The organism is Pseudofulvimonas gallinarii (assembly GCF_004343305.1).
GTDB lineage: Bacteria > Pseudomonadota > Gammaproteobacteria > Xanthomonadales > UBA2363 > Pseudofulvimonas > Pseudofulvimonas gallinarii.
Genome location: NZ_SMAF01000018.1, coordinates 1 through 57,671, shown reverse-complemented (window position 1 = coordinate 57,671; position 57,671 = coordinate 1). Strand labels below are relative to the sequence as shown.

The 57,671-nt window shown below is 67.9% G+C and carries 49 protein-coding genes (1 of these 49 running past the window's edge); 23 read left to right on the top strand and 26 right to left on the bottom strand.

Features of this window, described 5'->3' with window-relative positions; all coding sequences use genetic code 11:
• Both guaA and guaB read right to left on the bottom strand, forming a co-directional pair.
• Positions 1–965 carry the 5' portion of a glutamine-hydrolyzing GMP synthase gene (guaA, locus tag EDC25_RS11255; protein ID WP_123522805.1) on the bottom strand. The gene continues 637 nt to the left of window position 1, outside the view, so only the first 965 of its 1,602 coding nucleotides appear in the window; it begins with the start codon at positions 963–965; its stop codon lies off the left edge, out of view.
• Positions 966–1,069: 104 nt separating this feature from the next.
• Complete coding sequence (gene guaB / locus EDC25_RS11250) at positions 1,070–2,524, bottom strand: IMP dehydrogenase (protein ID WP_123522804.1); 1,455 nt, start codon at positions 2,522–2,524, stop codon at positions 1,070–1,072.
• Positions 2,525–2,631: 107 nt separating this feature from the next.
• Between guaB and EDC25_RS11245 the strand changes: the two genes are divergently transcribed.
• Entirely contained in the window at positions 2,632–3,372 is a 741-nt protein-coding gene (locus EDC25_RS11245) for an arginyltransferase (RefSeq protein WP_123522803.1), read from the top strand.
• Positions 3,369–4,604 (top strand): endonuclease/exonuclease/phosphatase family protein, encoded by a 1,236-nt coding sequence (locus EDC25_RS11240; RefSeq protein ID WP_123522802.1) that lies wholly within the window; start codon positions 3,369–3,371, stop codon positions 4,602–4,604. Before EDC25_RS11245 ends, EDC25_RS11240 begins: the two co-directional genes overlap by 4 nt.
• Before the next feature lie 365 nt (positions 4,605–4,969).
• On the opposite strand, the gene EDC25_RS11235 is transcribed toward EDC25_RS11240, so the two are convergent.
• The 7 genes from EDC25_RS11235 to EDC25_RS11205 form a co-directional block, all read right to left on the bottom strand.
• Positions 4,970–6,169, bottom strand: coding sequence for a DUF4340 domain-containing protein (locus EDC25_RS11235; protein WP_123522801.1), 1,200 nt, complete (start codon positions 6,167–6,169; stop codon positions 4,970–4,972).
• Between the two features lie 15 nt (positions 6,170–6,184).
• Entirely contained in the window at positions 6,185–8,065 is a 1,881-nt protein-coding gene (locus tag EDC25_RS11230) for a GldG family protein (protein WP_240639712.1), read from the bottom strand.
• Between the two features lie 12 nt (positions 8,066–8,077).
• On the bottom strand, positions 8,078–8,815 hold the full coding sequence (locus tag EDC25_RS11225) for an ABC transporter permease (protein WP_132577518.1): 738 nt from the start codon (positions 8,813–8,815) through the stop codon (positions 8,078–8,080).
• Complete coding sequence (locus EDC25_RS11220; protein ID WP_123522800.1) at positions 8,812–9,753, bottom strand: ABC transporter ATP-binding protein; 942 nt, start codon at positions 9,751–9,753, stop codon at positions 8,812–8,814. The genes EDC25_RS11225 and EDC25_RS11220 overlap by 4 nt, the downstream gene beginning before the upstream one ends.
• 215 nt (positions 9,754–9,968) lie before the next feature.
• Positions 9,969–11,018: a GyrI-like domain-containing protein gene (locus tag EDC25_RS11215; RefSeq protein ID WP_123522799.1), complete on the bottom strand. Its 1,050-nt coding sequence runs from the start codon at positions 11,016–11,018 to the stop codon at positions 9,969–9,971.
• 125 nt (positions 11,019–11,143) lie between these two features.
• Entirely contained in the window at positions 11,144–11,785 is a 642-nt protein-coding gene (locus EDC25_RS11210; RefSeq protein ID WP_123522798.1) for a response regulator, read from the bottom strand.
• Positions 11,782–12,933 carry a sensor histidine kinase gene (locus EDC25_RS11205; RefSeq protein ID WP_123522797.1) on the bottom strand — a complete coding sequence of 384 codons (1,152 nt, stop codon included), beginning with the start codon at positions 12,931–12,933 and terminating at the stop codon, positions 11,782–11,784. Before EDC25_RS11205 ends, EDC25_RS11210 begins: the two co-directional genes overlap by 4 nt.
• Positions 12,934–13,097: 164 nt before the next feature.
• Between EDC25_RS11205 and EDC25_RS11200 the strand changes: the two genes are divergently transcribed.
• From EDC25_RS11200 to EDC25_RS11175, 6 genes are all read left to right on the top strand, one after another.
• A complete protein-coding gene (locus EDC25_RS11200; protein ID WP_123522796.1) occupies positions 13,098–13,703 on the top strand; it encodes a GNAT family N-acetyltransferase in 606 nt (201 codons plus the stop codon).
• A 13-nt stretch (positions 13,704–13,716) separates the two neighbouring features.
• On the top strand, positions 13,717–14,460 hold the full coding sequence (gene minC / locus EDC25_RS11195) for a septum site-determining protein MinC (RefSeq protein WP_240639711.1): 744 nt from the start codon (positions 13,717–13,719) through the stop codon (positions 14,458–14,460).
• Between the two features lie 49 nt (positions 14,461–14,509).
• Positions 14,510–15,322: a septum site-determining protein MinD gene (minD, locus tag EDC25_RS11190; protein ID WP_123522794.1), complete on the top strand. Its 813-nt coding sequence runs from the start codon at positions 14,510–14,512 to the stop codon at positions 15,320–15,322.
• Positions 15,323–15,326: 4 nt separating this feature from the next.
• Complete coding sequence (gene minE, locus EDC25_RS11185) at positions 15,327–15,599, top strand: cell division topological specificity factor MinE (RefSeq protein WP_132577517.1); 273 nt, start codon at positions 15,327–15,329, stop codon at positions 15,597–15,599.
• Positions 15,586–16,107 (top strand): hypothetical protein, encoded by a 522-nt coding sequence (locus EDC25_RS11180; protein ID WP_123522793.1) that lies wholly within the window; start codon positions 15,586–15,588, stop codon positions 16,105–16,107. Before minE ends, EDC25_RS11180 begins: the two co-directional genes overlap by 14 nt.
• Positions 16,108–16,209: 102 nt before the next feature.
• A complete protein-coding gene (locus tag EDC25_RS11175) occupies positions 16,210–17,901 on the top strand; it encodes an AMP-binding protein (RefSeq protein ID WP_132577516.1) in 1,692 nt (563 codons plus the stop codon).
• A 20-nt stretch (positions 17,902–17,921) separates the two neighbouring features.
• Here EDC25_RS11175 and EDC25_RS11170 read toward each other — a convergent pair whose 3' ends face one another.
• Entirely contained in the window at positions 17,922–18,494 is a 573-nt protein-coding gene (locus EDC25_RS11170) for an ECF-type sigma factor (protein ID WP_164484132.1), read from the bottom strand.
• Between the two features lie 133 nt (positions 18,495–18,627).
• Between EDC25_RS11170 and EDC25_RS11165 the strand changes: the two genes are divergently transcribed.
• The 4 genes from EDC25_RS11165 (at position 18,628) to EDC25_RS11150 (ending at position 25,000) form a co-directional block, all read left to right on the top strand.
• The gene (locus EDC25_RS11165) at positions 18,628–19,323 is read left to right on the top strand and encodes a YceH family protein (protein ID WP_123522791.1); all 696 of its coding nucleotides are present in this window, start codon (positions 18,628–18,630) and stop codon (positions 19,321–19,323) included.
• Between the two features lie 66 nt (positions 19,324–19,389).
• A complete protein-coding gene (locus EDC25_RS11160; protein WP_123522790.1) occupies positions 19,390–20,781 on the top strand; it encodes an acyl-CoA thioester hydrolase/BAAT C-terminal domain-containing protein in 1,392 nt (463 codons plus the stop codon).
• 253 nt (positions 20,782–21,034) lie between these two features.
• Positions 21,035–23,878: a M16 family metallopeptidase gene (locus EDC25_RS11155; protein ID WP_123522789.1), complete on the top strand. Its 2,844-nt coding sequence runs from the start codon at positions 21,035–21,037 to the stop codon at positions 23,876–23,878.
• 339 nt (positions 23,879–24,217) lie between these two features.
• Positions 24,218–25,000, top strand: coding sequence for an FHA domain-containing protein (locus tag EDC25_RS11150; protein ID WP_165910902.1), 783 nt, complete (start codon positions 24,218–24,220; stop codon positions 24,998–25,000).
• 38 nt (positions 25,001–25,038) lie between these two features.
• Here EDC25_RS11150 and EDC25_RS11145 read toward each other — a convergent pair whose 3' ends face one another.
• The gene (locus tag EDC25_RS11145) at positions 25,039–26,640 is read right to left on the bottom strand and encodes a serine/threonine-protein kinase (protein ID WP_123522787.1); all 1,602 of its coding nucleotides are present in this window, start codon (positions 26,638–26,640) and stop codon (positions 25,039–25,041) included.
• Positions 26,641–26,790: 150 nt separating this feature from the next.
• On the opposite strand from EDC25_RS11145, the gene EDC25_RS11140 reads away from it, so the two are divergent.
• From EDC25_RS11140 to EDC25_RS11130, 3 genes are all read left to right on the top strand, one after another.
• Complete coding sequence (locus EDC25_RS11140; protein WP_240639715.1) at positions 26,791–28,680, top strand: ABC transporter ATP-binding protein; 1,890 nt, start codon at positions 26,791–26,793, stop codon at positions 28,678–28,680.
• A 381-nt stretch (positions 28,681–29,061) separates the two neighbouring features.
• Positions 29,062–29,658 carry a hypothetical protein gene (locus tag EDC25_RS11135; protein WP_123522785.1) on the top strand — a complete coding sequence of 199 codons (597 nt, stop codon included), beginning with the start codon at positions 29,062–29,064 and terminating at the stop codon, positions 29,656–29,658.
• Positions 29,659–29,700: 42 nt separating this feature from the next.
• Positions 29,701–30,636, top strand: coding sequence for a hypothetical protein (locus EDC25_RS11130; RefSeq protein WP_123522784.1), 936 nt, complete (start codon positions 29,701–29,703; stop codon positions 30,634–30,636).
• 139 nt (positions 30,637–30,775) lie between these two features.
• Here EDC25_RS11130 and nfi read toward each other — a convergent pair whose 3' ends face one another.
• The 3 genes from nfi to ychF form a co-directional block, all read right to left on the bottom strand.
• The gene (gene nfi, locus EDC25_RS11125; RefSeq protein ID WP_123522783.1) at positions 30,776–31,492 is read right to left on the bottom strand and encodes a deoxyribonuclease V; all 717 of its coding nucleotides are present in this window, start codon (positions 31,490–31,492) and stop codon (positions 30,776–30,778) included.
• A gap of 13 nt (positions 31,493–31,505) precedes the next feature.
• On the bottom strand, positions 31,506–32,123 hold the full coding sequence (locus EDC25_RS11120) for a rhomboid family intramembrane serine protease (protein ID WP_123522815.1): 618 nt from the start codon (positions 32,121–32,123) through the stop codon (positions 31,506–31,508).
• Between the two features lie 1,043 nt (positions 32,124–33,166).
• Positions 33,167–34,258 (bottom strand): redox-regulated ATPase YchF, encoded by a 1,092-nt coding sequence (gene ychF / locus EDC25_RS11115; RefSeq protein WP_123522782.1) that lies wholly within the window; start codon positions 34,256–34,258, stop codon positions 33,167–33,169.
• 186 nt (positions 34,259–34,444) lie between these two features.
• Here ychF and EDC25_RS11110 point away from each other — a divergent pair, with 186 nt between their 5' ends.
• The gene (locus EDC25_RS11110; RefSeq protein WP_123522781.1) at positions 34,445–35,164 is read left to right on the top strand and encodes an HAD family hydrolase; all 720 of its coding nucleotides are present in this window, start codon (positions 34,445–34,447) and stop codon (positions 35,162–35,164) included.
• 49 nt (positions 35,165–35,213) lie between these two features.
• Here EDC25_RS11110 and EDC25_RS11105 read toward each other — a convergent pair whose 3' ends face one another.
• The 4 genes from EDC25_RS11105 to EDC25_RS11090 form a co-directional block, all read right to left on the bottom strand.
• Positions 35,214–36,803: a right-handed parallel beta-helix repeat-containing protein gene (locus EDC25_RS11105; protein WP_123522780.1), complete on the bottom strand. Its 1,590-nt coding sequence runs from the start codon at positions 36,801–36,803 to the stop codon at positions 35,214–35,216.
• Between the two features lie 106 nt (positions 36,804–36,909).
• Entirely contained in the window at positions 36,910–38,232 is a 1,323-nt protein-coding gene (locus tag EDC25_RS11100; RefSeq protein ID WP_164484131.1) for an amidohydrolase family protein, read from the bottom strand.
• A complete protein-coding gene (locus tag EDC25_RS11095; RefSeq protein ID WP_123522779.1) occupies positions 38,229–39,626 on the bottom strand; it encodes an amidohydrolase in 1,398 nt (465 codons plus the stop codon). Before EDC25_RS11095 ends, EDC25_RS11100 begins: the two co-directional genes overlap by 4 nt.
• Before the next feature lie 166 nt (positions 39,627–39,792).
• Complete coding sequence (locus EDC25_RS11090) at positions 39,793–40,029, bottom strand: putative signal transducing protein (RefSeq protein WP_123522778.1); 237 nt, start codon at positions 40,027–40,029, stop codon at positions 39,793–39,795.
• 82 nt (positions 40,030–40,111) lie between these two features.
• On the opposite strand from EDC25_RS11090, the gene EDC25_RS11085 reads away from it, so the two are divergent.
• On the top strand, positions 40,112–40,798 hold the full coding sequence (locus EDC25_RS11085) for a DUF2461 domain-containing protein (RefSeq protein WP_123522777.1): 687 nt from the start codon (positions 40,112–40,114) through the stop codon (positions 40,796–40,798).
• Positions 40,799–41,532: 734 nt separating this feature from the next.
• Here EDC25_RS11085 and greA read toward each other — a convergent pair.
• The 5 genes from greA to dapB form a co-directional block, all read right to left on the bottom strand.
• Positions 41,533–41,997 (bottom strand): transcription elongation factor GreA, encoded by a 465-nt coding sequence (gene greA / locus EDC25_RS11080; RefSeq protein WP_123522776.1) that lies wholly within the window; start codon positions 41,995–41,997, stop codon positions 41,533–41,535.
• 11 nt (positions 41,998–42,008) lie between these two features.
• The gene (gene carB, locus EDC25_RS11075) at positions 42,009–45,233 is read right to left on the bottom strand and encodes a carbamoyl-phosphate synthase large subunit (RefSeq protein WP_132577515.1); all 3,225 of its coding nucleotides are present in this window, start codon (positions 45,231–45,233) and stop codon (positions 42,009–42,011) included.
• 5 nt (positions 45,234–45,238) lie between these two features.
• Positions 45,239–45,637 (bottom strand): four helix bundle protein, encoded by a 399-nt coding sequence (locus tag EDC25_RS11070; RefSeq protein WP_123522775.1) that lies wholly within the window; start codon positions 45,635–45,637, stop codon positions 45,239–45,241.
• Positions 45,634–46,782, bottom strand: a complete 1,149-nt coding sequence (gene carA, locus EDC25_RS11065) for a glutamine-hydrolyzing carbamoyl-phosphate synthase small subunit (RefSeq protein ID WP_123522813.1) — start codon at positions 46,780–46,782, stop codon at positions 45,634–45,636. The genes EDC25_RS11070 and carA overlap by 4 nt, the downstream gene beginning before the upstream one ends.
• Before the next feature lie 162 nt (positions 46,783–46,944).
• Positions 46,945–47,745 carry a 4-hydroxy-tetrahydrodipicolinate reductase gene (gene dapB / locus EDC25_RS11060; protein WP_123522774.1) on the bottom strand — a complete coding sequence of 267 codons (801 nt, stop codon included), beginning with the start codon at positions 47,743–47,745 and terminating at the stop codon, positions 46,945–46,947.
• A 75-nt stretch (positions 47,746–47,820) separates the two neighbouring features.
• Here dapB and EDC25_RS11055 point away from each other — a divergent pair, with 75 nt between their 5' ends.
• Complete coding sequence (locus EDC25_RS11055) at positions 47,821–48,186, top strand: hypothetical protein (RefSeq protein ID WP_132577514.1); 366 nt, start codon at positions 47,821–47,823, stop codon at positions 48,184–48,186.
• Positions 48,183–50,483: a hypothetical protein gene (locus EDC25_RS11050; protein WP_123522772.1), complete on the top strand. Its 2,301-nt coding sequence runs from the start codon at positions 48,183–48,185 to the stop codon at positions 50,481–50,483. The genes EDC25_RS11055 and EDC25_RS11050 overlap by 4 nt, the downstream gene beginning before the upstream one ends.
• A 108-nt stretch (positions 50,484–50,591) precedes the next feature.
• On the opposite strand, the gene EDC25_RS11045 is transcribed toward EDC25_RS11050, so the two are convergent.
• The 3 genes from EDC25_RS11045 to EDC25_RS11035 all read right to left on the bottom strand — a co-directional run bounded on the left by EDC25_RS11045 (position 50,592) and on the right by EDC25_RS11035 (position 52,445).
• The gene (locus EDC25_RS11045) at positions 50,592–51,599 is read right to left on the bottom strand and encodes an isocitrate dehydrogenase (protein WP_123522771.1); all 1,008 of its coding nucleotides are present in this window, start codon (positions 51,597–51,599) and stop codon (positions 50,592–50,594) included.
• A gap of 151 nt (positions 51,600–51,750) precedes the next feature.
• The gene (gene grxC, locus EDC25_RS11040) at positions 51,751–52,005 is read right to left on the bottom strand and encodes a glutaredoxin 3 (RefSeq protein ID WP_123522770.1); all 255 of its coding nucleotides are present in this window, start codon (positions 52,003–52,005) and stop codon (positions 51,751–51,753) included.
• Between the two features lie 71 nt (positions 52,006–52,076).
• Positions 52,077–52,445 carry a TusE/DsrC/DsvC family sulfur relay protein gene (locus EDC25_RS11035; RefSeq protein WP_205985023.1) on the bottom strand — a complete coding sequence of 123 codons (369 nt, stop codon included), beginning with the start codon at positions 52,443–52,445 and terminating at the stop codon, positions 52,077–52,079.
• An 82-nt stretch (positions 52,446–52,527) separates the two neighbouring features.
• On the opposite strand from EDC25_RS11035, the gene EDC25_RS11030 reads away from it, so the two are divergent.
• The 4 genes from EDC25_RS11030 to EDC25_RS11015 all read left to right on the top strand — a co-directional run bounded on the left by EDC25_RS11030 (position 52,528) and on the right by EDC25_RS11015 (position 57,505).
• Positions 52,528–54,027, top strand: coding sequence for a M48 family metalloprotease (locus tag EDC25_RS11030; RefSeq protein WP_164484128.1), 1,500 nt, complete (start codon positions 52,528–52,530; stop codon positions 54,025–54,027).
• 274 nt (positions 54,028–54,301) lie between these two features.
• Positions 54,302–56,392, top strand: a complete 2,091-nt coding sequence (ppk1, locus tag EDC25_RS11025) for a polyphosphate kinase 1 (protein ID WP_132577513.1) — start codon at positions 54,302–54,304, stop codon at positions 56,390–56,392.
• A gap of 304 nt (positions 56,393–56,696) precedes the next feature.
• The gene (locus EDC25_RS11020; RefSeq protein ID WP_132577512.1) at positions 56,697–57,242 is read left to right on the top strand and encodes a hypothetical protein; all 546 of its coding nucleotides are present in this window, start codon (positions 56,697–56,699) and stop codon (positions 57,240–57,242) included.
• A complete protein-coding gene (locus EDC25_RS11015) occupies positions 57,203–57,505 on the top strand; it encodes a helix-turn-helix domain-containing protein (protein ID WP_132577511.1) in 303 nt (100 codons plus the stop codon). Before EDC25_RS11020 ends, EDC25_RS11015 begins: the two co-directional genes overlap by 40 nt.
• Positions 57,506–57,671 lie beyond the last annotated feature (166 nt).

The following is a 57,671-nucleotide window of genomic DNA, read 5'->3' as shown; positions in this document are numbered from 1 at the left end:
AGACCGCCGATGATCTTGCGCTTGGCTTCCGGATCGGTGACGCCTTCCAGCGCCTTGAAGTAGCGGTCGGCGGCGTTGACGCGGATGACCTTGACGCCCATGTGCTCGGCGAACATCGCCATGACCTGGTCGCCTTCCTGCCAGCGCAGCAGGCCGGTATCGACGAAGACGCAGGTGAGCTGCTCGCCGATGGCCCGGTGCAGCAGCGCGGCGACCACGGAGGAATCGACGCCGCCGGACAGGCCGAGGATGACCTCGTCGCTGCCGACCTGGTCGCGCACGCGGGCGATCTGGTCGTCGATGATGTTGGCGGCCGTCCACAGCGTGCGGCAGCCGCAGATGCCGGTGACGAAGCGGCGCAGCAGCGCCAGGCCCTGCTTGGTGTGCGTGACTTCGGGATGGAACTGCACGCCGTACCAGCGGCGCTGGTCGTCGGCCATCGCGGCGACCGGGATGCGGTCGGTGACGGCGGAGACGCGGAAGCCGGTCGGCACGCGGGCGACATGGTCGCCATGGCTCATCCAGACATCCAGGCGGGCGTCGCCTTCGTGGTCGCTCAGTCCCTGCAGCAGCGCGTCGGCGGCAACGACCTGCACTTCGGCGTGGCCGAATTCGCGCTGGTCGGCCGCTTCGGTGGCACCGCCCAGTTGCGCCGCCATCGTCTGCATGCCGTAGCAGATGCCGAGCAGCGGCACGCCGCTGTCGAACACTTCCTGCGGTGCCGCCGGTGCGCCGGGCAACGTGGTCGATTCCGGGCCGCCGGACAGGATGATGCCGCGCGGCGCGAAGCGCGCGATCTCGGCGGGATCGTGGTCCCAGGCCCAGATCTCGCAATAGACGCCGATCTCGCGGATGCGGCGCGCGATGAGCTGCGTGTACTGCGCACCGAAATCCAGGATCAGGATGCGGTCCTGGTGGATGTCCGGCGTGGAAGGACGGGCGGCGTGCGAAGCGGTCGACGACATGCGGCGGGTTCCGGGCGAAAGGTTGTAGGCCGCCCGGAACCCGGATCCGGCCCGGGCCGCCTGTCGCGCCCCGCGAGCCCGGTTCCGGTACCGGCGCGGACCGGTCAGTTCATGCGGTAGTTGGGCGGTTCCTTGACGATCTGCACGTCGTGCACATGCGACTCGCGCACGCCGGCGCCGGTCACGCGCACGAACTGTGGCTTGTTGCGCATGTCCTCGATCGTCGCGCAGCCGACGTAGCCCATCGCCGCACGCAGGCCACCGGCCAGCTGGTGGACGATGTGGCGGACCGGGCCCTTGTAGGGCACGCGGCCTTCGATGCCTTCCGGCACCAGCTTGTCGGCCTCGGTGCTGTCCTGGAAGTAACGGTCCTTGCTGCCGGCCTGCATGGCGCCCAGGGAGCCCATGCCGCGGTAGAACTTGTAGGAACGGCCCTGGTACAGCTCGATGTCGCCCGGTGCTTCGTCGGTACCGGCGAACAGGCCGCCGATCATGATCGTCGAGGCACCGGCGACCAGCGCCTTGGCGACGTCGCCGGAGTAGCGGATGCCGCCGTCGGCGATGATCGGCACGGCATCGCCGATGGCGTCGCGCACCATGGACACGGCGCTGACCTGCGGCACGCCGACGCCGGCAACCATGCGCGTGGTGCAGATGGAGCCGGGACCGATGCCGACCTTGACGCCGTCGGCGCCGGCGTCGACCAGCGCGCGCGCGGCGTCGCCGGTGACGATGTTGCCGCCGATGACCTGCACGCCCGGGAAGTTCTTCTTGACCCAGGCGACGCGGTCAAGCACGCCCTGCGCGTGGCCGTGCGCGGTATCGACGATGAGCACGTCGACGCCAGCCTCGACCAGCGCCTGCACGCGCGCCTCGGTGTCGCCACCGACGCCGACCGCGGCGCCGACCAGCAGCTGCTCGTCGGCATCCTTGGCGGCGTTCGGATTGTCGCGCGCCTTCTGGATGTCCTTGACGGTGATCAGCCCGCGCAGCTCGAAGTCGTCGTTGACGACCAGCACCTTCTCGATGCGGTGCCTGTGCAGCAGCCCGACGACCTCGTCGTCGGAGGCGCCTTCCTTCACCGTGACCAGCCGGTCCTTCTTGGTCATGATGTTCTTGACCGGATCGTCGAGCTTCTTCTCGAAGCGCATGTCGCGCCCGGTGACGATGCCGACCAGCTTGCCGCCGTCCACCACCGGCACGCCGGAGATGTTGCGTTCGCGGGTGAGCTTGAGCACTTCGCCGATGGTGGTGAGCGGGCCGACCGTGAACGGTTCGCGGATGACGCCGGCCTCGAAGTTCTTCACCTGCCGGACCTCGCCGGCCTGGCGCTCGATGGTCAGGTTCTTGTGGATGATGCCGATGCCGCCGAACTGCGCCATGGCGATGGCCATGGAACCTTCGGTCACCGAATCCATGGCGGCCGAGATCAGGGGCAGGTTGAGGCTCAGGCCGCGGGTGAGCCGCGTCTTGAGGGAAACGTCCTTGGGCAGGACATTGGAGTACGCGGGGACGAGCGAGACGTCATCGAACGTGAGCGCCTCAGCCAGGATACGCATGGACAGGCTCCGCGGCGGTTGGAGCTGGAGGATTATAGTGGCTTCGGCCGTCGCCGTGCGCTGCAACATTCTCGCCCCCGCGGCAAAAACGGCTATCCTGCCGGGCGATGAAGACCGGCACCGTCCGCCTGTTCCAGACGCTGGACCACCCCTGCGGCTATTTCGATGACCGCAGCGCCCGCAATCTGGTCATCGATCCGCTCGACCCGCGTTTGTCCGCCGTTTATGGAACCTCCCTGTCCTGGGGCTTCCGCCGCGCCGGCGGCCACGTCTACAAGCCGAGCTGCCGCAGCTGCATGGCCTGCACGCCCTGCCGCGTGCCGGTGAAGCTGTTCCAGCCCGACCGCAGCCAGCGCCGCTGCCTGAAGCGCAACGCCGACCTCGCCGTGCGCTGGCGCGACGCCGAGCCGGACGACGAGGCGCAGGCGCTGTACGAGCGCTACCTGGCCTGGCGCCATCCCGGCGGCGGCATGGACGAGCCCGGCGCCGACGACTTCCGGCGCTTCCTGATCGCGCCGTGGGGCGGTACCGAGTTCATGGAGGTTCGCCTGGACGGCCGCCTCATCGCCATGGCCGTCACCGACCGCAGCGTCAACGGCCTGTCCGCCGTCTATACCTGCTACAGCCCGGAACACGTCGACCGCAGCCTGGGCGTGTTCTGCATACTCAAGCAGATCGAGCGCGCGGAAGCCCTGGGCCTGCCGCACGTGTACCTGGGTTACTGGATAGAAGACCACCCGAAAATGGATTACAAGATCCGCTACCGGCCGATCGAACTGCTGCGCCAGGGCCACTGGTACCTGTTCGACGAGACCGAAGATCCTTCGCCGCACGGGGCCACCGAATGAACCGCACTACCCGCTTCGCCCTCGCCGCCGCGATGGCCCTGGCCGCCGCCGGCTCGCCCGCACCCGCCGATGCCGTGGAGACGGTGGAACTGCGTTTCGCCACCTTCAATGCCTCGCTGTTCGGCGACCGCCCGCAGGCGCTGGCCGAACGCCTGAAGACGCGCACCGACGAACAGCTGAAGCTGGTCGCGGCCACCATCCAGGCGGTGCGCCCGGATGTTCTGCTGATCAACGAGTTCGACTACGACCCCAGCGGCAAGGCGGTCGAGGATTTCCTGTTCAACTACCTGATGCGTTCGCAGCACGGCCACAACGCCATCCGCTACCGCTACCAGTACACCGGGCCGGTCAATACCGGACTCGACAGCGGCCGCGACCTGGACCGTGACGGCCAGACCGGCGGCCCGGGTGATGCCTGGGGTTTCGGACGCTTCCCCGGCCAGTACGGCATGGTGGTGCTGTCGCGCTATCCGATCGATCCGGCCCGCGTGCGCAGCTTCCGCAAGTTCCGCTGGGCGGACATGCCCGGCGCCCTGCTGCCGACCCTGGCGGACGGCGAAAGCTGGTACGACGAACGCACGCTGCGGACGTTTCCGCTGTCGTCGAAGGCGCACTGGGACATCCGCATCTGGACCCGCGCCGGCAACATCCACTTCCTGGTCTCGCACCCGACACCGCCGGTGTTCGATGGCGACGAGGACCGCAATGGCCGCCGCAACCACGACGAGATCCGCCTGTGGGCCGACTATGTGTCCACGGATCCGGGCCGCAACGGCTACATCTATGACGATGACGGCGGCACCGGCGGACTGGGCGATGGCGAGCTGTTCGTCATTGCCGGCGACCTGAATGCCGATCCGAACGATGGCGACAGCCATCCCGGTGCGATCCAGCAACTGCTGTCGCATCCGCGCATCCAGGCGACGCCGACGCCGGCCAGCAGCGGCGGCGAGGAATCCGCGCACCGCCTGGGTGGTGCCAACCTGGTCCAGAATGGCGATCCCGCGCACGACACTGCCGTGTTCGGCGGCAATTCCGGCAACATGCGCGTGGACTACGTGCTGCCGTCGCAGGGCCTGAACGTGCTGCGCAGCGGTGTGTTCTGGCCGATGTCGTCCGAACCGGATGCGGCACTGCTGGACGCCAGCGACCACCGGCTGGTCTGGGTGGATGTCTCCGCGGAAGTCCTGCCACTGCGCGATCCGCTGCCCAGACGCGGCCTGGGGCGCTGATCGGCGATCCGCCCGGAGAACGATGGTCCGAACGCGCGTCCGGATCACATGCCGACAGCGCGTTCGCCAACCCTGCGGAACCCGGGCATCGCGCCTGCATCGGCCCCGCCGGGCGGCGGAGTTGCGCGCCGGCAGCGGCTTGCGGTGCTCGTTCGACGCGTTGACGGCTGCGGCAGCAGGATGCCGTGCGCGCCGTCTTTTCGCTGCCTTCCGTGATCCTGGCCATTGCCGGCCCGGCGCACCACGGCCGCCGTCATCCGCCGGCTGGCGCCGCGAGGACGCGTGACGCCGGGATTCTCCATAGCCCGAAACGAAAAAGCCGGCGCTGAGGCCGGCTTTCCCGTGCTGCAGCCTGGCGCCGGCGATCAGTCGCGCGGCTTCAGCATGTCTTCGATGGACTTGTCGATGTTGGTGAACTTGTAGCCGGGAATCCGGAACAGCCAGCCATTGGCGCGTTTGTTGATCGACTCGACCTCGTTGCGCAGCGCCGACAGCGTCTCGCTGGTGCGCGCCTCGACGTCGACGACCGGCCTGGCCGCCTCTTCGCCGCCGCCACTGCCCTCGCCTTCGCCTTCACCGCCGCCGCTGGCCGCTTCGGCGCTGGCCGCCTCGGCCTGCTCGCGCTCGATGTCGGCGGCGACGCGCGCACGCGCCGCTTCCTCGTCGAGGCTGGCGCTCACGCGGATCCAGCCGTTGCCCGAGGCCCCATCGGCACTGTCCGGATCCTTCCAGCCCTCGATGCGGATGCCAACGCCGTCGAACAGCTCGTAGCGCGCCGTGTGCAGCGTGCTGTCGCCCTGCGCGTCGGCACTGTCCTTGCGCACATCCTCGAGGCTCAGGTTCGACAGCATCGAACCCAGGCCATTGGCGACGTATTCGGACTGCACCTCGCGGCCACGCGGCACCTCGGCGACCTTGAAGTTGGCATCACCGCTGTTTTCCTTGAACACGCGGAAGGCTGCCTCGTCGCCGCGCTTCAGCTCGATCTCACGGATGCGGCTGGAAACGATGTCGAGGACGGCCTTGTCCAGCCAGGCGCCGATGTCGCGGACCGGCATCAGGTTGCCCGCGGCGAGCAGGCTCTGGGCCTGGCCGGCGAGGCGCACGTAGGTGCCGGTGCTCTGCGCGCTGTTGCCGATGATCAGCGAATGGTCGATGCCCTTGCCGGCGAGTTCGACGCGCATGCCCTGCGCACTCTCGGCTTCCAGGTCCTCGACGCCCAGCTGCGCATAGCGCTCCGGGTTCGCGGTCTTCGGTTCGATGACGCGCGTCTGCGCCAGGTTGAGCAGTGCCGTGCGTACCTTGCCACCGTCGGCGCGGTAGCCGTCGCGCTCGACGACAGTCCAGCCGTCGCCGTCGCGCTGCAGGGTCAGCAGCGTGTCGTTGCCGGCCTGCACCAGGCGCAGCGTCTCGACGTCATTGATCTTCTCGTCGAGACCGGGCAGCACCGGTGCACCGGCCAGGCTGCCCTCCGATTCCGGCGCCCGCTTCAGCACCAGCACGAACGCCAGCACGACGGCCGCCAGGACAAGGGCAACCAGCACCATGAAACGCTTGTTGATCATGATCGAGCCTCCCCGTCAGGCGGCAGCGGCCGCGGCCACGCGGCGGCGGCGCCACCACATCACAGCGGCCACGCCCAGCGTCAGCAGCACCGGCAGCAGCCACACGTTGATGAACTTCAGCCACGAACCGAGGCTGTCGATGTCGGCATTGAGCTGGCGCCGCACGTCACGCAGCTCGCGGCGCACCTCCAGCTGGCGGGCGCGGAAGCGTTCCAGCTCCGCACGCTGTTCGGCCGACAGCACCAGGGCGCCCGACTCGTTGCGGCCGGTCTGCAGCTCGTTGAGGCGACGCTCGGTGTCCGACAGCTCCTGCTGCAGCTGCTGCTCGGTCTCGCGGAAGCGTTCCTCGGCCTTGCGCTGCAGCGCCTGCACGGTGGTAAACGGGCGGTTCGAGGTGGCTCGGCCACGGATGCCGATCAGCGCGCTGGAGCCACTGAGGATATCGATGCCGTTGATGAACAGGTCGCCGTTGTTGGCGAACGCGTTCGCCAGCCGCTGGCCGAGGAAGTTCTGCACCTGCACCCACAGGCGGTCGGTCAGCACGTCGGTGTCGGCGAAAATGACGACGTTGCCCGGCTGCGAGGATTCGGCAAGGTGGTTCTCGCCGCTGCGGTCCGGGAACGCGGTCTTGAAAGCGCCATGCAGGCGGCCGGCCAGCACGAATCGCTCCGACTGCGGCCGGAAATCATTGAACAGCTGGCTCGGGTCGGGCAGGAACTTCAGGCGCTCGGCGTCGACCTGCGCCGATTCACCGCTGGACTGCACCAGCGGCACCAGCTCCAGCGTGCTGTCCTCGGCGAGGCTGATGGAGCCGGCGCTGGACACATTGATGCTGCTCAGCACGCCGGTGATGGCCTCGTCCTTGTTGAGCGCATCCTCGCCCAGGCTGAGGATGCCGAGGTGGCGCACCGCCGGACGACCCGGCTGCACGGTGATCTGCGCCGCGTAACGGCCATCGAGCACGACCTTGCTCTTGTCGTAGTTGACGCCCCAGGCATTGAACAGGCGCGCCAGGTCGGAACTCTTGTCGGCGAACATGGCCGCCGTCGGGTTCTGCGGATCGGCGCCTTCGTTGTCGAGTTCCGCCAGCGGATCGACGAACACCATCAGGCGACCCCCACGCAGCACGAACTGGTCGATTCCGTACAGCGCCTCGTCGCTGAGGTTCTTCGGATGCACCAGCACCAGAACACCGATGTCCTCGGCGATGCTGGCCAGCGTCGCCGGCTCCAGCTTGCGCACGTCGAAGAACTGCTCGGCTTCCGACAACACCATCCAGGGCTGCGGGATCGAACGCGCCTGCGGATCGAACTGCCCGGACATCGGCAGCGACGTCACCAGGCCGATGGCGGGCTTCTTCGCCTGGCCCAGTTCATGGATCACCTTTGCCAGGTCGTACTCGAGGAAGTTTTCCTTGTCGAGCTGGAAGAACGGGATCACCGCCTGGCCATCGGTCGAGTTGGTGCCGGCCAGGCCGAAGAACAGGTTGTCGCCCGCCTGCCCCACCGGCACCGGCGTCAGGCCGAATCCGGTGGCGCGATCCTCCTCCTCGGAAAAGGGCAGCGGATCGACCACGCGCAGGTGGAGCTTGCCGCCGGACTTGGCGACCAGTTCCTCCAGCAGTTCACGCACGCGCGTCGCGTACGTGCGCAGGCCCTGCGCCTGCGGGATATCCGCGCTGACGCGATCGGAGAAGAAGTAGTACAGCGTCACCGGCTCGTCGAGGCCGCGGATGATCTCGACGGTGCCGTCCGACAGCGTGTACAGGTTGTTCTCGGTGAGATCCAGCCGGACCCCGCGCAGCAGCAGGTTGCTGATCAGCAGCACGGCCAGCAGCAGGATGCCCAGCAGCACCAGCGTGCCGAGCGTGGCCGAACGACGGTTGAAGTTGATCATGTCGATGTCTCCTCAGTCGGCCTTCTTCATCTCGACGACAAGGGCGCTGGCATACAGCCAGGCCCCGATCATCAGTCCGAAATACACCAGGTCGCGCAGGTCGATGACGCCCTTGCTGATGGCCTGGAAGTGGGTGAGGAAACTGATCGACGCGATGCCGTCGACGATCGCCTGCGGCGCCCAGGCGCTGAAGGCGTCGAGGACCAGCGGATAGCCGGCCAGCAGCAGCAGGAAGCAGACGACGACGGTCAGGATGAAGGCGATGACCTGGTTGCGCGTCGCCGCCGACAGGCAGGAGCCGATCGCCAGGAAGGCACCGGCCATCAGCAGGCTGCCGATGTAGCCGGCGACGATCGCGCCGTTGTCGGGATCGCCGAGATAGTTGACGGTGATCCAGACCGGGAAGGTCAGCAGCAGCGCGATGCCGATGAAGGCCCAGGCGGCGAGGAACTTGCCGAGCACCGCCTGCCAGGTCGTGACCGGCAGCGTCAGCAGCAGCTCGATGGTGCCGCTCTTGCGTTCCTCGGCCCACAGCCGCATCGCCACCGCCGGCACCAGGAACAGGTAGAGCCAGGGATGGAAGGCGAAGAAGGCCGCCAGGTCGGCCTGCCCGCGTTCGAAGAAACCGCCCATGTAGAAGCACATGGCGGAAGCCAGGATCAGGAAGATCGCGATGAACACGTAAGCCACGGGGGTGGCGAAATAGCCGGCGAGTTCGCGCCGGAAGATGCTCCAGGTTGCCGATTTCATGCGTGCGCCCTCTCGCCCTGGGCGGAAACAGTGATCTGACGGAAAACCTCGTCCAGGCGTCCGGACTCGAACGCCAGTTCGTCAACGGGGAAGTTGCGGTTGCGGATCAGCTCGCTCACCACCGGGAACAGCGCGACACCGGCGCGCGGGAACGCGGTGATGCGGCCGTCGCGAGCGTCGATTTCCACCTGTGCCACTTCCGACAGGCCGCGCAGCGCTTCGACCACCTGCGGCGTGTCCTTCGTGGTCAGCGACACCGCGCCGTGGTAGCGCGAGCGGCGCTCCAGTTCCGCCGGCGTGGCGTCCGCCAGCAGCTTGCCGCCGGCGATCACGATGGCGCGCGAGCACAGCGCATGCACTTCTTCGAGGATGTGCGTGGAGATGACGATGATCTTGTCCTTCGCCATGTCCTGGATCAGGCTGCGCACTTCGTGCTTCTGGTTCGGGTCGAGGCCGTCGGTGGGCTCGTCCAGGATCAGTACCTGCGGGTCATGCAGGATCGCCTGCGCCAGGCCGACGCGGCGCTTGAATCCCTTCGACAGCGTTTCGATGCTCTGGTCGAGCACGCGCTGCAGGTTCAGGCGTCCGACCACTTCATCCAGGCGCTTGCGGCGAACGTCACCGTCCAGGCCGCGGATGTCGGCGACGAAGTCCAGGAAACCACGCGGTGTCATCTCGCCGTAGGCGGGCGCGCCTTCCGGCAGGTAGCCGATGCGCCGCTTGGCTTCCATCGGCTGTTCGATGACATCGAAGCCGGCGACCTTGATGCTGCCGGCCGTCGGCGCGAGAAAGCCGGCGACCATCTTCATCGTCGTCGACTTGCCGGCGCCGTTCGGTCCGAGAAAGCCCAGCACCTGTCCGGGTTCGACGCGGAAACTGATGTCGTCCACGGCAAGCAGGTTGCCGTAGCGCTTGCTCAGGTTACGTATCTCGATCATGCGCTCTCCCCTGTCGAGGGCAGTCAGAGTGGGTATTGAGGTTTTATGAAGCCTTGCAACCGGCCGAGGCGTGCGTGCCGTGACACCAGGCTGCGCAGGACGCGCGCTTCGACCGGACCGGAAGAAAAAAGTTCCGGACAACGCGACGCGCCCATGTGGGCGCGTCGGGATACCGCATCATGCCGGCCCGCGACACGGACCGGCCACCGCCGCCGTTATTCGACGGGCAGGTAGATGTTGGTCTGCAGGTCACCTTCGAGGACGGCGTTGTCGCCGCTGCCGCCGGTGTCGTTGAGGAATTCCTCGACGATCGGGCCACGCGTCTTGTAGCCGTTGGCACCGGCCCAGGCGATCAGCATGTCGCGCTGGCGCGGCAGGTCCCAGCGCGGGCCGGCGTAGTGGATCTTCAGGTGCTTGCCACCGTCGATGACCGAGAAGCTCACGCCTTCCGGCAGGTCCGCTTCGACTTCCTTGATCGGCACGGCGGCGGTGAAGTCGTAGTTCTGGCCCCAGCGGTTCAGCACCGCCAGGCGCGGACCGGTGCGCGTCAGGCGCTTGATGTCGATGGTCGCGGTCAGCGTCTCGGTGAAGCGCAGAACCGTCGGCTGCACCGAATACGGCTGGTTGGTGGCGGCCTGGCCGTGGATCGAGATCACGTTCAGCGGCTGCAGTTCGACCTCGATCGGCTTCGCGGTGGCGAAGTCCTCGGAATAGTCGACATCGGGCAGCGACTCGATCTTCTCCTTGATCTTGCCGAGGCTGTACATCAGGTCGTCGCCGATCTGGCCTTCCAGGTACATGCCGCGAACGCGGCCGAACAGGTCCCAGCCATAGTCGACGTCGACCTTGAAGGTGGCGTTCACAGTGCCGCGGTCGGTTTCCGCGATGGTGAGGTCGGCGGTCTTGGTGTGGCCGCGCCAGGGCGCGTTCAAAGAATAGCTGACCCACTCGCCCGGCGAGACGTCCTCGATCTGCAGGCTGCCGTCGCCGATCCACGGGTCCTTGGCACTGAACCAGCTCGCGCGCGCACCCGGGCCGGACAGCGCCGGCGTGAACTGGTAGTTCACGTTCGGATCGCGCATGCCCCAGGGCGACCACAGCGGGAACTGCTTGAACGAGCTGATCATGTCACTGACCTGGGCGATCGGATGATGGATCTCCAGGTTGCGCACCACGCTCGCGCGGCTGGGCAGCAGGGCCATCAGCACCGCGAAAAAGATGACCGTGACGATCGCGGCCAGCAACAGTTCCTTGATTACACGCATGTAGTCCTACTCCGGTGGTGCGGTGCGACCCGGAATGGTACTGGTGCCGGCGTCCGTTGCCAACGGGCGCTGAATGACAAAGTCGGCGGAGCGAGCAGGTGCAGCGGCACCTGCCGGCCCGCGGTTCAGACCAGGCCGAGCTCGAATGCCTTCAGCACGGCACGGGTGCGGTCGCGCACGCCGAGTTTGGAGAGGATGTTGGAGACGTGGTTTTTTACCGTTCCCTCGGCCACATTCAAGGAGTTGGCGATCTCCCGGTTGCTGTATCCCCCGGCCATCAGGCGCAGGATCTCGGTTTCCCGCTCGGTCAGCGGATCGGGCTGGTCGAGGCTGGCGAAGCTGTTCTGCATCTTGTCCAGGCCGGACAGCAGCCGCTGTGAGACGGCCGGCCGGACCAGTGAGCCGCCTTCGGCCACCGTCTTCACCGCTTCGACCAGCTGTTCAAGGGTCACGTCCTTGAGCAGGTAGCCGCGGGCCCCGGCCTGCAGGCCGGCAAGCACCAGTTCGTCATCGTCGAAGGTGGTCAGGATGATGGTCGGCGGCAGCTGCTTGCGCTCGGCGAGGATGCGCAGCACGTCCAGGCCGGACTTCCCCGGCATGCGCATGTCGAGCAGGACCACGTCCGGCCCGACGCTGGGAATCAGCTCGATGGCCTGTTCGCCGTCGGCTGCTTCGGCCACCACCTGCACGGCATCGGAAAGCTCGAGCAGGCTGCGGATGCCCTGGCGCACCAGGGTCTGGTCGTCCACCAGCAATACGGAAATCATGGTCCGGCCCCTCCCACGGGCAGAATGGCACGCAGGCGGAAGCCCCGTCCTGGCGCGCTGTCGATCATCAGTTCCCCGCCGAACCGGCGCAAGCGTTCCGCCATGCCGGTCAGGCCATTGCCGGCCACGGCCACTTCGCAGCCGGCACCGTCGTCTTCCGCCCGCACCTCGATGGCGCCGTCGTCGCGGCGGCTGAAGGTCAGCCACAGGTTGTCGGCCTTGCCGTGGCGGACGGCATTGGTCAGAGCCTCCTGCGCCACGCGCAGCAGGATCTGGGCGTGCTCGGCGCCATCGACGCGGATGTCCTCGGGCAATTGCACATGCACCTTGACCCGCGGCACGCCTTCCACCAGGCGCGCCAGCGCCTCGGACAGGTCGATGCTGACGTCCTTGCGCAGCTCGCTGACGACATCGCGGACATCGCTGAGCAGCAGGCGGGTCAGCGACTGGGCCTGGCGCACATGCGCCCGCGCGTCGCCTTCGGTGCGGTGGCTGGCCACTTCCAGGTTCAGCGACAGCGCCGTCAGGTGGTGGCCGAGCAGGTCGTGCAGTTCGCGCGATATGCGCACGCGCTCGTTGGCGCGGCTGGATTCGGCCAGCAGCGCCCGCGTCGCCCGCAGTTCCGCGTTCAGCCGGCGCAGCTCGTCATGCGCCTCGGCCTGGCGCTTGGCGACCAGCGAGGTGACGAAGGTGAAGCTGGAATAGCCGAAGTACAGGCCCACCTGCAGGAAGGCCTGCAGCAGGGTGAACTCCTCGTGCACGGCGAAGACCGGCACCAGGATCAGGTTCTGTGCGATCAGCCAGGCCAGGCCGAAGGCCGGCGGCAGCAGCCAGGGCAGGACGCCGGCGCTGACCAGCAGCAGGATGCCGCCCAGACCGGTACCGCTGTAGTGGCTGATCACCGCCGGCGACACGCTCATCACCGCCAGCAGCAACAGGCGCAGCAGGTCCGGCGTCGGCCGGTTCAGCTGCCGCGACACCAGCCAGTAGGCGCCACCGAAGGCCACGTAGGCGGCCAGCCAGGCGTAGTAGTCGGCCGTGCCGCGACCCGGCTCGCCCGGAAAGAACAGCGGCAGCCCGACGCAGGCCCAGGTGAACAGGCCGGCGTAGCGCAGCAGGTCGGTCGCGGTGAGTCTCAGGTTCGACATTGCCTGAATGGTAAGGCCGCGCCATCGCCGCTGCAGCCGCCAAAGGTCATGCCCCGGGCGGCCTGCGCCGCCGTGACCACCGGGCTAACGCCTCCCTCGCCAAGGATGGGATAATGGCGCCCTTCCCTGCCCGCCGGGACGGTGGGCTCTCCCAGGAGCTGTGGATGAGCTTCATCTTCCGTGATGCCGCGCCCGAAGACCTGCCGACCATCCTCGCGATGAACGGGCAGGCCGGTGTTTCCGTGGCCGCCATGGACCGCGACATGCTGGACTGCCATTTCGCCAATGCGGCCTATTTCCGCGTGGCCGAGTGCGACGGCGGGCTGGCCGGTTTCCTCATCGGTTTCGACCACGAGGCGGGCACCGGCAATGCCGGCTACCTGTGGATGCGCGAGCGCCAGCCCGCTTTCGCCTACATCGACCGCATCGTCGTCGCGCCGGCGTTCCGCGGCCATGGCCTGGGTCGCGTGCTGTACGCGGACATCATCAGTTTCGCCGAGGTGCGCGTGCCGGTGCTGGCGTGCCAGGTATCGCTGGAGCCGCACGACAACGCTTCGCTGATGTTCCATGCCTCGATGGGATTCAAGGAAGTCGCGCAACTGGCCGTGCCGGAAGGCCGCATCGGCGTGATGGAACGCACCCTGTGCAGCTTCCCGTTCGTGCGCGACACCTACCTGGCCGGCGGCGGCCACCTGCCCGACCTGCCCTGGCTGGCCGCTCGCGAGCTGCCGGACGCGGAAATCCCGACCCGCCGCGTGGGGTGCGGCTGACATGGCGACGGTGATGGAAGCAGCCTGCGACCTGCGCGTCGGCCAGGTCGGCGTGGCGACATTGAAACTGCGCCGCCTGGACCTGGACGACATCCGCAACGAACTGGCGAGCAAGCTGGCGGCGGCGCCGCAGCTGCTGACGCGGGCGCCGGTGATTGTCGACCTGAATGCGTTTTCCAACCTGCCGGATGCCGCCACGGCGCGCGCGGTGCTGGACGCGGTCCGGGCCGGCGGCGTGCTCCCGGTCGGACTGACCTATGGCTCGCCCGCCGTCGATGCGCTGGCGCGCGAGCTGGACCTGCCGCTGTTCAGCCGCTTCCGCAGCGCCTACGAATCCGACAACCCGGCTGCGGCGGTACCTGCACCGGCACCGGCACCCGCGGCTGCGGCTGCACCGGCCCCGGCCCCGGCTGCCGCGCCCGTGGCCGCCGCCGGCGTGCGCGTCCATGAAGGCCATGTCCGCTCCGGCCAGCAGATCTACGCCCGCGGCCAGGACCTGACCATCATCGGCACGGTCAGTACCGGCGCCGAGGTGATCGCCGACGGCAACATCCATATCTATGGCGCCCTGCGCGGCCGCGCCCTGGCCGGCGCCAGCGGCGATACCGCCGCGCGCGTGTTCTGCCGCGAATTCAACGCCGAACTGGTCGCCGTCGCCGGCAACTACCGCGTCCTCGAGGACGCCCCTGCCCAGCTGCACGGCAAGGCCCTGGCCATCCGGCTGGACGGCGAGCGACTGCTGTTCGACCCGCTATGATCCAGTCATCACCACATCGAGATCGGCCATCGTGCCGGGGAGAAGTCCATTGAGCGAAGTCATCGTCGTCACCTCCGGCAAGGGCGGAGTCGGCAAAACCACCACCTCCGCCTCGATCGCCATGGGGTTGGCCCGTCGCGGCCACAAGGTCGTCGTCATCGACTTCGACGTCGGCCTGCGCAACCTCGACCTGATCATGGGCTGCGAGCGTCGCGTGGTGTATGACTTCGTCAACGTGATCAACGGCGACTGCACGCTCAAGCAGGCGCTGATCAAGGACAAGCGCCAGGAGAACCTGTCCATCCTCGCCGCGTCGCAGACGCGCGACAAGGATGCGCTGACCCAGGAAGGCGTCGAGCGCGTGCTCAACGAGCTGCGCGAGGAATTCGACTACATCATCTGCGATTCGCCGGCCGGCATCGAGAAAGGCGCGTTCCTGGCCATGTACTTCGCCGACCGCGCCGTCGTCGTGGTGAATCCGGAAGTGTCCTCGGTGCGCGACTCCGACCGCATCCTCGGCCTGCTCGCCAGCAAGACGCGCAGGGCCGAAAGCGGGGACGGCAAGATCGCCGAGCACCTGCTGCTCACCCGCTACAGCGCGAAGCGCGTCGCCGACGGCGACATGCTCAGCCTCAAGGACGTCGAGGAAATCCTCGGCATCCAGGTGCTCGGCGTGATTCCCGAGTCCGAGGAAGTGCTGCAGTCGTCCAATTCCGGCAATCCGGTGATCCTGGATGCCGATTCCAATGCCGGACAGGCCTACGACGATGCCGTCGCACGCCTGCTCGGCGAAAACCGGCCGCTGCGTTTCATGGAGCCGGAGAAGAAGGGGCTGCTCAAGCGCCTGTTCGGAGGAGGTTGACACCATGGGACTGCTCGACCTGTTCCGGAGCAAGCAGAAGAACACCGCCAATCTCGCCAAGCAGCGCCTGCAGATCATCATCGCCCAGGGCCGCGTCGAGCGCGGCGGGCCGGACTACCTGCCGATGCTGAAGCGCGAGCTGCTGGAGGTCATCCGCAAGTACGTCCACGTCGATCCGGATGCGGTCGAGGTCAACCTCGGCACCGAAGGCGACCACGAAGTGCTCGAGATGAACGTCGTACTGCCCGAACGTTCGAACGGCAGTGCAGGCGCATGACGGATCCGGGGCCGGCGACGAAGGCGTCCTGACCGTCGGCGACATCGATGCCGGCGCGCTGGCGGCGCTGCTGTCGCGCCATGGCCTGAGCCTGCAGCTCGTGCCTGATGGCGCGGCGATTCCGGGCAGTTACTGGGGCGAACCCGAAGCCGGGCTGATCGGCCACCAGGTATTCGCGCGTGCCGACACGCCGGTCCACTCCGTGCTGCACGAGGCCTGTCACCTGATCGTGCTGCCGCCGGAGCGGCGCGAACGGGTGCACACCGACGCCACGGATTCGATCGAAGAGGAAGACGCGACCTGCTACCTGCAGATCGTGCTGGCGGAGGGACTGGAAGGCGTCGGCCGTCATCGCCTGATGCGTGACATGGACACCTGGGGCTACACCTTCCGGCTCGGCAGTGCACGCGCCTGGTTCGAACAGGATGCCGGCAACGCCCGCGCCTGGCTGCAGGAACGCGGCCTGCTTCCCGCCGGTGACATGCACCGCAGGGCGACAGCCGCGTAGCGGCGGAACCCTCCCTTGCGCACCGCGTCTTGCCGGTGAAGCAACGGCTGTGCTGCAATCCCGGGCCATCCGGTAGCGCATGGAATCGCCTTGGAGAGCACGATGACCGATATCCCCCGACCGTGGCTGGACAGCTATCCGCCCGGTATTCCGGCGACCATCGACCCGGACAGCTATACCTCGGTCAGTGCCGTGATGCAGGAAGCCTGCCGAGAATTCCGCGACCGGCCCGCCTTCACGCAGTTCGGGCACACCTACACCTATGGCGAGATCGACCGTCTCAGCCGTGACTTCGCCGCCTACCTGACGACGCACCTCAAGCTGCAGCGCGGCGACCGGGTGGCGCTGATGATGCCGAACGTGCATGCCTACCCGATCGCCATATTCGGCGTACTGCGCGCAGGCCTGACCGTCGTCAACACCAATCCGCTGTACACGGCGCGCGAACTGAAGCACCAGCTCAAGGATTCCGGCGCCAAGGCCATCCTGGTGCTGGAGAACTTCGCCGCGACCGTCGCCAGAGTCATCGACGAGACCGACATCCAGCAGGTGATCCTGACCAGCGCCGCCGAACTGGTGCCCGGCGTCAAGGGCCGCGCGGTCGATTTCGTCGTCCGTCACATCAAGCGCATGGTGCCGAAGCACGGCCTGCGCGACACGATCACCATGAAAGGCGCCCTGCGGCTCGGCGCCGCCGCCAGCTACAGCGATCCGGACGTCCGCAGCGGCGAAATCGCCTTCCTCCAGTACACCGGCGGCACCACCGGCCTGGCCAAGGGCGCGATGCTCACCCATCGCAACATGATCGCCAACATGCTGCAGGTGCGGGCATGGCTTGGCCACACCTGCACGCCGGGTCAGGAGATCATCGTCACCGCGCTGCCGCTGTACCACATCTTCGCATTGACGGCGAACTGCCTGGTCTTCATGCAGGTCGGCGGCCGAAACCTGCTGATCCTCAATCCGCGTGACATGAAGGGCTTCGTCAAGGAACTGAAGCCCTGGAAATTCACGGTGCTGACCGGCGTCAACACGCTGTTCAACGGCCTGCTCAATACGGAAGGCTTCGACAAGCTGGATTTCTCAAAACTGCACCTGAGCCTGGGTGGTGGCATGGCCGTGCAGCGCGCCGTCGCCGAACGCTGGAAGAAGGTCACCGGCTGCACCCTTCTCGAAGCCTACGGCCTGACCGAAACGGCGCCGGCGGCCTGCATCAACCCGATGAACCTGCCCGACTACAACGGCGCCATCGGCCTGCCGATCCCGTCCACCGATGCCTGCGTGCGCGACGAGAACGGCAACGACGTGCCGGTCGACGAAGTCGGCGAGCTGTGCATCCGCGGGCCGCAGGTGATGAAGGGCTACTGGCAGCGCCCGGACGAGACCGACAAGGTCCTGGACGCCGCGGGCTGGCTGCGCACCGGCGACATGTCGCGCATGGACGCGAAGGGCTACTTCTACATCGTCGACCGCAAGAAGGACATGATCCTGGTGTCCGGCTTCAACGTGTACCCGAACGAGGTCGAGGATGTCGTCGCGGCGCACCCGGGCGTGCTGGAAGTGGCGGCCGTGGGCATTCCCGACAAGCATTCCGGCGAGATCGTCAAGCTGTTCGTCGTCCGCAAGGATCCGGCGCTGGTCGAGTCGGACCTGATGGATTACTGCCGCGAGAACCTCACCGGCTACAAGCGGCCGCGCGAAATCGAATTCCGCGACGCGCTGCCGAAGTCCAACGTCGGCAAGATCCTGCGCCGCGAACTGCGTGACGAACACGTGAACCGGAACGGCGGCTGAGGCCGCCCTTCCCCCGCCGCTCAGGCGGTCAGCCGCTGCTGCAGCCAGGCGCGGGCGAACCGGAGGTCGCGATCAACCGTCGGCACCGACACGCCCAGCGCGGAGGCGATCTGTTCGCGCGTCAGCCCGAGCAGGTAGCTCATCTCGATGATCTCGCACTTGCGCGGATCAAGCTGGCGCAGCGCGTTGAGCGCATCGTCGAGCACGTCGGCATCGTTGCTTTCAATGGCCTCGTGCTCGGCCGCCGACAGGGTCAGGTGTGCGCGGCCACCGCCGCGCTTGTCGCTGCCGCGCGCACGCGCCGCGTCGATCAGGATGCGCCGCAGCGCGACCGCGGCGGCGTTGTAGAAATGCCGGCGGTCATCCCAGGCGGCATCGGTGTTGAGCAGCTTGATGAACAGCTCGTTGGCCAGCTCGGTGGGCTGCAGCGTCACCGCCTGGCTGCCGTACTGCCGGCGCAGGTGTCGCGCCGCCAGCTGCCGCACCTGGTCGTAGACCAGCGCGATCATCCGGTCGCGCGCGCCGGTGTCGCCGTCGCGCCACGCGCCCAGCAGCTGGGTCACTTCGCCTTGTCCGCCCTGTTCTGGATTCATCGACCTGTTCCTGCGGTCCCCGCCGCCGGGTTTCGCCCATGGTGAAATGTCGAGACCGGCGAGGCAAATGCCGGCAGTCATGGGTGGGCGGCGGGTTAAACTGGCGGGCGACCCGTACTGCCTGCCAGGAACCATGACCGGAACCGAAGACACGCTGCCCGAACCGCAGCTGGATGCCCATGAAGCCCGCGTGCTCGCCTGCCTGATCGAAAAGGAATCGACGACGCCGGAGCAGTACCCGCTCACCGCCAACGCCGTGCAGGTGGCCTGCAACCAGAAGACCGGCCGTGATCCCGTCATGGACCTGGAAGCCGGCGCCGTCGGCCATGCACTGCGCACGCTGGAAGACAAGCGGCTGGTGCGTTCCATCCATGGCGCGCGGGCGCAGCGCTACGACCATCGCACCGACGAGATCTACGCCATCAGTCCCGAGCAGCGCGCCCTGCTCGCACTGCTGGTGCTTCGCGGCGCGCAGACGGCCGGCGAGCTGTTCACGCGCAGCGAACGCCTTTTCCGCTTCCAGGGCCTCGACCAGGTGCGGGGCATCCTGGAACGCCTGGAAACGCGGCACCCGGCGCTGGTCGTGAAGCTGCCGCGGGGCCCCGGCCAACGCGAAGACCGATACGCCCACCTGCTGTGCGGTCGCGAAGCGGCCCAGGCGCAGGGCCGCGCCGCCGATGCCGGCCAGGCACGCGCAGCGGTCGCCGCCGAAGCCGGCGCCGGCGAGCTGCGCGAGCGCGTCGATCGCCTGGAAGCGGAACTGGCCGAGCTGCGCGCGCGCTTCGATGCGCTGGCCGCACGCATGACGGATGCCGGCAACAGCGGCTGACAGGCGTCAGTACCGGCAGCCTGCGCCGTCGTCGACACTGCGCACCATCCAACGCGGAGATCGTCCATGGCTGTCCGTTTTCCCATCCGCTGCAGTGTGCTGCCCATCGCGCTGCTGGCCTGCGCCAACCTGCACGCGCAACGCATCGAGGTCCGCCCGGAGACCATCCTTTCCGGCGACGAGGTGCAGATCGTCCTCAAGCAGTTTCCCCGCGACGCGCGCATCGAAGTGCGCGCCGAACGCGCGTTGAGCCCGTGGCAACCCGGCGCGAAGGCGGCCCTCTACCGTTCGCAGGCGCAGTTCCAGACCTCGGCCGCCGGCAGCCTCGACCTGTCCACTGCCACGCCGGTCGAGGGCAGCTATGCCGTTGCCGACGTCCGTGGCCTGGCCTGGTCGATGCAGCCGACCGGCGAACAGGCGCCCGGGGACTGGCCGACCAATCGCCTGCACTTCAAGGCGCTGGTCGAGGGCGAAGTCGTCGCCGAGGCGAGCCTGACCATCCACAGCGCGCGGGACGATGTCGTCGTCGAGGAGATCGGCGACGCCTTCCCTGGCGCGGTGTTCGCGCACGTGCCGGGCAAGGCGCGGCGCCCGGCGATCATCGTGCTCGGAGGCTCGGAAGGCTATGACTGGGTGGCGCGCGGCATGTCGCCGCAACTGGCCTCGCATGGCTTCGCCGTCCTCGGCCTGCCCTACCACGCGCCGGCATTCATCCAGCGCCGCGACCTGGACATGCTGCCGAAGTCCTTCACCGACATTCCCGTCGATCGCCTGCAGTCCGCCTACGAATGGCTGCGCCGGCGCGACGATGTCGATGCCGACCGCATCGGCCTCTATGGCGTGTCCAAGGGCGCGGAGTTTTCCCTGATCGCCGCCACGCGCATGGACTGGATCGACGCGGTGGCCGCCATCGTGCCCAGTGACGTGGTCTGGGAAGGTTTCGGCGCCATGGGCGTGGCGCCCGGTACGCGCAGCTCCTTCTCCTGGCACGGCGAGCCGCTGCCATTCGTGCCCTACGACAACATCCAGGCCGAGTTCTCGGCAATGGGCAGCGGCAGCGGCGCCGTCCTGCGCCGCCCGCATGACCATGGCCGCGCGGCAAATACGCAGCGCGCCATTGCCGCGCGTATTCCGGTCGAGACGTATCGCGGCGCGCTGCTCGTTGCCGGCGGCATGCTCGACGCCGTCTGGGCCTCCGGTCCGATGGCGCAGTCGATCGCCGAACGCCGCGCCGAAGCCGGCCTGGAGACCACCACGCTGGTGTTCTGGGGTGCCGGCCATGCACTGACCGGCGACGGCTGGTCGCCGACCACACAGCTCGATGCCGGCCCGATGTCGATGGGCGGCCTGCCTGCCGATACCGCCCAGGCCCAGGCGGCGACCTGGCGGGCGACGCTGGAATTCTTCAAGGCCCACCTGGCGCCGCCCGCACCGCAGCCGGTGGTCGCCAAGCCCTGACCCGACCGGTCCGGTGGCGCCGGCGCATCGCCCGGACTGCCGCCGGTCCCGTCGCCCGCCCGCGTTCCGGCCACACGGCGCCCGGCAACGGGCGCCCGCCGTGCATCCTGCGCCTGGACATCCCCCGCGCCAGCGAATGCCGCCCGGTCTGGCGCTGATCACCGCTGTTTCACCGCCCGGCCCAACCATCGGCAGGATCGCCCGGGCGGGCCGGCCTGTATCCTTTCGGGCTCCCCACTGACTGGAGTCGCCGATGCGCTTCATCCCCACCCTGCTGGCCGGCCTGGTCACGGCCGCCGCTGCCGTGGCGCCCGCCGCACCCGTGGCTGCGGCCGACAAGCTGTTCGACCAGCCCTACCTGATGCGGACCCTGGACAACGACCTGCGGGTGATCGTCGTGCGCACCGACACGCCGGGCGTCGTTTCGCTGCAGATCCCGGTGCAGACCGGCTCGCGCAACGAGGTCGAGAAGGGCAAGTCCGGCTTCGCGCACTTCTTCGAACACATGATGTTCCGCGGCACCGAGGCGTACCCGCCGGAGGCCTACCAGGCCATCCTCACCAACGCCGGTGCCGACCAGAACGCGTACACGACGGCCGACTACACCAACTACCACATCAACTTCACTACCGCCGACCTCGAGAAGATCCTCGAGATCGAAGCCGACCGCTTCCAGAACCTCAAGTTCACCGAAGCGCAGTTCCGCACCGAAGCGCTGGCCGTCAAGGGCGAGTACCTGAAGAACTACTCGAACCCGATGCTCAAGGGCTTCGAGAAGCTGGCGGAAATGTCGTTCGGCGTGCACACCTACGGCCACACCACGATGGGTTACCTCGAAGACATCGAGGACATGCCCAACCAGATGGAATACGCGCATACGTTCTTCGACCGCTGGTACCGCCCCGAGTACACCAGCGTGATCGTCGTCGGCGACGTCGATCCGGAAGCGACCTTCGAACTGGTGCGCAAGTACTGGGGCGGCTGGCAGCGCGGCAGCTACACGGTCGACATCCCCGTCGAGCCGCCGATGCAGGGACCGAAGTACGAGCACATGAAATGGAACGGCCCGACGCTGCCGTACCTGCTGCACGCGTGGCGCGGTCCGGCGTTCACCACCGGCGAGCGCGACACCGCGGCGCTGATGCTGGTCAACGAGCTGTACTTCGGCGCCAGTTCCGAGCTGTACCAGCAGGTCGTGGTGCGCGAGCGCTGGGCCGACCAGCTGTTCGCGCGCGCGCCGAGCAGCATCGATCCGGCCAACTACGCACTGATCGTCCGCCTCACCGACGCCGCCCACGCCGGCAAGGTCAACGAGGCGATCGCCGCCACGCTGACGCAGATCCGCAGCCAGCCGGTCGACCAGCAGCGCCTGGATGCGACGCGCTCGCGCATGAAGTACGGCTTCGCCGGCACGCTGGCCTCCGCCGACAGCCTCGCCGCCGTACTGGCGCAGTTCGTGCAGTACGAGCGCACGCCGGAAACGCTGAACGCGCTGTACGCACAGGTGGACGCCGTGACGCCGGCCGACATCATCGCCGCCGCCGACCGCGTGTTCGTCGACGGCAACCGAGCCAGCCTGTCGATCAGCACCACCGCCGACATGGAAGGCGCCGGCGACTTCGCCGACATCGAAGCCGCGGTGGCCGCGGCTCGCAATGCCAGCCTGCCGGACATCGACGTCATCGCCCTGCCCTCCAATTCGCCGCTGGTCGAGGTCTCGCTGGTGTTCGAAGCCGGCGCCGCCTACGACCCGCCGGGCAAGGCCGGCCTGGCCGACCTGACCGCCGCCATGCTGACCGAGGGTGGCAGCGCCCGCCGCGGTTTCGCCGAGCTGCAGCACGCCTTCTATCCGATGGCCAGCGGCTTCAGCGCCCAGGTGGACAAGCACATGCTGCGCCTGTCCGGCGTCGCGCACCGCGACAACCTCGACGCCTGGTACGCGCTGGTCCGTGAGATGCTGCTCGAGCCCGGCTTCCGCGAAGAGGACTTCCAGCGCCTGAAGCAGCAGCAGATCAATTTCATCCGCGTCTCGCTGCGCGGCAACAACGACGAGGAACTCGGCAAGGAAGCGCTGTACGAGATGGTGTACGGCCCGGAGCATCCCTATGGCCGCCTCAACTATGGCCATGTCGCCGACCTCGAGTCGATCACGCTGGATGACGTGCGCAAGTTCTACAACGAACGCCTGACCCGCTCCGGCCTTCGGGTCGGCCTGTCCGGCCACTTCGACGACCGCTTCCGCGAGCGCCTGCTGCGCGACCTGGCGACGCTGCCGGAAGGTGATGGCAATGCCGTGAAGGCGGCGGCGCCAGCGCTGTCGGGTGTGCGCAACGCGCGCATCCTGCAGAAGGAAACCACCGCCGTCGCCGTGTCCTTCGGCTGGCCGATCGCCGTCAACCGCAGCCATCAGGACTGGCTGGCGCTGTGGCTCGTGCGCAGCTGGCTGGGCGAGCACCGGACCTCGTCGGCGCAGCTGTACAAGCGCATCCGCGAAGAGCGCGGCATGAACTACGGCAACTACGCCTACATCGAGTACTTCCCGATGGGCGGCATGCGCATGAAGCCGGAAGCGAACTTCGCCCGCCAGAACGACCTGTTCCAGGTCTGGCTGCGACCGCTTCGCGACAACAACGACGCCCTGTTCGCGACGCGCACGGCGCTGTTCGAACTCGACAACCTGGTCCGGAATGGCCTGACCCAGGCGCAGTTCGAAGCCACGCGCGCCTTCCTGCGCAAGTACGCGGCGATCCTCACCGCGTCGCCGCATGACCGCCTCGGCTATGCAGTCGACGCGGACTGGTTCGGCACGCCGGCGTTCCTCGACCAGGTCCGCGGCGGTCTGGACCGCCTGACCCTTCGCGACGTGAATGCCGCGATCCGCCGCCACATCAAGCCGGAGGCAGCGCAGTTCGTGTTCGTCGCCAAGGACGCCGAAGGACTGGCTCGGGCGCTGGCCGAGGATGCGCCGTCGTCCGTGACCTACAACAGCGAGAAGCCGGCCGAGCTGCTGGCCGAGGACGCGATCATCGAGAAGCTGCCGCTCAAGCTTTCCGCCGACCGCATCGAGATCGTTCCGGCCGACAGCATCTTCGAGTAAGGACCGGCCGGCCCCATCGCATCGCGGCGATGGGGCCGGTCAGGCCGCGCGCCTGCGTGGGCCACGCCAGCCGACAGGCCCCGTCCGCTGCCCCGCAGCGGGACAGTTCCCACCGGCCGCTCCGGCGTGACAGCGCCGGTAAAGGCAGCAGCAAGCTCACGGTCAGGATAGTGCCGACGAATCGCATGCCGTCGAGGCCGCCCGTCGAACTGGCCTGGTTTCGGCAATCTGTCCGTATCAAGGGGTGCCTGAGCTAACATCCCGGCCATGATCGAACAGCAGCCTCACGCCCCTCGCATCGTCCACACTCCCGTGCCGCGTCCGCCCGGCAAGGTCAGGGTGACCCTGACCCTGGTCGACGGCGACCAGCCGCCGCTGTTGCTGGACCGCGGCGAAATCCGCGTCGGCAGCCATCCGGAAAACGAGCTGGCCGTTCCGGGCAGCGAGCTGCGTCCGGTGCATGCGCGCATCAGTGTCAACCAGGACGGCGCGCTGCTGCGACTGGTGCAGGCCGACGCCGGAGCGTTCGTCAGCCGTCGCCCGGTGCAGTCGCTCGCTTTCCTCCACGATGGCGACCTGATTGAATTCGGCAAGGTCGCCATCCGGGTCGAGATCGCCTATCCGGGGCGCGAAGGCAGTGGCAATCCGGAAACCATGGCCACCCGCGTGCGCCGCGTTCCGCCGCGCTATGTCCTGCGTGGCGTCACCGGTTCGCAGTTCGGCCGCCTGATCCCGATCTATGGACGCCTGCTGATCGGTCGTGATGCCAGTTGCGATCTCGTCCTCGACGAACCGGGCATGTCGCGCCGCCACGCCGCGATTGAGAGCCACACCAGCGGACTGGTGCTTCGCGACCTTGACTCCGCGAATGGCGTGCAGCTCAATGGCAGCAATGTGAACAACAGCGCCCCGCTCAAGCACGGCGACCAGATCGTGGTCGAGGGCGTTCGATTCCTGGTGCAGGCCATCGACCAGATCGATGCGCCGCTGGGCAGTGGCGATGCCGCGGGCCTCCCGGCTGCCGGTCGCGGCGAAGGTCGCGGCATGCTGGTGTGGTGGGCCGCCGCCGTCGTGGTGCTGGCGATCGCCGCCGCCGCGGCGTTCATGTTGCAGGGGAGCTGACCGGCGGCAGACGCCGCCGGTTCCATCGCAGGGTCCGGTCAGTCGCCGCGCGCCGCGCGGCGTCGTAACGCCAGCAGCTGCTTCCGCCAGGTCTCGTAATTGGCCTTGCGCCGGTCATAACCGTCGCGCAGCGCATTGCGCTGCGCCGCATCCTGGGTTTCCGAACGCAAGCGCTCCGTACGCTGGCGATCCGCTTCGATCGTGCGCCGTCCCAGGTCCATGTGCGTATCGATGCGCTGCAGGCGCTGCTCGCGATTGCCGGCGAGCAGGAACAGTGGCACCGGCGGCACCGTCTCGAAGTCGATCGGGAATCGCGGCGGCACGGCGGGTGTCGTGCGCGTGGCCTGTGGCGTGGTCTTGGGGGCGCTGCCGCGGGCCGGCGTGGTGGCAGCCGGCCCCGGCGCTGACGCTGCCGCCGTTGCGCCCGGCTCGGCCGTCTCTGCCGATTTCGCGACGATGGGAGGCGTCGCTTCCGCCGGGGGCGTCGCAACGGGTTGCGAAGAAGCGGCGGCTTCATCGCCGAAGGCATTGTCGCCGTTCCTGCCGTCGCCGATGGCATCGCCGGGCTGCCCGTCCGAAGAAGACCGCGCCGCCACGGGTGCGTTCGTGCCGCTGCCTGCCTCACCCTCGTCGAAGTCGTCGAACGGATCCGCTTCGGACCCGCCGGCATCGGTACCCGCGGGCGTCCCGCCGGCCACGGCGGCGATGTCATCGTCGGCGCCCTCGCCCGACCACAGCACTTCGCCGAAGCGCCAGATGGCAATGGCGAGCAGGCACAGGATCAGCAGCGGCATGCCCAGCCGCACGGCCAGCGAAGGCCGGCGCGGCGACGGCCGGCCGGGAATGCGCTGCAGCGCCGCGGCCATCGCCGCCGCGTTCGGGAAGCGCTGCTCGGGGCGCTTCGCCATCGCCGTGTCGATCCACGACTGCCACTGGGCCAGTTCGTCCGGCAAGCGCGGCACCGGCTGCTGCATGTGCGCGACGACGACGCTGAGGTGGTCGGGACCGGTGAACGGCGGCTCGCCGGTCAACAGCTCGTAGGCGATGGCGCCGACGCTGTAGAGGTCGCTGCGACCGTCGGGCAGTTCGCCCCTGGCCTGCTCGGGACTCATGTACAGGCTGGAACCGAAGGTCTCGCCGGCCTTGGTGTGCCGGCTCACCGATTCGATCGAACGTGACACGCCGAAATCCGCCAGTCGCGCCCGACCGACCTGGTCGAACAGCACGTTCTCCGGCTTGACGTCGCGGTGCACGACGCCCAGCTCGTGCACGTAGGCGAGCGCGTCGAGCACCTGTCCCAGCACCTCGCGCACGCGCGGACTGTCGCCGCCGAGGCCGGCCTGCGCCAGCGTGCCGTTGGGCACGTAGGGCATCGAGAAATACAGGCGGCCGTCGGCGGTTTCGCCGAACTCGATGATGCCGACGACATTGGGATGATCGAAGCGCGCGACGATGGCGGCTTCCTGGCGGAAGCGCGCCAGCCGCTGCTCGGCCTCGAGACCCGGCGATACCACCTTGACGGCAACCGGACGCGCCAGGGCAAGCTGTTCCGCCAGCCAGATCTCCGACATCCCGCCGTGGCCGAGGCGACGGAGGATGCGGTAACCGGGGATGTCGGGCTTGGCCTGGTTCTGCACCATCGCGGCACCTGATCACGGACAGGACGGCCACTGTATCCCAAGCGCCAGCTGTCGGGCAGTCCGCCGGCGCTACTGCCGCGGGTCGCCGATGTGCGATGCTTGCCGCCGTCACCGCTGCAGACTTCCCGACACATGCCACGCGAGTACACCATGGGCGCGCGCGCTCCATCCGGCCCGCAGCCGCCCGGTCCCGCAGCCGAACCAGCCAACACCACCCTGCGCGAGCGCGTGGGCGCGCTGCGCAACCTGCCACCCTTCATCAAGCTGGTCTGGCAGACCAGTCCCTCGATGGCCTTCGCCAGCCTCGTGCTGCGCCTGGCGCGCGCGCTGCTGCCGGTGGTCATGCTCTACCTGGGCAAACTGATCATCGACGAAGCCGTGCTGCTGGTGCAGGCCGGCGTGCCCCCGACCGGCTGGCGCGACTGGTGGCTGGGCGGCCAGCTCGACCACCTGGCCTTCCTGCTGGTCGCCGAGTTCGTACTGGCCGTGGTGTCCGACGTGCTCGGCCGCATCGTCTCGCTGCTCGACGCCCTGCTCGGCGAACGCTTCAACAACGCCACCAGCGTGCGCCTGATGGAGCACGCGGCGACACTGGACCTGGAGGACTTCGAGGACAGCGAACTGCAGGACAAGCTGGAACGCGCGCGCCGGCAGGCCATGGGCCGCTCGACGCTGCTCAGCCAGCTGCTCGGCCAGGCGCAGGACATCGTCACCATCATCAGCTTCGCCGCCGGCCTGATGATCTATGCACCCTGGCTGATCGCACTGCTGGTGCTGGCGCTGGTGCCGGCCTTCATCGGCGAGGTGCACTTCAACGCCAAGAGCTACTCGCTCAACTACGCGTGGACGCCGGAGCGCCGCGAGCTGGACTACGTGCGGCAGACCGGGGCCAGCGTGGAAACGGCCAAGGAAGTGAAGATCTTCGGCCTCAACCGCTTCCTGATCGACCGCTACCGCACGCTGGCCGAGGGCTTCTACCGCGCCAACCGCCGCCTCGCCATCCGGCGCGCAGGATGGGGCGCGCTGTTCACGACGCTGGGGACGGTCGGTTACTACTTCGCCTACGCCTTCATCGCCTGGCGCACGGTGCGCGGCGACTTCTCCATCGGCGACCTCACCTTCCTGGCCGGATCATTCCGTCGCCTGCGCACGCTGCTTGAAGGCCTGCTCATGGGCTTCTCGCAACTCGCCGGCCAGGCGCTGTACCTGGACGACCTGTTCTCGTTCTTCCAGATCGAGCCGGAGATCACCTCCCCGGAAAACCCGCGCCCGTTCCCGCGGCCGATCCGCCAGGGCTTCGAGTTCCAGGATGTCGGCTTCATCTATCCGGGCGCGCAGCGCTGGGCCGTGCGCCATCTCAACTTCACGCTGCATGCCGGGGAAGTGATGGCGCTGGTCGGCGAGAACGGCGCCGGCAAGACCACGCTGGTGAAACTGCTGGCGCGCCTGTACGACCCGGACGAGGGGCGCATCCTGCTCGACGGCCACGACCTGCGCGAATACGACCTCGACGAGCTGCGCGCGAACATCGGCGTGATCTTCCAGGACTTCGTCCGCTACCACCTCACCGCGGCGGAGAACATCGCCGTCGGCCGCATCGAGGCCGGCGACGACCGCGCGCGCATCGAGGAAGCGGCACGGCGCAGCCTCGCCGACGACGTCATCGCCAAGCTGCCGAATGGTTACGACCAGGTCATCGGCAAGCGCTTCAAGAAAGGCGTCGACCTGTCCGGCGGCGAATGGCAGAAGATCGCCATCGCCCGCGCCTACATGCGCGATGCCGAACTGCTGATCCTCGACGAGCCGACGGCGGCACTGGATGCACGCTCGGAATTCGAAGTCTTCCAGCGCTTCAAGGAACTCAGCGCCGGCAAGACGGCGGTGCTGATATCGCACCGCTTCTCGACCGTGCGCATGGCCGACCGCATCCTGGTACTGGAAGGCGGGCGCATCGAGGAAGTCGGTACCCACGAGGAACTGCTCGCCGCCGGCAAGCGCTACGCCGAACTCTTCGAACTGCAGGCGGCCGGCTATCGCTGAGCGCCGGGGCCAGTCACTGCGTCGACGACGATGCCATCGTCGTCATTCGGTGTCGACGCAGCGTGGTCGTGGACCGGGTAACACGCAAGGTTGGCAGGGGCATGTTCCACGCGCACCGGACGTCATGCCCGCGGTCGGTTCCACCGGGCCGGTCAATCCAGCCCGACCCGACCCCTGCCCCGGCGCCCTGCCGCAAACGGCCTCATCGGACGCCGGAAACTGGACGGCATCAGACCGCCCGTCAACCTTCACCCGGAATCGACGAGTCGAGGTCAATCAGGGTGTGATCCGCATCGCATGCGGTCGTGATCGTTTGCTAGGCTCGCACACACCGAAGGGAGGGATTGCCGCGGCTTACGCGCGCAATCGGAGAGGACATCGATGACGAACAGATTCTGGTCCGCACTCGCCACGGGCCTGGGCGCATGTGTCGCGTTGCCGCTGGCTGCGGCGAATCTCCTGGTCAATCCGGGCTTCGACTCGAACAGCACGGGCTGGACATTCCAGACCGCAGGTGCCGGTGCAGGCGCAGGCTGGGTGGCAGGCATCGGCCGTGGAGGGACGGATGGCATCAGCCTGTTCGCCAACTTCACCGGCGACTCGTCATTCGTACGCCAGTGCGTCAACACATCAGCGAGCGTGCTCGACGCGCACATCTACGGGAAGCTGCATGCGACTTCCAACTTCCGCTACTACGGCGAAGCCAGCGTATCGGCATTCACCCAGGCGAACTGTGGCGGCGGCTATGCCGGCAACGCGGTCGCGACACCGCACCTGCTCGACGACGGCTGGGTGCTGTACCGCATCGACGGCATGCAGACGCCAGCTGCCACACAGAGCGTGATGTTCATCGCCGGCGCCACCGGCGACCACGGCACCGTCACGCTGCACTGGGATGACGCGGCGCTGGGACCGGCGGGCACGACCGGCGTGCCGCCGCGACCGGCGAACCTGCTGTTGAATCCCGACTTCGCCTAGAGCCTGTTCCAATGGGAGGCCACCCTCCACGAGGGTGGATACGTGGTCTGGCGTGGCGACGCCGGCGAGCCCGCTCCGGGCGCGGTCCTGCTGCAGCGCTCATACGGGGCCGCGCAGCATGCATCGCAATGCGTGGCGCTGCCCGGCGGCGATATCGACGCGTACGCGCTGTCGGAGGGTGCGGCCGGTGACCCGGCCGAGCTGGCCGTCTGGTTCTACGGCACGGGCAACTGCTCGGGCACGCCTTCCTTCACGGCCACGGCGCAGAAATCGCCCTCGCCGGGCGCCTGGACGCTGCACCATCTTCTCGACTTCACGCCGCCCGCCGGAACCCGGTCGGCCAGGGTCCTGCTGATGAACAGCGGAACCGGCTCGACCTACATGGACCATGCCGCCTTCGGCGCCGCCGGGACGATCGGCGCACCGTTGCAGTTCCGGATCGGCGGCAACGTGTCCGGGCTGCTGGGACTTGGCCTGGCCCTTCGATTGAACGCCGGCGAGACCTTGGCCCTCGACAGCAATGGCATCTTCGCCTTCGACAGCCGGATCATTGATGGTGGCACGTACACGGTGGTAGTCCTCCAGGCTCCTGCGGCGCCCGAACAGGTCTGCCACGTCCACAATGGCAGCGGCACGGTCAACGGGGATGACGTCGGCGACGTACACATCGACTGCAAGCCGCCTGTCCGATATCGCGTCGGCGGTGCCGTCGTCGGCCTGGCCGGCGCCGGGCTGGCGCTGGACCTCAATGGCATTGAAGTCCTGCCCGTCAGCGCCAACGGTGCGTTCGAGTTCAGCACGACGCTGCTGGACGGCGACGCCTACTCGGTGACCGTCCGACAGCAACCCGCCAGCCCGCTGCAGACCTGCCAGGTCGGCGGCGGCAGCGGCGTGATCGCAGGCGGCGACGTCCTCGACGTCCAGGTCCAATGCGCCAACAAGGTCATGGACCGGATCTTCGCTTCCGGATTCGAATGACCGCCGGCTGAAACAGCGGGCACCTGGACGACTCCGGCCGGCCTCTGGCAGCGTCGGTGGCTGTCGGGCGTGACGCCCGCAGCCGTCCGGATGAAATGGCATCCAGGACCCGGGCATCCGCGCTTCGAAGCGTGAAATCTCAGCGGTGCTCCGTGTCCCGCGGCGGCTTGCTCAGGCGGTCGGCGAGCCGTGTCGGCTCCGGCAGGCGGTAACGCGTCAGCATCGCCATGACGAAATCCGCCGCGCGCTCGATGCCGATGCGGTGTCCGGGTGAAACGATCAACGGTGCGCAGCCGGCACGCGAACGCAGCACCGTGCCGACCCCTTCGCCGTCGATGAGCAAGGGCCGCTGCGCACCTTGCCGCCCGGGCAAACTGTCATGCGTGCCAACCAGGATCGACTTGGCGACGCCGATGCTGGGCAGTCCGGTCGCCACGCCCAGGTGCGCGGCAATGCCGAAGCGGCGTGGATGCGCGATGCCCTGGCCGTCGCACATAAGCAGGTCGGGCCGGCGCGGCAGTTGCGCGAGGGCTTGCAGGACCACCGGCAATTCACGGAAGGAAAGCAGGCCCGGAATGTAGGGCAATGCAACCGGCTGCTCGACCACCGCTTCGGCCACCGGCAACAGCGTGCGCGAGTCGACGAGCACGGCGGCCGCGCGTGCGATTTTCGCGAAACGGCCCAGGCCGACATCGACGCCGGCGATCCAGCGCGGCAAGCTGCGGAAGGCATTGCGCAGGCTGACGCGGCCGGCCAGTGCCTCCTGGATGCGTCGCAGGTCCGGCACCGTGCCGGACCAGCCCTGCGGAAACAGCAGTGAGGGCGGCAGCGTGAACTGTTTCAGCACCCGCGCCATCGCCGCGCCCTTCTCAGCCGGCCCAGCGCGGATGGGTCAGCTGCTCCCAGAAGATGAGCAGCACGCGCGGTTCCATCACCAGCATGAAGACGATGCCGTAGGCGGCACCCCAGAGGTGCGCGCTGTGGTTGATGTTGTCGCGCGCCTGACGCTCCGCCCACACCGACCAGCCGACATAGACGACCGCGAACACGATCGCCGGCGCCGGGATGAAGAACACGTAGAGCATCGCCCAGGGCTGCAGCAGGATGAAGGCGAACAGCACCGCCGATACCGCGCCGGATGCGCCAAGGCTGCGGTAACCGGGATTGTTCCGGTTCGCCAGGTAGCTGGGCAGGATCGACACCAGCAGGCCGCCGGCATAGAACAGCACGTAGCCGACGTCGCCGATCCGGCTGGCGAACACCGGCTCCATCACGCTGCCGAAGAAATACAGCGTGACCATGTTGAACAGCAGGTGCATGCCATCGCCGTGCACCAGGCCGTAGCTCAGCAAGCGGTAATACTGGCCGCCGCGCGATACCGCCGGCGGCCAGAGGATGAGGCGGTCAAGCAGGGCGTGGTCGCGGAACGCCACCAGCGAAACGCCGGCGGTGGCGATGATGAGGATCAGCGTCAGGGAAATATCCATGCCGGCATTGTGCGGCATGCGCCTCCCGGGCGTCGATCCGGTGCGCGAGTGCGGCACAGCCGGTCCATGTCCGCATGGCGCGGTGAAATTCGGCGCGGACGCGATCAGTGCGTGGCGGCCCTGGGCGCATGCCTTGGCTCGGCATGCCGGTGACAAACCCACATCCCGACAGCACGCGCATGACGCTGGATGCCCGCCTGCGCGGGCATGACAGGCTGGGAGACGTCGCTGGGCACCCGCCTGCGCGGGTTGACGGCGGAATGCGCACCACCGCGCTTGGCCCAAGACCCACAGCCCGACCGCATCAGCGTCCGCACCTTCGACCTGCGCGCGAATCCCTGTCGCCGCCAGTTTCGTCATGCGCAGGCTTCAGCCATACAGCCGGAATGCGCGTTGAGCTGCGACTTCCGCTGCGCACGAAAAGTGGCGGTGATTCGTCGCGTCGTCGTGCCGTTGACGTATAGCCGCTCCCCCGATGCCGTCATACCCGCGCAGGCGGGTATCCAGAATTCCTTGCGAAGACGCCCCGTTCGCGGGGATGCCCGCCTGCGCGGGCATGACGGCAGAATGCGCATCGCCGCGCCTGGCCCAAGACCCACAGCCCGACCGCATCAGCGTCCGCATCTTCGACCTGCGCGCGATCCCTGTCGCCGCCAATTTCGACATGCGCGGACTTCAGCCATACAGCCGGAAGGCGCATTGAGCTGCGACTTCCTCTGAGCACGAAAAATGGCGGTGATTCCTCGCTTCGTCGCCCCGTAGAGGACTCTCTGTGACCCCAATTCCGTCACACCCGCGCACGCGGGTATCCAGAATTCCGTGTGAAGAGGTCCCCGTTCGCTGGATGGCCGCCTTCGCGGGAATGACGGGCCGGGAGGCGTCGCGGGATGCGGAGCTCGCGGGCATGACGGGCTGGAGGCGTCGCCGGATGGTGACCCCGCGCGCATGACGGGCTTTGGAGGCGGCGCGGGATGCGGGCGGGCCGTGGACCGCTTGCGCGTGGCGCTGCTGTGACGGCGGGCGGCAACTGCCGCGCGGCGGCCTCAGACGTTGAAGCGGAAGTGCAGGATGTCGCCTTCCTGGACGATGTAGTCCTTGCCTTCCAGACGCAGGCGCCCCGCTTCCTTGCAGCCAGCCTCGCCCTTGTACTTGATGAAGTCGTCGTAGGCCATGGTCTCGGCGCGGATGAAGCCCTTCTCGAAATCGGTGTGGATCACGCCGGCGGCCTGCGGCGCGGTCGAGCCCTTCTTCACCGTCCAGGCGCGCACTTCCTTCACGCCTGCGGTGAAGTACGTCTGCAGGCCGAGCAGGCGGTAGCCGGCACGGATGACGCGGTTCAGGCCCGGCTCTTCCAGTCCGAGGTCTTCCAGGAAGGCCTGCTGGTCTTCGGGTTCCAGCTGCGCCAGCTCTTCCTCGATGGCGGCGCAGACCGGCACGACTTCGGCGCCCTCGCGCTCGGCACGCGCGCGCACGGCGTCGAGGTGCGGGTTGTTCTCGAAGCCGTCCTCGCGCACGTTGGCGATGTACATCAGCGGCTTCAGCGTCAGCAGGAACAGGTCGCGGACCAGCGCCTTCTCGTCTTCGTCGAGGCCAGCCGAACGTGCGGAGCCCCCTTCGTTGAGCACGGCCTGCAGCTTCTGCAGCACCGGGCGCTTGGCCAACGCTTCCTTGTCCTGCGCCTTGGCGGCACGCTCGACGCGGTTCAGCGCCTTTTCCACCGACTCCAGGTCGGCCAGCGCCAGTTCGGTATCAATGGTCTCGATGTCGGCGATCGGATCGACCTTGCCGGAGACGTGGACGATGTCGGAATGCTCGAAGCAGCGCACGACGTGCGCAATGGCGTCGGTTTCGCGGATGTTGGCCAGGAACTTGTTGCCCAGGCCTTCACCCTTCGACGCGCCTGCCACCAGGCCGGCGATATCGACGAACTCGACCGCGGTCGGGATCGTCTTCTGCGGCTTCACGATCTCCGCCAGCGCATCCAGGCGGGGATCGGGCACCGGCACCACGCCCACGTTCGGCTCGATGGTGCAGAACGGGAAGTTGGCGGCGGCGATGCCGGCCTTGGTGAGTGCGTTGAACAGGGTCGACTTGCCGACGTTCGGCAGGCCGACGATGCCGCATTGGATGCCCATGAGCGTGTGTCCGGAAGGAGATCAACGGCGCCGGGAGCCGGCGCGAAACCGCACATGATCGCGGGTCGGGGCCGGCTGGGCAAGTTCGCGGCATACCCGGGCGCATCCGGGATTCAGTTCGACGCCCAGGTCCGATGATGGCCGGCGGCCGCTGGTATCCTGCGCCGCCGCAACAGGAACACCACGATGGGCGCGATCAACTGGGTCGGCTTCGACGGCGACGACACGCTCTGGCGCAGCGAGGACTACTACCGCAAGGCCGAAGCGGGATTCCACGACATCCTCGGCCGCTACGTCGATCTCGACGAAAGCCGCAACGTCGACCACCTGCTGACCGTCGAGCGGCGCAACCTGAAGGTGTTCGGCTACGGCGCCAAGGGCATGACACTGTCGATGCTGGAAACGGCCATCGAGCTGAGCGGCGAGCGCATCAGCGCCGCACACCTGCGCGAGATCCTCGAGATCGGTCGCGCCACCCTGGAGCACCCCGTCGAACTGCTGCCGGGCATCCGCGAAGCGGTCGAAGCCATCGCAGGGCGCCACGAGATCGTCCTGATCACCAAGGGCGACCTGTTCCACCAGGAAGCGAAGATCGAACAGTCCGGCCTGGCCGACCTGTTCCACCGCATCGAGGTCGTTTCGGAAAAGGACACCCGGACCTACACGCGCGTGCTCGAGGAACTGGGCACCCAGCCGGACGGCTTCCTGATGATCGGCAACTCGCTGCGCTCGGACATCGAGCCGGTGATCCGGCTCGGCGGCTGGGGCGTGCACATGCCCTACCACGTCACCTGGGCACACGAGGCCGAGCACGGCCTGGACGAAGCATCACCGCGCCTGCTCACGGTCGAGAATCCGTCGCAGCTGCCGCAGGCGGTGGCGCAGATCGCCAGCCGCGCCGGCTGACCGGAAAAAAAAGGCGGCGGCCCGTCCGCTTGGGTCCGCCGCAAAACGATCATTCGAAGCTGTCGGCGAAGATCACGTCGGAACCGAACTCCCAGGCACCGATGTCGCTGCGTGCGGTACCGTCGCCATCGCCATCCAGCGGACGCGGCGTGCCGTCGATGTCATCGCCGACTTCCGCCAGCACCGGTCCGGTGTCGATGACGAGGTGGCTGTCCTCGGTCGGTCTCAGGTCCGCCGGTGGTCCGACGAGGTTCGCGGCTCCGGCCAGCCCCGCGGATTCCAGGGTCGGCCATGCGGCGCGGAACGCCGGCAGCGTGGCGTGCGTGCTGCCGCCGACGCTGGCGACGGCGCCGACGCCGGCATAGAGGTTGTGGTCCAGCCCGATGCTGCCAGCCACTGCCGCCGAACCCAGTCGGACATGGGCAACGCCGGCGTCGGCCTGGCCCCAGAGGTTCCCGGTGACGCGCAGGCCGGGACGTGCCGGGCCGTACACGCTGAGCGCGTGCTTGCCGGCCGTCGCCCAGACGGTGTTGTGTGCGATCAGCACGTCGTCCAGCGGATCCGGCGACACGGCGATCAGGCCATCGGCGCCGGCGCCGAAGGGCGCGGACGGCACCGGCGGGCTGTCCTCGCCGATGACGTTGTTGACGACGCGAAGGCGATGGGTGCCGATCGTGCCGCCACCGGACTGGTCCTGGATGGTGATGCCGCCGACCGACTGGGTGATCTCGTTGCCTTCGATGCGCAGGTCGAAGCAGCCGCCGGCATCGTCGCCGCCGACATTGATCGGCGTCAGCCAGATCTCGCGGAAGCGGTTGTGCATCACCACGGTGTCGGCATTGGCGCGCAGCTTGAGTCCGCCGACCGAGCGACTGAGCGTGTTGCCGGCGATGACATGGCCGCTGCCGCCGTGGACGTAGAGGTTCCAGGCGAAGAAGGAACGGTCGCCTGCGTTGTGGTCGATCAGGTTGTTGCGGATGGTGGCCGACGAGCCGAGCACGTAGACGCCGGGGCCGCCGTCGGCCTCCCCGGCCAGCGCGAAGTTGTTGAACACGATCGATTCTTCCAGCGTCACCCGGTCGGCCTGGATGTTGATGCCGGAGAGGAAGCCGCGGACGTCGATCGCTCGCAGGACGATGTCCGAAGGCCGGTGCGGATGGAAACCTTCCAGCACCAGGACGCCGTCGCCGCGCGAGCCGGCCGGCGCCGTCGACTGGAATTGCAGGTCGGCGATCTCGACGTGGCGGCTGGCGCGGTCGGCATCGCCGCGGACGACCAGCGCCGGACTGGCGCCGGTGATCACCAGGCTCGGCGCGGCGCCGGTGCCGTAGGCATGCAGCCGGACCGGCTGCGCCGCCGTGCCCTGCGTGCGATGGATCATCAGGCCGCTGCCACCGGTCCAGACATCACCGCGGCGCAGGCGCACGTCGTCGCCGGGGCCGGCGGCGGCAAGCAACGTCTGTGCGGCCGCAAGGCTGCGTTTGGGACCATCGGTGCCGGCGCCATTGGGCTCGGCGAGCAGGCCGCTCCAGGCGTCGTTGCCCAGGCTTTCCGAGATGTACCAGGTGGCGGCCGTGGCGTGCTGGCCACTACAGGCCAGCGACACGACCAGCATCGAACGGATCCAGCGCTGCGTCATCCCCTTCTCCCTGACGGTTATCGGGGACGCCAGCGCAAAATCCGGCGCGATCACGCCACCCGAAGTGGCGTGCGCAGTCTGCGCGGCCCACAGGCCACGCGATCCGTCAATGCGTGTAGGCGCGCGGCAGCGGACCGGCCGGCTTCAGGTAACGGTCGCGCAGCTCGGTCTGCCGCGAACGCATGGAAGCGGGCTTGCCGTCGAACCAGACCTGCCGGGCGAAGGTCGTCACTTCCAGCGGGTCGCCCGACCATAGCACCAGGTCGGCGCGCTGGCCCACGGTGATGCGACCGACCTGGTCGGCGACACCGAAGGTCTCCGCCGGCACGCGCGTGAGGCCGGCCAGCGCCGCCTCCCAGGGCAGGCCGTTGGCGACGGCGTTGCCGGCCACCTGGCGGATCTTGCGGGCGTTGTGGGTGGCGTCGCCGCTCTGCGTGAAAGCCACCGGCACGCCGGCGGCATGCAGTCGCGCCGCGTTGTCCAGGCGCGCGCCGAGGCGGTCGAAACTGCCCGGCAGGTTTTCCAGCGCATCGAGCAGCACCGGCACCTTCGCGCGCGCCAGCTCGTCGGCCACCACCCAGGCTTCGACGCCGCCGGCGATTACCGGCTCGAAGCCGCTGCGCTGCGCCAGTGCGATCGCCTGGCGGATGTCGGCGGCGCGATCGACGTGGAAGACGACGCGGCCACCGCGCGCGTAACGCATCAGCGTTTCGCGACCCAGCGGCGTCAGCAGGCCGTGGCCCGGCACCATCGACACCATGCCGGCGGCGGGCGCCGGCCGAGCCTCGCGCAAGGCCTGTTCCAGCAGCATGTACTGCGCTGCGCGGCTGCCCCCGGCAAGCGCCTTGGAATCGCTGCCGAGGTCGATGAACAGGCTGCGTCCCGCTTCCAGCGCCGCGTCGAAGCTGCCATCAAGGCGCACCGCCGCGCCCTGCCCGGCGACGAAACTGCCGCCCGGCATCGCGTTCGGTGCCAGCACGGTCCAGCCGATGCCGGCGACGCGATTGACGCCGATCGCCGCCGAACGCGGATTGAAGGCCGGCAACAGGTCGAACTCCGGACGCCAGTCCGGTTCGATCGCCGGCACGGTGCCGGGCCCGTTGAGCGCGACGCTGTGGTCGACCGTTTCCGCCTCGCCCGACACTTCCTCGACGCCGAGGCCACTGAGGCCGCCAAACAGCGTCGGCGTCAGTTCCAGTCCGGCGGCATCGAACACCGGCACGCCTGCGGGCGCGGCGACATCGGCAGCCACGGCGCGGATCACACCGCCGCGCACCAGCACGTCGGCGCGTTCAAGGGTGCCGGCCTCGGAGGCGGTATGCACGCGCGCGCCCTTGATCAGCACGTCCTGCGCGCGCAGCGTGCCGGCGGTGAAGGCGGTTGCGATGCCGAAGGCCAGCGCGGCCAGCGTTGCGGTCGAACGGATCACGGCTGCACCTCCTGGCCGAGCATGAAATCGCTGACCGGTCGACGCGTCGCATCGCTGCGGTCGTACACCAGCGCACCGTCGATGAAGACCTGGTCGGCCTGCGCATAGACGCTGAATGGATCGCGGTTCCAGATCACGACGTCGGCCATCTTGCCGGCCTCCAGCGTGCCGGTGTGTGCATCGATGCCGAGCGCCTTCGCCGCGTTCTGCGTCAGCCAGCGGATCGCCCGCTCCGGTGCGATCTCGAGACCGACCTGGCGGGCGTGGCCCATGACCTTGCCGGCTTCCTGGTTGAGGCGCTGGATGCCCTCGGACGAATCCGAATGCACGATGGCGCAGCCGTTCGCCGGCCGGTCCACCAGCAGCAGGTTCTCGTTGATGGCGTCGTAGGCTTCCATCTTGAAGCCCCACCAGTCGGCCCACAGCGCGCCGCAGACGCCTTCCTCGGCCAGGCGGTCGGCGAGCTTGTAGGCCTCGACGCCATGGTGGAAGGCGGAAATGCGGAATTCGAATTCGCGCGCCAGGTCCAGCATCACGGCCATCTCGTCGGCGCGATAGCAGTGGATGTGCACGAGGATGTCGCCGTCGAGCACGCCCGCCAGCGTTTCCAGTCGCAGATCGCGCTTCGGCGGCGTCGCCGGCGCGCCACCGCTCTCAGCGCCACGGCGGTTGCCCGTGCCCTCGCGCTGGCGCCGCTCCCAGGCCTGCCAGTTGCGACGGTATTCCTGCGCCTCCTGGAACTGCGCGCGGTAGGCGGCGACGTTGCCCATGCGCGTCATCGGCGCCTGGCCCTTGCCGCCGTAGAAGCGCTTGGGATTCTCGCCGCAGGCCATCTTCAGTCCCTGCGGTGCATCGGGGAACTTCATCGCCTGGTAGCTTTCCGCCGCGACGTTCTTCAGCGTCACGCCGCGACCACCGATCAGGTTGCCGGAGCCCGGCAGGATCTGCATCGCCGTCACGCCGCCGGCGAGCGCCGCGCCGAAGCCGGGATCCTGTGGCCATACGGCGTGCTCGGCCCAGACATGCGCCGTCACCGGATTGACCATCTCGTTGCCGTCGGAATGCGCGCGCATGCCCGGCGAGGGGTACACGCCCAGGTGCGAATGCACGTCGATGATGCCCGGCGTGATCCAGCGGCCCGTGGCATCGACTTCGACCGCGCCGGCCGGCGCACGCACGCCCTTGCCGACGCGCTCGATGCGCCCGTTGACGATGAGGACGTCGCCGCCTTCGATGCGCTCGCCATTGCCGACCAGCACCGTCGCGTTGCGCAGTACCGTGGTCGACGAGGGCAAGGGTTCGTAGGTGCTGTCCCACGCCTTGCGTTCCGACGCCTGCGCTGCCGTGGCTGCGACCAGCCCGAGCAGCACCGCGCCAACGAAAATCCGCTGCATGCCGATCTCTCCCGTATCAGGTCGCCAACGCTAACCGGAATGGCCGCCGGACGGATAGCTGCGCGCACGGGTGCCGGCCGAGGCGAGGCCGGAAATCGGCAAGGCGACCGCGCAGGGATCGTCCAGTCACACGACCCCGTCCCGCCCGGGCGCGGCCGCGCCGGCCTCAGGCTTCGAATTCCGCTTCCGAACCGTCGAACATGCCCTGCTCGGCCAGCAGGCGCCAGGCATCGTCCGCGCGCGCCGGATCAACCATCAACGCGTAAAGCCCGTACACCGGCAGCTCGCCGATGCCGCCGGCAAGATGTTCGCCGGCCAGATGGCAGGCGATGCCGTGCGCCTCCAGCAGCTGCCGCGCCAGTTGCCCTTCGATGAGACTGCCCGGTCGCCAGATCACCTGCATGCGGACAGCCTACAGCCGCAGAGGCCGGCCGTGTGCGCGGAACCGTTTGACAGGCCGTCGGACGTCTCGCACCGTAGGATGCATGTCCAAGGCCTGGCTCGACCCGTCCGTATTCCGCTTCCTGCGCGAACTGGCGCGCAACAACAACCGCGAGTGGTTCCTTGCCCACAAGGAACGCTATGAGCAGTCCGCGCGTGAGCCGGCGTTGCGGCTGGTCGGCGCCCTGTCCGGGCCGTTGCTGGATGTCAGTCCACACTTCGTCGCCAACCCCGCGAAGGTCGGCGGCTCGCTCTTCCGCATCCAGCGCGACACCCGTTTCCATCGCGGCGGTGAACCGTACAAGCCCTGGCTGGGCATCCGCCTGTACCACGAGCGCCGGCGCGACGTGCACGCACCCTCGTTCTACATCCACATCCAGCCCGGCGCCTGCTTCATCGCTGCCGGCCTGTGGCGGCCGGAACCACCCGTGCTCAAGCAGGTCCGCGAATTCATCGCCGACAACCCGGAAGCCTGGCGCAAGGCCGCGCATGGGCCCGCCTTCCGCCGCGACTTCCACCTCGGCGGCGAAAGCCTCACCCGTCCGCCCAGGGGCTATCCGGCCGACCATCCGCTGATCGACGACCTCAAGCGCAAGGACTTCATCGCCGTGCACGAGTTCGCCGACAGCGAAGTGCTCGCCCCGGCCTTCGACCGCTTCCTGATGAGCCGCGTCAAACGCCTGGCCCCGCTCGTCGACTACCTCTGCGCCGCCCTCGACCTCGACTTCTGATGCCATCCCGCAAATCGCCGGATAGCTGGTTTGCCCGCCCCGGGGTTCATCGAAGCGCTCAAGTTGGTCGCGCCTGGCCAGGTCGGCGATCCAGAATGCACCTGCAAGCCCTATGTGCGGCCATGCACGTCGGGCCGAAGAACACTGGGCTCCCGCCTCCGCGGGTGCGACGCGTGGAAACCGCAAGCCATGCGGCAGCAGCCAAACCACCGGAAAGCGGCCGGCCCACGGCCTCCCGCTTCAACTTCCCGGGCAGTCCGACGCACCGGCTGTGGGCGGGCCGGACGCCCCGCGCACCAGCGTCGCCATCGGGCCCTGGTGTGCAGGGCGTAAACTCGCGCCGAAGGCACCCTTGGCTTCGGGGCGGTGGCGGGAACGGCCGGTTGCAACTTCGCCTACGGCTTCCTCGCCTGGCGCCCGGTGCGCGGCGACTTCTCCACTGGCGACCTCACCTTCCTCGCGTAAGCGGGCTTGTCGGGGTCTGCGCAGCGGGGGTAGGGATGCCCGCGTGGCGGGCCGCCCGGGAGCCGCGGCGTTGCCATGGAAATGCGCCTCGGCACGCCGCGGGTACGGGACTACATCCGCGGCGATTGTGCCCCCATTCTTTCGCTGCCTGCTCCGGCGCAAGCAGCAATCGGGGAGCCGGGCGCCAGGGCGGGCGCAGGAACAGCTTCCCGACGGCAAAGGCCGCCGGCAAAACCGGTCCGGAGGGCGCGACAGCGCCCCCGAAAACCTCAGAGGTAACGCACTCCGACGATCTCGTAGCTGCGCGTCCCGCCCGGCACGACGATCTCCACCGTGTCGCCCTCGTGCTTGCCGATCAGGGCCCGCGCCACCGGCGACGTCACCGAGATCCAGCCCTGCTTGATGTCGGCTTCGAGCTCGCCGACGATCTGGTAGGTGATCTCGGTATCGTCGTTGTCGAGATCGACCAGATCGATGGTCGCACCGAAGACGATCCGCGAACCAGCCGAGAGCTTGGCCGGATCGATGACTTCGGCATGCGACAACGAGGCCTCGAGTTCCTTGATCCGGCCCTCGATGAATCCCTGCTGCTCGCGGGCGGCGTGGTATTCGGCGTTCTCCTTGAGGTCACCGTGCGCACGCGCTTCCGCGATGGCGTTGATGACCGCCGGCCGCTTCACCGACTTGAGCTCTTCCAGCTCTTCGCGCAGGCGCTGGACGCCGCGCACGGTCATGGGTACTCGACTCATCCCTGCAATGTCCTGTGCAATTCCTGGAGCGAATGTACCGGGCCAGCCCCATCGTGGTCGAGCGCCCCGACCAGCGCGCGCGCGCCCGCCACCGTCGTGGAATAGGTGATCCGGTGCTGCAGCGCCTCGCGCCGGATCGAGAACGAGTCGGCGATGGCCTGTTTGCCTTCGGTGGTGTTGATGATATAGGCGATCTCGCCGTTCTTGATCAGGTCGACGATGTGCGGCCGGCCTTCGAGCACCTTGTTGATCATCTCGCACTCCAGGCCCTGGGCGCGCAGGAAGTCGCAGGTGCCGCTGGTGGCGACCAGCGTGAAGCCACGGCCGACCAGTTCGCGGGCGACTTCGCCGGCGCGCGACTTGTCTCCGTCACGGACGCTGATGAACACCTTGCCCGGCTTCGGCAGGCGGATGCCGGCCGCTTCCAGCGAGCGCGCGAAGGCTTCCGGGAAGGTCGCGCCGACGCCCATGATCTCGCCGGTGGAACGCATTTCCGGGCCGAGGATCGGATCGACGCCCTGGAACTTCGCGAACGGGAAGATCGCTTCCTTGATCGAGAAGTACGGCGGCACGATTTCCTGCGTCGCGCCCTGTTCGGCCAGCGTGCGGCCGGCCATGCAGCGCGCGGCGATCTTCGCCAGCGGGCGGCCGGTCGCCTTGGAGACGAACGGCACCGTGCGCGAGGCGCGCGGATTCACTTCCAGTACGAAGATGTCTTCGCCCTGCACCGCGAACTGCGTGTTCATCAGGCCGACGACGTTGAGCGCCCGCGCCATTTCGCGCACCTGGCGACGCAGCTCGTCCTGGACCGCCGCCGACAGCGAATGCACCGGCAGCGAACAGGAGCTGTCGCCGGAATGCACGCCGGCTTCCTCGATGTGTTCCATGAGGCCGCCGATCAGCGTGGCGCCGCTGGCATCGGCGATGAGGTCGACGTCGACCTCGATGGCGTGGTCGAGGAAACGGTCGAGCAGCACCGGCGAATCGTCGGACACCTTCACGGCATCGCGGATGTAGCGGGCCAGGTCGGCGTCGGAATGCACGACTTCCATGGCGCGGCCGCCGAGCACGTAGCTGGGTCGCACCACCAGCGGATAGCCGATCTCCCCGGCCAGCGCCAGCGCCTGCTCGGCGTTGCGCGCGGTACGGTTGGGCGGCTGACGCAGGCCGAGCTTCTCGATCAGCTGCTGGAAACGCTCGCGGTCTTCGGCCAGGTCGATGGAGTCCGGGGAGGTGCCGATGATCGGCACGCCGGCCGCTTCCAGCGCGCGCGCCAGCTTCAGCGGCGTCTGGCCGCCGTACTGCACGATCACGCCCTGGGGCTTTTCGACCTCGACGATTTCCAGCACGTCCTCGAGCGTCAGCGGCTCGAAGTACAGGCGGTCGGAGGTGTCGTAGTCGGTGGACACGGTTTCCGGGTTGCAGTTGACCATGATGGTCTCGAACCCGTCTTCGCGCAGCGCCAGCGCGGCGTGCACGCAGCAGTAGTCGAACTCGATGCCCTGTCCGATCCGGTTCGGGCCACCGCCGAGCACCATGATCTTGCGCCGATCGGATGGCGCCGCCTCGCACTCCTCGTCATAGCAGGAATACAGGTAGGCGGTGGTGCTGGCGAATTCGGCGGCGCAGCTGTCGACGCGCTTGTACACCGGGCGGACACCATAGGCGCGGCGCAGCTGGCGGATCGCCGCCTCGTCGGTGCCGGTGAGCTTCGCCAGGCGGCGGTCGGAGAAACCCTTGCGCTTGAGCGCGCGCAACGCCGCCGCATCCAGCGCACCCAGCCCGCCCAGGCGGACGTCCTGCTCGCTGTGGATCAGGTCCTCGATCTCGGCCAGGAACCAGGGATCGATGCGCGTCAGCGCGTGGATCTCCTCGGCCGACAGTCCGGCGCGGAAGGCATCGGCGACATGGAACAGGCGATCCGCGCCAGGTTCGCGCAGCTGCCGGCGCAGTTCCACCAGCGCTTCGTCGTCGAAGCTTTCACTGCGCGGATTCAGGCCATCGACGCCGATTTCCAGGCCACGCAGCGCCTTCTGCAGCGATTCCTGGAAGCTCCGGCCGATCGCCATGACCTCGCCCACCGACTTCATCTGCGTCGTCAGGCGCGCATCGGCGGTCGGGAACTTCTCGAAGGCGAAGCGCGGGATCTTGGTGACGATGTAGTCGATCGTCGGTTCGAAGCTGGCCGGGGTCGCGCCGCCGGTGATCTCGTTGCGCAGCTCGTCCAGCGTGTAGCCGATCGCCAGCTTGGCGGCGACCTTGGCGATCGGGAAGCCGGTCGCCTTCGACGCCAGCGCCGACGAGCGCGAGACGCGTGGGTTCATTTCGATGACGACGACGCGGCCGGTCTGCGCGTTGACGCCGAACTGGACATTCGAACCGCCGGTATCGACGCCGATCTTGCGCAGCACGGCAATGGAGGCGTCGCGCAGGCGCTGGTATTCCTTGTCGGTGAGCGTCAGTGCCGGGGCCACGGTGATCGAGTCGCCGGTATGCACGCCCATCGGATCGAGGTTCTCGATGGAGCAGACGATGATGCAGTTGTCCGCCTTGTCGCGGACCACTTCCATCTCGAATTCCTTCCAGCCCAGCACCGATTCCTCGACCAGGATCTCGCCGACCGGCGACAGTTCCAGGCCGCGGCGGGCGATCTCCTCGAACTCCTCGCGGTTGTAGGCGATGCCGCCGCCAGTACCGCCGAGCGTGAAGCTGGGACGGATGATGGTCGGGAAGCCGACTTCGGCCTGGATCGCCACCGCCTCTTCGAAGCTGCGCGCGATCTGCGCCTTCGGGCATTCCAGTCCGATCTGTGCCATCGCCTGGCGGAACAGCTCGCGGTCCTCGGCCATGCGGATGGCTTCGCGCGAGGCGCCGATCAGCTCGACGCCGTACTGTTCGAGGATGCCGGCATCGGCGAGGTCGAGCGCGCAATTCAATGCGGTCTGGCCGCCCATGGTCGGCAGCAGCGCGTCGGGGCGTTCCTTGGCGATGATCTGCTCGACGACGCGACGGTTGATCGGCTCGATGTAGACCGCATCGGCGGTCTCCGGATCGGTCATGATCGTGGCCGGGTTGGAGTTCACCAGGATGACCCGGTAACCCTCGGCCTTCAGCGCCTTGCAGGCCTGGGCGCCGGAGTAGTCGAACTCGCAGGCCTGGCCGATCACGATCGGACCGGCGCCGATGACCAGGATGGATTGGATGTCGGTACGTTTTGGCATGGGAGTTACCGCGATTGCGAACCGGAAACGGCCCTGTCGGCCTCGAGTTTCCGGCTCAACGCCTGATGGAGCCTGAGCAGCATCCGGCCTACCCTGTCGGCCAGCGCCAGGGACTCGTCGATCATTGCGGGGTCGCCGGTCACCCGCTCGCGAACGCGAAGCAGCTCGGCCTTCACCGTTGTGCAGGCGTCCTGCGCGCCGGCCAGCCGGGTGGCGAATTCCTGCAGGCAGCCGCTGGAATGGCCCTGCGCCACCGCATCGGGCACCGAGGCGGCGGCGGTGCGCAGCGTCGCTGCCGTGTCCTCGTGTTCGCCCTTATCGAAGGCGGTCGCGACGAGGTGGACGGTGCTGGCCATGCGCATGGCGACCTGCCAGACCTCCAGTTCGCGGAAATGGACGCTCACCGAGCCGCCCCCGTGTCCCTGTGCGCCTGCATCAGGTCGACGAAGCGCTGGAACAGCCCGGCGACGTCGGTCGGACCGGGGCTCGCCTCGGGATGGCCCTGGAACGAGAATGCCGGCGTATCGGTCAGGGCGATGCCCTGGTTGGAGCCGTCGAACAGCGAACGGTGCGTCACGCGCACGTTGCTCGGCAGCGTCGCCTCGTCGATGGCGAAGCCATGGTTCTGGCTGGAGATCATCACCTTGCCGGTATCGAGGTCGACGACCGGATGGTTGGCGCCGTGGTGGCCGAACTTCATCTTCGCCGTCTTCGCGCCGGCGGCCAGGCCCAGCAGCTGGTGGCCCAGGCAGATGCCGAACACCGGCAGCCTGCGCGCGAGGAACGCGCGGATGGCGTTGATGGCGTAGTCGCAGGGCGCCGGATCACCGGGGCCGTTCGACAGGAAGACGCCATCCGGCTGCAGCGCCAGCACGTCTTCAGCCGGCGTCTGTGCCGGCACCACCGTCAGGCGGCAGCCGCGGTCGGCGAGCAGGCGCAGGATGTTCTGCTTGACCCCGAAGTCGTAGGCGACGACGTGGAAGCGCCCGTCACTGCTGCGGAAAGCGCGGCGGTCAAGGTCATAGCTGCCTTCGGCCCACGGATAGCGGGCGCGGGCGCTGACGACCTTCGCCAGGTCCATGCCGGACAGGCCGGGGAAGCCGCGCGCCGCGGCGAGCGCGGACTCGACCTCTTCCGCTTCGCTGCCGGCTACGATGCAGCCGTTCTGGGCACCCTTCTCGCGCAGCAGCCGCGTCAGGCGGCGCGTGTCGACACCGGCGATGCCGACGATGCCGTTGTCGCGCAGGTAATCCTGCAGGCTGCGCTCGCTGCGCCAGTTGCTGGCGATGCGCGAGGCATCGCGGATGACCAGCCCGGCGGCATGCACCGCCGTGGATTCGGCGTCGGCGGCATTGACGCCGGTGTTGCCGATCTGGGGAAAGGTCAGGGTGACGATCTGCCGGCTGTAGGACGGATCGGTCAGGATTTCCTGATAACCGGTGATGGCGGTGTTGAACACCACCTCGCCGGAACTGCGACCGGCGGCGCCGATCGATTGGCCGCGGAAGACACTGCCGTCTTCCAGGACCAGAATGGCTGATTCGCTCACATGTTCGCCTTGGCGTAGGTGCGACAAGACCCGCGGGCTGCCGATGAGGCCGTCCGTGGGCAGGTGGTTCGGGCGAAGCGGAATGATACGGTGCAAGACCCCGACTGTCACGCTGGAAACAGCGTCGTTTCGTCTTGCCTATGCGCCGTATGGCGCCGCGGTTCAGTCCAGCGTGTCGTCGATCGCGTACAGGCCCGGCGCCTGTGCCGCCAGCCAGCGCGCCGCATGCACGGCTCCGCGGGCGAAAATCGCACGGTCCGTCGCGCGATGGCCGAGTTCAAGCCGCTCGCCGGCAACGGCCAGCAAGACGGTGTGTTCGCCGACGATGTCGCCGGCACGCAGGCTGGCAAAGCCGATCTCACCGGCCTGGCGGGCCCGGTCGCGGTCGTGGCGGTCGTGGACGGCAAGCTCGTCGAGCGTACGGCCGCGGGCCGCTGCCAGCACCCGGCCCAGCGCCAGCGCGGTCCCGGAAGGTGCATCGCGCTTGCCGGCGTGGTGGGCTTCAAGGATTTCCGCGTCCCAGCCGGGCAGGCTGCGGGCCGCGTCCGCGACCAGGCGCGACAGCACCGCCACGCCCAGAGAGAAATTCGCCGCCCACAGCAGCGGGATCTCGACGGCGGCTGAAGACAGCCGCGCATGTTGCTGATCGTCCAGCCCCGTCGTGCCGGACACCAGTGCGACCCGGTGGCCGACGCACCACTCCAGCACGGCATCGAAGGCACTGGCGTGGCTGAAATCGACAACCACACGCGGCGGCGCCGCCACATCACCGGTTGCAGCGAAACGGCGCCTCGACCCCGGCACCGGCAGACCGAACGAAACGGAATCTTCACGAACCCAGGCGCCGACCAGTTCCAGATCGGCATGCGTGGCGACGACATCGAGCAGCTGGCGCCCCATGCGCCCGCTTGCGCCGGCGACCACCAGCGGCAGCACGTCTGATGCGGGAAATGTCGGGTTCATGCTGCGGCTCGCGAATAACGGTGAGGCATTGTCAGTGCTGCACACACTACCGGCAAGCCAGCCAGGCCATGCGTATTGCACGCGTTGGTGGGCGGGTGTTTTTCACAATACACTGCCGGTCACATTCACACGAAACAGGAGGGATCGGCGATGACCCGATGGTCGACAATCGCTTCAGCTGCGCTGGTGCTCGCAAGCGCCAGCGCCATGGCCACGGAAATCCGGCACATCCAGCCGCGCAGCCAGCCGCTGATCCAGGGCGGTCCGGCGGAAGTCGCAAAACGCGCACCGGAAAAGCGTGGCAACCGTGCAACGCCATCGCCGGTCCTGATCGATCATGTCGCCACGATCACCGCGGACGGATCCCTGGAGACCGGCTGTGACAACCGGGCCCTACGTGATTTCCGCAACCTGAAGGCCGACGCCGGAGGCACGCAATGACCGCCCGCTCCCTCCTCCGCCTGTGCGCCGGCTCGCTGCTGCTGGCCGGCAGCAGCGCCGGCCTGTCGGCCCAGACGCTGCTCGCGCCGGACACCACCCACCGCTTCACGCTGCCCAGCGGCCACGTCACCAACGAACTGGCGGTGGATGTCCCGGCCAACGCGCGACAGCTGCACATCACCGCCGAAGGTCCGGAGAACGGCGATATCGACCTGCTCCTGCGCTATGGCGGCGCCTTTCCCGACGGCACCGCGAACCTGGGTGGGCCGGAGTGGCTGTACGAACATGCGCATTACGTGTCCATGAGCCCGGGATCTTCGGAAAGGCTCACCGTCACCCGCAGCCAGAAGCAGCCGCTGCGCGCCGGCCGCTGGTACCTCTCGGTTATCAACTACAGCGGTGGCGCCGCGCAGATCGACGTGCGCGCCAGCTTGAGCACCCAGGAGCCGGGCCCGGTCAACATCGAAGCGGTCTTCGACGACGAAGAAGGCTGTGCCGACCGCGGCGCCACCACCACGCCGTGGTTCGACAGCACATCCGCCACGCCGATCCAGGGCAACAATGGAACCACACTGGGCGCCCAGCGCCGCAACGCGTTCCTGCATGCCGTGTCGAAACTGCGCGAGGACCTGACCGGCGTCGCCGACCTGCGCATCCGCGCCTGCTGGGCCAATCTCGGCGGTGAATCCAACCGTGCCACCCTCGCAAGCGCCAGTCCCACCTATGTCGTCCGCGATGACGGCGCATGGTGGTACGACAACAATGCGCCCACGAACACGGTCTGGTCGATGCCGTTCCTGGACAGCCGCTACAGCTGGTACACCGTCGCGGGCGCGGCCCAGCGCGCCGGTACCGAGTTCTGCCGCTACGCCAGCAACCACTGCGGAGAGGCGGACATCTTCATCCAGTTCAATACCGATATCGACGGCGCCACGGCACTTGGAAATCGCCGCTTCCACTACGGCTTCAATGCGCCGGAGGGCAACAACCTCGACTTCGTCAGCACCGCGATGCATGAGATCGGGCACGGACTCGGCTTTGTCAGCCTGTACAGCAACAGCGATGACAACGAGACGCCCGCAGGCACCCGATTCAGGGGTTACGACGACGTCTTCTCCGACTCGGTGGTCGCCATGCGCGACAACGTACCGGTTCCGATCAACACCCTCGGCCCGGCCGAAATCCGTGAAGCGCTGACCTCCAATCTGGGCCTGCGCTGGGCGGATGCCGCGGCGGCGGCGTCGCCCTTGAACCCGTGGCGCGATCGCGCGTTCCCGGCCAACCTGCCGGCGCTCTATGCGCCGCCGGAGATGTCCGCCGGCTCGACGATGTCGCATATCAGTGACCTGATGCCGCAGTCGCTGATGCAGCCCTTCAACACCGGTGCGCTGCGCACGCTGGGTCTGGCAGCCCCCATGCTGTCCGCAGTCGGCTGGCGGACGCAGGCGAACACGGACATCCCGGCGGTGCCGCTGCCCTACGGTGGACAGTGGTTCGACCCGGCGCGCAGCGGCCATGGCCTGGACCTGCATCGTCTCGCCGGCAGCGAGGACATCTATGTCATGGTTCTCTATACCTTCGATGCCCAGGGCCAGCCGGAGTGGTACACCGCCTCCGGCCGGATCATCGACGGCATCTTCCTGCCCGGCAACGCCGTCAACGGACACAGCCTGCAGCGCGTGCGCTATACGAACATCGACACCATTCCGATGGAACGCGCGCTGGATGATTCCGTCCCCGGGCAGGTGCGTATCGACTTCGGCGCCGATGCGGCCAAGGCCGCCGCCTGCCGCGACGGCACCAGCCGCAATGGTCCGGTCGCGCTGATGACCTTCTCGCTGGGCGAGGAGCGCAACATGAAGTGGTGCCTGAGCCAGATCACCCCGCGTGGCAATCGTCCGGCGACGGACTTCACCGGCCACCGCTACGGCGAAGGCGATGTCGGTTGGGGGCTCACCACCATGGGCTTCAACACGGCCCAGGGCGATGGCCTGTTCTCGATCCTGTATTTCCCGGATGGCGCGGGCAACCCGCGCTGGGCGGCGGCGCAGGTCGACGACTTCGAGACCGGCGTGCCGCAGCCCGTTTACCAGATCCAGGGTTATTGCCGCACCTGCCCGAAACCGGACAGCAACCCGGCAACGCAGATCGGCACGATCACCCTCGACCTGGCCGATCCGGCCAGCGCCAACGGCGGCGCCGACATCGACGTGCAGTTCAACGGCGGGGCCGGTGGCCGCTTCACCCGTAGCGGCTCGGTGCTGCGGCTGCTGGCGGATGCCGGCGACGACGACTGAGCACGGACGTCCCGGAAAACGAAAAGGGCCGGCGGTGGAAACCGCCGGCCCTTCTTCATTCCTGTCCGGGGTGGGCTGGCCGTCTGTCCGGGCGCAACCCGGGCACGCTCAGCGCACGCGTTCGGCCAGCGCCTCGGCGAAGCTGCGCGTCGAACCGGTGCCGCCCAGGTCGGGCGTGACGCGATCCTTGGCCTCCACCACCGAACGGATCGCGCCACGAAGGCGCTGTGCCTGCCCGGACAGCCCGAGGTGGTCGAGCATCTGTCCGGCGCCCAGCAGCAGCGCGCAGGGGTTGGCGATGCCCTTGCCGGCAATGTCCGGCGCCGAGCCGTGGACGGCCTCGAAGATCGCCGCGTCGCTGCCGATGTTCGCGCCCGGCGCCAGGCCGAGGCCGCCGACAAGGCCGGCACACAGGTCGGAGATGATGTCGCCGAACAGGTTGGTGGTGACGATGACATCGAACTGGTGCGGGTTCATCACCAGCTGCATGCAGGTGTTGTCGACGATCATCTCGTTGCAGGTGATCTCCGGGTAATCCGCGGCGATCTCGCGCGCCACGTTGAGGAACAGCCCCGACGTGGTCTTCATGATGTTGGCCTTGTGCACCACCGTGACCTTCTTTCGGCCGGTGGACCTGGCCAGGTCGAAGGCATAGCGGACGATGCGCTCGGAACCGCGGCGGGTTACGCGGATCAGCGACTGCGCGGTCTGGCCGTCCGGCGACAGCACCTGGCCCTCGGCGCCGTAGGCACCTTCGGTGTTCTCGCGCACGGTGATGATGTCGATGTCCTCGTAGCGCGCCTTCGTGCCCGGGAACGTGATCGCGGGGCGGACGTTCGCATACAGGTCGAAGCGCTTGCGCAATTCGACGTTGATCGAACTGAAGCCCTCGCCCACCGGCGTGGTCAGCGGCCCCTTCAGCGCCACCTTGTGGCGGCTGATCGCATCCAACGTCTCCGGCGGCAGCAGGCTGCCCTGTGCTTCCAGCGCGCACAGGCCGGCATCGACGAATTCGTATTCCAGCCCGCAGCCCAGCGCATCCAGCACATGCAGGGTGGCGTCCATGATCTCGGGGCCAATACCGTCACCCTTGATGACGGCAATCGTGTTCTTCATGAAGTTCTCCGGAAATTCGGGGCGGATCCAGCGCCGCCCCGTTCAATACGGAATTATCGGCGATCCATGCATGCCGATGTAAGACGACAGTCCGCGGCCGCGTCAGGCCGACGCAGCAGCGAGTCAGGTCCGGTGCAGGCGCGAGCCCGGATCAGGCGGCGAGGATCTCGGCGAGCCGACCGCTGCGGTCCGCGGCGACCAGGTCGTCGAAGCCGCCGACATGGGTATCGCCGAAGAAGATCTGCGGCACGCTGGTACGCTTGGCACGCGACAGCATTTCCTCGCGCCGCGCCGGATCCAGGTCGATGCGGACTTCCTCGTAGTCGATGCCCTTGCTGCGCAGGAAGTTCTTGGCCGCCACGCAGTACGGGCAGATCGCCGTGGAATACAGGGTCGCCTTGCTCATGCCTTCGCCAATGGTCTGGTATGCAGGTGAATCAGCATACCGGCATTCGGCGAACGGCCCGAGGCGTCCATTCAGATACAGCTGGTCGGCCGCGGCAGTCCCGCGTAACGCGCCGCCTGCTTCGCCGGACCCTGCGGAAACAGCCGGTACAGCGCGCGGCTGTCCGCCCGCTCGCTGCCCAGGACGCGAGCGACTTCCCTGACCAGCAGCCGCATCGCCGGCGCCTGCCCATGCTCACCGTGGTAGTCGCGCAGCAGGTCCAGCACCTGCCAGTGCGCGGCCTCCAGCCGGATGCCGTCGGCCGCAGCCATCGCCTCGGCCAGCGTGCGATCCCAGTCCGCCGGATCGAGCAGGTAACCACGCGCGTCGACGGCAACGATGCGGTCCCCGAAGGTCAGCATCCGTGCCTGCTGCGACTGTTCTGGCGCCTTGGAAGTCATCTGCGGAACTGAATGAACAATGAGGGAACCCGATCCCGCCGGCCGGGTCCGAGGGGACTTGGACAGCCGCTATGATCGCCCGGTGCGCACCCTTCTATCGCTCATTATAGGCAGCGTGGCCTGGCTGGCCGCGCCATCGCTCCCGGCCCAGGACTTCACCCTGCCCGACCTTGGCTCGTCGGCGGAATCGCTGGCGACGCCGGAGGAGCTGCGCCGCTACGGTCGCCAGCTGCTCGGCTCGTTCCGGCAGGCCGGCCTGCTCTTCGACGATCCGCTGCTCGACGAATACATCGAGACGCTGGGCTATCGCCTGGTGGCGCATGGCCGCCGGCCCGACCAGCACTTCAAGTTTTTTTTGATCCGCGACCGCACCGTCAACGCCTTCGCCGCGCCGGGCGGCTATATCGGCACCTATGCCGGCATGGTGCTGCTGACCGAGCGCGAGGACGAGCTGGCCGCGGTCCTGGCGCACGAAGTCGCGCACATCACCCAGAACCACACCCTGCGCGGCGCCGAATCGGCCAGCAAGGCCTCGCTTCCGATCATGCTTGGCATGCTGGCGGCGATGGTCGCCGCCAGCCAGAGCAGCAGTTCCAGCAGTGGCGATGCGGCTCAGGCCGCGATCATGGGTGGCATGGGCCTGATGCAGCAGGCACAGATCAACTACACCCGCGCCAACGAATACGAGGCCGACCGCATCGGCATCCAGACGCTGGCCGGCGCCGGCTTCGATCCATTCGCACAGGCCGACGTCTGGGTGCGCATGAGCCGCTTCGCGCGCAACTACGGCGTCTCGCCGCCGGAAATCCTGCGCACCCACCCGTTCGAAAGCACGCGCATCGTCGAGGCCAAGGCGCGCGCAGAGGGTATGACCGTGGTCCCGCGGCAGGACACGGTCGGGTCCGGCCATGACGGGCGCTACGAACTGTTCCGGGAACGCCTGCGCATCCTGACCAACGGCAGCAGCCGCGACCTGGTCGGCTATTACCGCGACCGCCTGGATGCCGACCCGGACAGCATCTACGACCGCTACGGGCTGGCGTTGGCGCTGTCGCAGCGCGACAGTTTCAACGAGGCGACCCGCCTCGCCACCGGACTGGTCGAAGCGCACCCGGATACGCTCGCCTTCGCACTGCTGCTGGCAGACATCGACGGGCGCAATGGCCGGGAAGCGCAGGCCCTGGCCCGCTACCGCGAGCTCAACACCCGCCATCCCGATCGCGCTGCCATCCTGGCGCCGTATGCCGAGCTGCTGCTCAAGCACGGCGACGTCGATGACGCGACGCTGGCGGCGAACCTGCTGCGTCCGCTGATCGACCGCGACACCGACCACGCCAAGCTCTACGCGCTGATCGGCCGCGCCTACGAGATCAGTGGCGACGAAAACCGCGCCGCCGAGGCACATGCACTGTCGGCCGCCTACAACGGCCGCTTCGAGGATTCACTGGTACAGTTCGAGCGCCTGCAGCGCCGCTCCGATCTCGACTACTACCAGCGTGCGCGCGTCCAGGCCCGCATCACCGAGCTGATGCCGATCGTCCTGGAGATCCGCCGGCGGCCGTCCAGCGCAAGCCGCGGTTGATGCGCCGCCCGGTGACCGGAGCCGCCCCATCGTCACCGGCCTGGCGCACGCCGGTCGCGATACCGGCCTCGGCGTTGGCGGCGGCGCCACGCCACGGCACCCCTGCGCTTGCGCTCCCCGATCGCGCGGGCCGCCATCCGCGTCGCCGCCAGCCAGGGGCCGGCCGCGGCGGGCGCCGGCAACAAAGCGGTCCATGCCACCCGCGCCTGCCCGCCGCAACGGCGGCGGCAATCATGGAACAATCCAGCCAGGGCAGCCTGTTTCCCGGATCGCGATGAACCACACCAGCAGCCACGCCGTTGAACCCGACCTGCGCGATCCCGCGCTCTACATCAGCCGCGAGCTGTCATCGCTGGAGTTCAACGCCCGTGTCCTGGCGCAGGCCGAGGATCCCTCGGTGCCGCTGCTGGAACGGCTGCGCTACCTCTGCATCACCTGCACCAACCTCGACGAGTTCTTCGAAATCCGTGCCGCCACCGTCCTCGAACAGAAGACGCTGGGGGTGGGCAGCACCGGACCGGACGGCCTGGCGCCCGAGGAAACCCTGGCCCGCCTTCGCCAGCGCGTGCTGGAACTCGTGGAAACGCAGTACGCGCTGTGGAACACGGTGCTGCAGCCCGCGCTGGCCGAACAGGGCATCCGCTTCCTGGCCCGCGACCGCTGGACGCCGGAGCAGCGCGATTGGCTGCGCGACCATTTCCGCCGCGAGATCCTGCCGGTACTGTCGCCACTGGGCCTGGACCCGGCGCACCCGTTCCCGCGCATCCTCAACAAGAGCCTCAACTTCGCGGTTTCGCTCAACGGCCGTGACGCATTCGGTCGCGACGCCGACATGGCGCTGGTGCGCGCGCCGCGCTCTCTGCCGCGCCTGATCCGGGTGCCGTCCCCGATTGCCGACGCCGAATACGGCTTCGTCTTCCTGTCGGCGATGCTGGCCGCCTTCATGGACGAGCTGTTCCCCGGCATGCAGGTGACCGGTTCCTACCAGTTCCGCGTCACCCGCAACGGTGAGCTGCTGGTCGACGAGGCCGATGCCGAGAACCTCGCCCTGGCGCTGAAGGACGAACTGCGCGAGCGCGGTTTCGCGCGCGCCGTCCGCCTGGAAGTCGTCGACAACTGCCCGGACGGCATCATCGATTTCCTCACCGTCCACTTCGAGCTGGACGAGTCGGCCGTCTATCGCTGCGACGGGCCGGTCAACCTCAACCGTGTCGCGGCAATCTACGACCTGGTCGCCCGGCCCGACCTCAAGTTCGCCAAGTTCCAGCCACGCATGGCCCCGACGCTCGCCGACGGCGACAGCGTGTTCGACGTCATCGCACGCCGTGACATCCTGCTGCACCATCCCTTCGACAGTTTCGCCACCGTGGTGGAGCTGCTCCGTGAGGCCGCGCACGATCCGGCCGTGCTCGCCATCAAGCAGACCCTGTACCGCGCCGGCATCGACTCGCCGATCGTGCAGCACCTGGTGGAGGCGGCACGCAACGGCAAGGACGTCACCGTCGTCGTCGAACTGCGCGCCCGGTTCGACGAGGAAGCCAACATCCAGCTCGCCAACCGCCTGCAGGAAGCCGGCGTGCAGGTCGTATACGGCGTGGTCGGATTCAAGACGCATGCGAAGCTGATGCTTATCGTCCGGCACGAACCCGGCGGCCTGCGCCGCTATGTCCACTTCGGCACCGGCAACTACCACCCCGGCACGGCCAAGGGCTACACCGACCTGGGGCTGTTGACCGGCCATCCCGACCTTGGCGAAGACGCCAGCAAACTTTTCCAGCAGCTCTCCGGCCTGGGCTCCGGCATCCAGCTCAGGCGCCTGCTGCAGGCACCCTTCACGCTGCACAGCGGCCTGGTCGAACGCATCGAGCGGGAAGCCGCCAACGCCCGCGCCGGGCGGCCCGCGGGCATCCGCGCCAAGCTCAACGCCCTGACCGAGCCGGGCATCATCGAAGCGCTGTACAAGGCCTCCCAGGCGGGCGTCCCGATCGACCTCATCGTCCGCGGCGCCTGCGCACTGCGACCGGGCCTGCCCGGCATTTCCGGGAACATCCGCGTGCGCTCCATCATCGGGCGCTTCCTGGAGCACTCGCGCGTGTACTGGTTCGCCAACGACGGAGCCCCCGAACTGTTCTGTGCCAGCGCCGACTGGATGGAACGCAACCTCCTGCGCCGCATCGAGGTCGCCTTCCCGATCCTCGACGGGGCGGTCGCCGACCGGGTCATCGCCGAGTGCCTGGACAACTACCTGGCCGACAATGTCCAGGCATGGGAGCTGCACGCCGACGGTCGATATTCGCGCGCCGAGCGCGGAAACGACCCGCCGCACGGCGCACAGCAGCAACTTCTTACAAATCTTTACAGTTGACGGAACCCGCCAGGGTCGTCCAGACCGGACGCGTGGCGGAAATTTGACGCCCTCGTTAAAGCGTGAGCGATGTCATCTTCGGCATCGCCGTTCCCGGACACTTTCAGACAGCTCCGTCCATAAATGGGCGACCGTTCCGCATTGCGCAATCCCGTCCATCCGGTGCATTCCTTTTCTCGCCGCGAAGAGAAAAGCAATGAGATTCACTCACAACAAAATCCGACTGGACAGACGCAAGAAAGAATGAGACAAGACCCGGCGTTGTGTGTCCTTTAGACCAACCTATCTGCAAGGAGGCAGGTAAATGTCAGGTGACGGAAGCAGAGTCTCGACACTTGTCATTTCGGTATCCGCATTGACCGAGCGTGAGCGCGCGAACCTGCGTTGCACCACGCTGCTCGCCAAGTCCAAACTCTCCGCCGCCTGGCGGATCAGCGACATCGACAGTGAATCGCACTGCCGTTTCGTCGTGCCGGAAAATGGCTGTCGCGAAGGACACATCGAATTCAGCAGCCCGGCTGACGGCTCGACCGTGCTGGTCGAAGTGGACTGGCCGTTGACGGAAGCGTCGCTGGTCAGGGCGCTGAACATGACCAGCGACCGGCTCGGCCACAGCGACACGGCGATCAATCCGCGCACCAGCTGGATCAATTCGCTGCGCCGGCGCGCGACGCCGAAACCGCGACCGGCCACCGACCATCGCGAAGGCGTGCGTTCGATCGGCAGCTACCTGCGCCGATTCGGTCTCATTGTCTTGCCCCCAGGTCCCTGGACCCGATGGAATGTTAGCCAACCATCGAGGAGCGAGGCATGGGACGCAAGAGCGAGGTACCTGCGGACAAGCGCGTAGAGCTGGTCCTGGCGCTGTTGAGGAAGGAGGAGCCTGCGGCGCAGATCGCCCGGCGGGCCGGGGTCAGCGAGCAGACGGTCTATCGATGGCGAGACGAGTTCATCTCGGGTGGCAAGGCGCAGCTTGCCGGCAAGAGTAGCGATGCAGTTGCCTCCAAGGAACTGGCAAAGCTGCAACGCGAGATCGAGTCGCGGGAGCAGGTGATCGGGGAGCTGACGATAGCGAACCGCATCCTAAAAAAACTCTCGGGCCCGTCGCTCTGACTGCGGAGCTGCGGGCCATGATCGAAGCAGATAAGGGGTCGGCGCGGCTGAAGGCTCTGCTGGGCGCGATCGGGGTGGCGGCGTCGAGCTGGTACCACTCCCCGGCCGCCGAGCCGAAGCGTCCAGGGCCGGCACCGCGGCCACTGGATGAGGCGCTGAAGGCCAC

Excerpts from the sequence above, each read along its gene's own strand:
- EDC25_RS11020 (WP_132577512.1), top strand. The coding sequence starts at position 56,697 with ATGTCAGGTGACGGAAGCAGAGTCTCGACACTTGTCATTTCGGTATCC.
- grxC (WP_123522770.1), bottom strand. The coding sequence starts at position 52,005 with ATGAGCAAGGCGACCCTGTATTCCACGGCGATCTGCCCGTACTGCGTG.
- EDC25_RS11120 (WP_123522815.1), bottom strand. The coding sequence starts at position 32,123 with ATGGATATTTCCCTGACGCTGATCCTCATCATCGCCACCGCCGGCGTT.
- EDC25_RS11110 (WP_123522781.1), top strand. The coding sequence starts at position 34,445 with ATGGGCGCGATCAACTGGGTCGGCTTCGACGGCGACGACACGCTCTGG.
- EDC25_RS11245 (WP_123522803.1), top strand. The coding sequence starts at position 2,632 with ATGAAGACCGGCACCGTCCGCCTGTTCCAGACGCTGGACCACCCCTGC.
- minC (WP_240639711.1), top strand. The coding sequence starts at position 13,717 with ATGGAAGCAGCCTGCGACCTGCGCGTCGGCCAGGTCGGCGTGGCGACA.
- EDC25_RS11155 (WP_123522789.1), top strand. The coding sequence starts at position 21,035 with ATGCGCTTCATCCCCACCCTGCTGGCCGGCCTGGTCACGGCCGCCGCT.
- EDC25_RS11225 (WP_132577518.1), bottom strand. The coding sequence starts at position 8,815 with ATGAAATCGGCAACCTGGAGCATCTTCCGGCGCGAACTCGCCGGCTAT.
- EDC25_RS11230 (WP_240639712.1), bottom strand. The coding sequence starts at position 8,065 with ATGATCAACTTCAACCGTCGTTCGGCCACGCTCGGCACGCTGGTGCTG.
- EDC25_RS11015 (WP_132577511.1), top strand. The coding sequence starts at position 57,203 with ATGGGACGCAAGAGCGAGGTACCTGCGGACAAGCGCGTAGAGCTGGTC.
- EDC25_RS11105 (WP_123522780.1), bottom strand. The coding sequence starts at position 36,803 with ATGACGCAGCGCTGGATCCGTTCGATGCTGGTCGTGTCGCTGGCCTGT.
- EDC25_RS11220 (WP_123522800.1), bottom strand. The coding sequence starts at position 9,753 with ATGATCGAGATACGTAACCTGAGCAAGCGCTACGGCAACCTGCTTGCC.
- EDC25_RS11200 (WP_123522796.1), top strand. The coding sequence starts at position 13,098 with ATGAGCTTCATCTTCCGTGATGCCGCGCCCGAAGACCTGCCGACCATC.
- EDC25_RS11050 (WP_123522772.1), top strand. The coding sequence starts at position 48,183 with ATGACCGCCCGCTCCCTCCTCCGCCTGTGCGCCGGCTCGCTGCTGCTG.
- dapB (WP_123522774.1), bottom strand. The coding sequence starts at position 47,745 with ATGAACCCGACATTTCCCGCATCAGACGTGCTGCCGCTGGTGGTCGCC.
- greA (WP_123522776.1), bottom strand. The coding sequence starts at position 41,997 with ATGACCGTGCGCGGCGTCCAGCGCCTGCGCGAAGAGCTGGAAGAGCTC.
- EDC25_RS11045 (WP_123522771.1), bottom strand. The coding sequence starts at position 51,599 with ATGAAGAACACGATTGCCGTCATCAAGGGTGACGGTATTGGCCCCGAG.
- EDC25_RS11215 (WP_123522799.1), bottom strand. The coding sequence starts at position 11,018 with ATGCGTGTAATCAAGGAACTGTTGCTGGCCGCGATCGTCACGGTCATC.
- EDC25_RS11165 (WP_123522791.1), top strand. The coding sequence starts at position 18,628 with ATGACCGGAACCGAAGACACGCTGCCCGAACCGCAGCTGGATGCCCAT.
- guaB (WP_123522804.1), bottom strand. The coding sequence starts at position 2,524 with ATGCGTATCCTGGCTGAGGCGCTCACGTTCGATGACGTCTCGCTCGTC.
- EDC25_RS11235 (WP_123522801.1), bottom strand. The coding sequence starts at position 6,169 with ATGATCAACAAGCGTTTCATGGTGCTGGTTGCCCTTGTCCTGGCGGCC.
- EDC25_RS11175 (WP_132577516.1), top strand. The coding sequence starts at position 16,210 with ATGACCGATATCCCCCGACCGTGGCTGGACAGCTATCCGCCCGGTATT.
- ychF (WP_123522782.1), bottom strand. The coding sequence starts at position 34,258 with ATGGGCATCCAATGCGGCATCGTCGGCCTGCCGAACGTCGGCAAGTCG.
- EDC25_RS11135 (WP_123522785.1), top strand. The coding sequence starts at position 29,062 with ATGACGAACAGATTCTGGTCCGCACTCGCCACGGGCCTGGGCGCATGT.
- EDC25_RS11140 (WP_240639715.1), top strand. The coding sequence starts at position 26,791 with ATGGGCGCGCGCGCTCCATCCGGCCCGCAGCCGCCCGGTCCCGCAGCC.
- nfi (WP_123522783.1), bottom strand. The coding sequence starts at position 31,492 with ATGGCGCGGGTGCTGAAACAGTTCACGCTGCCGCCCTCACTGCTGTTT.
- EDC25_RS11210 (WP_123522798.1), bottom strand. The coding sequence starts at position 11,785 with ATGATTTCCGTATTGCTGGTGGACGACCAGACCCTGGTGCGCCAGGGC.
- carB (WP_132577515.1), bottom strand. The coding sequence starts at position 45,233 with ATGCCAAAACGTACCGACATCCAATCCATCCTGGTCATCGGCGCCGGT.
- EDC25_RS11205 (WP_123522797.1), bottom strand. The coding sequence starts at position 12,933 with ATGTCGAACCTGAGACTCACCGCGACCGACCTGCTGCGCTACGCCGGC.
- EDC25_RS11160 (WP_123522790.1), top strand. The coding sequence starts at position 19,390 with ATGGCTGTCCGTTTTCCCATCCGCTGCAGTGTGCTGCCCATCGCGCTG.
- EDC25_RS11085 (WP_123522777.1), top strand. The coding sequence starts at position 40,112 with ATGTCCAAGGCCTGGCTCGACCCGTCCGTATTCCGCTTCCTGCGCGAA.
- EDC25_RS11090 (WP_123522778.1), bottom strand. The coding sequence starts at position 40,029 with ATGCAGGTGATCTGGCGACCGGGCAGTCTCATCGAAGGGCAACTGGCG.
- EDC25_RS11170 (WP_164484132.1), bottom strand. The coding sequence starts at position 18,494 with ATGAATCCAGAACAGGGCGGACAAGGCGAAGTGACCCAGCTGCTGGGC.
- EDC25_RS11145 (WP_123522787.1), bottom strand. The coding sequence starts at position 26,640 with ATGGTGCAGAACCAGGCCAAGCCCGACATCCCCGGTTACCGCATCCTC.
- EDC25_RS11095 (WP_123522779.1), bottom strand. The coding sequence starts at position 39,626 with ATGCAGCGGATTTTCGTTGGCGCGGTGCTGCTCGGGCTGGTCGCAGCC.
- ppk1 (WP_132577513.1), top strand. The coding sequence starts at position 54,302 with ATGAACCACACCAGCAGCCACGCCGTTGAACCCGACCTGCGCGATCCC.
- minE (WP_132577517.1), top strand. The coding sequence starts at position 15,327 with ATGGGACTGCTCGACCTGTTCCGGAGCAAGCAGAAGAACACCGCCAAT.
- EDC25_RS11035 (WP_205985023.1), bottom strand. The coding sequence starts at position 52,445 with ATGACTTCCAAGGCGCCAGAACAGTCGCAGCAGGCACGGATGCTGACC.
- EDC25_RS11240 (WP_123522802.1), top strand. The coding sequence starts at position 3,369 with ATGAACCGCACTACCCGCTTCGCCCTCGCCGCCGCGATGGCCCTGGCC.